61 protein-coding genes (2 of these 61 cut by a window edge) are annotated in these 57,671 nt (G+C 38.1%); 40 read left to right on the plus strand and 21 right to left on the minus strand.

Translation table 11 applies throughout. The features are described from left to right. On the minus strand, positions 1-968 hold the 5' portion of the coding sequence (locus tag FZC76_RS16510) for a MalY/PatB family protein (RefSeq protein ID WP_148989270.1). The gene continues 202 nt to the left of window position 1, outside the view; only the first 968 of its 1,170 coding nucleotides appear in the window; its start codon is at positions 966-968; its stop codon lies beyond the left edge, outside the window. A gap of 105 nt (positions 969-1,073) precedes the next feature. On the opposite strand from FZC76_RS16510, the gene FZC76_RS16515 reads away from it, so the two are divergent. Continuing rightward, positions 1,074-1,337, plus strand: a complete 264-nt coding sequence (locus tag FZC76_RS16515; protein WP_148989271.1) for a DUF1871 family protein — start codon at positions 1,074-1,076, stop codon at positions 1,335-1,337. An 81-nt stretch (positions 1,338-1,418) separates the two neighbouring features. Here the strand turns inward: FZC76_RS16515 and FZC76_RS16520 are convergent, their stop codons facing one another. Further along, positions 1,419-2,258, minus strand: coding sequence for an alpha/beta fold hydrolase (locus FZC76_RS16520; RefSeq protein WP_148989272.1), 840 nt, complete (start codon positions 2,256-2,258; stop codon positions 1,419-1,421). 164 nt (positions 2,259-2,422) lie between these two features. Between FZC76_RS16520 and FZC76_RS16525 the strand changes: the two genes are divergently transcribed. Together FZC76_RS16525 and FZC76_RS16530 are read left to right on the plus strand one after the other, a co-directional pair. Beyond that, positions 2,423-2,923, plus strand: coding sequence for an Lrp/AsnC family transcriptional regulator (locus tag FZC76_RS16525; RefSeq protein ID WP_148989273.1), 501 nt, complete (start codon positions 2,423-2,425; stop codon positions 2,921-2,923). After that, on the plus strand, positions 2,920-4,080 hold the full coding sequence (locus tag FZC76_RS16530; RefSeq protein WP_148989274.1) for an aminotransferase: 1,161 nt from the start codon (positions 2,920-2,922) through the stop codon (positions 4,078-4,080). The genes FZC76_RS16525 and FZC76_RS16530 overlap by 4 nt, the downstream gene beginning before the upstream one ends. A gap of 124 nt (positions 4,081-4,204) precedes the next feature. Here FZC76_RS16530 and FZC76_RS16535 read toward each other — a convergent pair whose 3' ends face one another. Beyond that, positions 4,205-4,567, minus strand: coding sequence for a helix-turn-helix domain-containing protein (locus tag FZC76_RS16535; RefSeq protein ID WP_148989275.1), 363 nt, complete (start codon positions 4,565-4,567; stop codon positions 4,205-4,207). A gap of 288 nt (positions 4,568-4,855) precedes the next feature. On the opposite strand from FZC76_RS16535, the gene yugI reads away from it, so the two are divergent. Then, positions 4,856-5,263, plus strand: coding sequence for a S1 domain-containing post-transcriptional regulator GSP13 (gene yugI, locus FZC76_RS16540; protein WP_148989276.1), 408 nt, complete (start codon positions 4,856-4,858; stop codon positions 5,261-5,263). 627 nt (positions 5,264-5,890) lie between these two features. Here yugI and FZC76_RS16545 read toward each other — a convergent pair. Further along, entirely contained in the window at positions 5,891-6,124 is a 234-nt protein-coding gene (locus FZC76_RS16545) for a DUF378 domain-containing protein (protein WP_148989277.1), read from the minus strand. A 183-nt stretch (positions 6,125-6,307) separates the two neighbouring features. On the opposite strand from FZC76_RS16545, the gene FZC76_RS16550 reads away from it, so the two are divergent. Next, positions 6,308-7,471 carry an iron-containing alcohol dehydrogenase gene (locus tag FZC76_RS16550; protein WP_148989278.1) on the plus strand — a complete coding sequence of 388 codons (1,164 nt, stop codon included), beginning with the start codon at positions 6,308-6,310 and terminating at the stop codon, positions 7,469-7,471. 41 nt (positions 7,472-7,512) lie between these two features. Here the strand turns inward: FZC76_RS16550 and mnhG are convergent, their stop codons facing one another. The 7 genes from mnhG to FZC76_RS16585 are packed head-to-tail and all read right to left on the minus strand — an operon-like array spanning position 7,513 to position 13,304. Then, positions 7,513-7,905: a monovalent cation/H(+) antiporter subunit G gene (gene mnhG / locus FZC76_RS16555; protein WP_148989279.1), complete on the minus strand. Its 393-nt coding sequence runs from the start codon at positions 7,903-7,905 to the stop codon at positions 7,513-7,515. Then, complete coding sequence (locus FZC76_RS16560) at positions 7,889-8,185, minus strand: Na(+)/H(+) antiporter subunit F1 (RefSeq protein ID WP_148989280.1); 297 nt, start codon at positions 8,183-8,185, stop codon at positions 7,889-7,891. Before FZC76_RS16560 ends, mnhG begins: the two co-directional genes overlap by 17 nt. Beyond that, positions 8,186-8,662 carry a Na+/H+ antiporter subunit E gene (locus FZC76_RS16565; protein ID WP_148989281.1) on the minus strand — a complete coding sequence of 159 codons (477 nt, stop codon included), beginning with the start codon at positions 8,660-8,662 and terminating at the stop codon, positions 8,186-8,188. A gap of 6 nt (positions 8,663-8,668) precedes the next feature. Beyond that, complete coding sequence (locus FZC76_RS16570; protein ID WP_148989282.1) at positions 8,669-10,150, minus strand: Na+/H+ antiporter subunit D; 1,482 nt, start codon at positions 10,148-10,150, stop codon at positions 8,669-8,671. After that, on the minus strand, positions 10,143-10,484 hold the full coding sequence (locus FZC76_RS16575) for a Na(+)/H(+) antiporter subunit C (protein ID WP_060665572.1): 342 nt from the start codon (positions 10,482-10,484) through the stop codon (positions 10,143-10,145). The genes FZC76_RS16570 and FZC76_RS16575 overlap by 8 nt, the downstream gene beginning before the upstream one ends. After that, complete coding sequence (locus tag FZC76_RS16580; RefSeq protein ID WP_148989283.1) at positions 10,484-10,906, minus strand: Na(+)/H(+) antiporter subunit B; 423 nt, start codon at positions 10,904-10,906, stop codon at positions 10,484-10,486. The genes FZC76_RS16575 and FZC76_RS16580 overlap by 1 nt, the downstream gene beginning before the upstream one ends. Then, entirely contained in the window at positions 10,893-13,304 is a 2,412-nt protein-coding gene (locus FZC76_RS16585) for a Na+/H+ antiporter subunit A (protein WP_148989284.1), read from the minus strand. The genes FZC76_RS16580 and FZC76_RS16585 overlap by 14 nt, the downstream gene beginning before the upstream one ends. Positions 13,305-13,643: 339 nt before the next feature. Between FZC76_RS16585 and FZC76_RS16590 the strand changes: the two genes are divergently transcribed. The 3 genes from FZC76_RS16590 (at position 13,644) to FZC76_RS16605 (ending at position 16,130) form a co-directional block, all read left to right on the plus strand. Further along, positions 13,644-13,892 (plus strand): hypothetical protein, encoded by a 249-nt coding sequence (locus tag FZC76_RS16590; RefSeq protein ID WP_148989285.1) that lies wholly within the window; start codon positions 13,644-13,646, stop codon positions 13,890-13,892. 189 nt (positions 13,893-14,081) lie between these two features. Next, positions 14,082-15,431 carry a glucose-6-phosphate isomerase gene (locus tag FZC76_RS16595; RefSeq protein ID WP_148989286.1) on the plus strand — a complete coding sequence of 450 codons (1,350 nt, stop codon included), beginning with the start codon at positions 14,082-14,084 and terminating at the stop codon, positions 15,429-15,431. A 291-nt stretch (positions 15,432-15,722) separates the two neighbouring features. Next, complete coding sequence (locus FZC76_RS16605) at positions 15,723-16,130, plus strand: YugN-like family protein (protein WP_088019340.1); 408 nt, start codon at positions 15,723-15,725, stop codon at positions 16,128-16,130. On the opposite strand, the gene FZC76_RS16610 is transcribed toward FZC76_RS16605, so the two are convergent. After that, positions 16,127-17,137 (minus strand): potassium channel family protein, encoded by a 1,011-nt coding sequence (locus FZC76_RS16610; protein WP_148989288.1) that lies wholly within the window; start codon positions 17,135-17,137, stop codon positions 16,127-16,129. The two genes, FZC76_RS16605 and FZC76_RS16610, sit on opposite strands and share 4 nt — an antisense overlap. Continuing rightward, a complete protein-coding gene (locus FZC76_RS16615) occupies positions 17,138-17,386 on the minus strand; it encodes an atypical membrane-integrating protein (Mistic protein) (protein ID WP_148989289.1) in 249 nt (82 codons plus the stop codon). A gap of 131 nt (positions 17,387-17,517) precedes the next feature. Between FZC76_RS16615 and FZC76_RS16620 the strand changes: the two genes are divergently transcribed. Beyond that, positions 17,518-17,703: an H-type small acid-soluble spore protein gene (locus tag FZC76_RS16620; RefSeq protein WP_148989290.1), complete on the plus strand. Its 186-nt coding sequence runs from the start codon at positions 17,518-17,520 to the stop codon at positions 17,701-17,703. A gap of 461 nt (positions 17,704-18,164) precedes the next feature. Then, entirely contained in the window at positions 18,165-18,350 is a 186-nt protein-coding gene (locus FZC76_RS16625) for a hypothetical protein (protein ID WP_148989291.1), read from the plus strand. A gap of 57 nt (positions 18,351-18,407) precedes the next feature. Here FZC76_RS16625 and FZC76_RS16630 read toward each other — a convergent pair whose 3' ends face one another. Next, positions 18,408-19,568, minus strand: a complete 1,161-nt coding sequence (locus FZC76_RS16630) for a dicarboxylate/amino acid:cation symporter (protein ID WP_148989292.1) — start codon at positions 19,566-19,568, stop codon at positions 18,408-18,410. Between the two features lie 464 nt (positions 19,569-20,032). Here FZC76_RS16630 and FZC76_RS16635 point away from each other — a divergent pair, with 464 nt between their 5' ends. From FZC76_RS16635 to FZC76_RS16690, 12 genes are all read left to right on the plus strand, one after another. After that, a complete protein-coding gene (locus FZC76_RS16635; RefSeq protein ID WP_060665583.1) occupies positions 20,033-20,230 on the plus strand; it encodes a cold-shock protein in 198 nt (65 codons plus the stop codon). A gap of 609 nt (positions 20,231-20,839) precedes the next feature. Beyond that, positions 20,840-21,616 carry an SDR family oxidoreductase gene (locus tag FZC76_RS16640; protein WP_148989293.1) on the plus strand — a complete coding sequence of 259 codons (777 nt, stop codon included), beginning with the start codon at positions 20,840-20,842 and terminating at the stop codon, positions 21,614-21,616. A 31-nt stretch (positions 21,617-21,647) separates the two neighbouring features. Next, entirely contained in the window at positions 21,648-22,091 is a 444-nt protein-coding gene (locus FZC76_RS16645) for a hypothetical protein (RefSeq protein WP_148989294.1), read from the plus strand. Beyond that, positions 22,057-23,118 carry an alpha/beta fold hydrolase gene (locus FZC76_RS16650; protein WP_262372674.1) on the plus strand — a complete coding sequence of 354 codons (1,062 nt, stop codon included), beginning with the start codon at positions 22,057-22,059 and terminating at the stop codon, positions 23,116-23,118. Before FZC76_RS16645 ends, FZC76_RS16650 begins: the two co-directional genes overlap by 35 nt. A 478-nt stretch (positions 23,119-23,596) precedes the next feature. Then, on the plus strand, positions 23,597-25,258 hold the full coding sequence (locus FZC76_RS16655) for a sensor histidine kinase (RefSeq protein ID WP_262372675.1): 1,662 nt from the start codon (positions 23,597-23,599) through the stop codon (positions 25,256-25,258). A 28-nt stretch (positions 25,259-25,286) separates the two neighbouring features. Beyond that, complete coding sequence (locus tag FZC76_RS16660; RefSeq protein WP_148989295.1) at positions 25,287-26,024, plus strand: LytR/AlgR family response regulator transcription factor; 738 nt, start codon at positions 25,287-25,289, stop codon at positions 26,022-26,024. A gap of 394 nt (positions 26,025-26,418) precedes the next feature. Further along, entirely contained in the window at positions 26,419-26,556 is a 138-nt protein-coding gene (gene sda, locus FZC76_RS16665) for a sporulation histidine kinase inhibitor Sda (RefSeq protein ID WP_148989296.1), read from the plus strand. A 100-nt stretch (positions 26,557-26,656) separates the two neighbouring features. Continuing rightward, complete coding sequence (locus tag FZC76_RS16670; RefSeq protein WP_148989297.1) at positions 26,657-26,962, plus strand: antibiotic biosynthesis monooxygenase family protein; 306 nt, start codon at positions 26,657-26,659, stop codon at positions 26,960-26,962. Then, positions 26,959-27,375 carry a hypothetical protein gene (locus tag FZC76_RS16675; protein WP_262372676.1) on the plus strand — a complete coding sequence of 139 codons (417 nt, stop codon included), beginning with the start codon at positions 26,959-26,961 and terminating at the stop codon, positions 27,373-27,375. Before FZC76_RS16670 ends, FZC76_RS16675 begins: the two co-directional genes overlap by 4 nt. A 135-nt stretch (positions 27,376-27,510) precedes the next feature. Beyond that, a complete protein-coding gene (locus FZC76_RS16680) occupies positions 27,511-27,810 on the plus strand; it encodes a DUF3817 domain-containing protein (RefSeq protein WP_148989298.1) in 300 nt (99 codons plus the stop codon). Positions 27,811-28,669: 859 nt separating this feature from the next. Beyond that, complete coding sequence (locus FZC76_RS16685) at positions 28,670-29,740, plus strand: metallophosphoesterase (RefSeq protein WP_148989352.1); 1,071 nt, start codon at positions 28,670-28,672, stop codon at positions 29,738-29,740. A 3-nt stretch (positions 29,741-29,743) separates the two neighbouring features. After that, positions 29,744-31,186 (plus strand): DEAD/DEAH box helicase, encoded by a 1,443-nt coding sequence (locus tag FZC76_RS16690; protein ID WP_148989299.1) that lies wholly within the window; start codon positions 29,744-29,746, stop codon positions 31,184-31,186. 50 nt (positions 31,187-31,236) lie between these two features. Here the strand turns inward: FZC76_RS16690 and FZC76_RS16695 are convergent, their stop codons facing one another. After that, positions 31,237-32,631, minus strand: coding sequence for a YjiH family protein (locus FZC76_RS16695; protein WP_148989300.1), 1,395 nt, complete (start codon positions 32,629-32,631; stop codon positions 31,237-31,239). A gap of 169 nt (positions 32,632-32,800) precedes the next feature. Between FZC76_RS16695 and FZC76_RS16700 the strand changes: the two genes are divergently transcribed. Further along, positions 32,801-34,360, plus strand: a complete 1,560-nt coding sequence (locus FZC76_RS16700) for a multicopper oxidase family protein (RefSeq protein WP_148989301.1) — start codon at positions 32,801-32,803, stop codon at positions 34,358-34,360. A 24-nt stretch (positions 34,361-34,384) separates the two neighbouring features. Further along, on the plus strand, positions 34,385-34,933 hold the full coding sequence (locus FZC76_RS16705; RefSeq protein WP_148989302.1) for a DUF6944 family repetitive protein: 549 nt from the start codon (positions 34,385-34,387) through the stop codon (positions 34,931-34,933). 38 nt (positions 34,934-34,971) lie between these two features. On the opposite strand, the gene FZC76_RS16710 is transcribed toward FZC76_RS16705, so the two are convergent. After that, a complete protein-coding gene (locus FZC76_RS16710; RefSeq protein WP_148989303.1) occupies positions 34,972-35,946 on the minus strand; it encodes a S8 family peptidase in 975 nt (324 codons plus the stop codon). A 247-nt stretch (positions 35,947-36,193) separates the two neighbouring features. Here FZC76_RS16710 and FZC76_RS16715 point away from each other — a divergent pair, with 247 nt between their 5' ends. The 7 genes from FZC76_RS16715 to FZC76_RS16745 all read left to right on the plus strand — a co-directional run bounded on the left by FZC76_RS16715 (position 36,194) and on the right by FZC76_RS16745 (position 41,460). Further along, on the plus strand, positions 36,194-36,541 hold the full coding sequence (locus FZC76_RS16715; RefSeq protein WP_148989304.1) for a lmo0954 family membrane protein: 348 nt from the start codon (positions 36,194-36,196) through the stop codon (positions 36,539-36,541). 22 nt (positions 36,542-36,563) lie between these two features. After that, complete coding sequence (locus FZC76_RS16720) at positions 36,564-37,217, plus strand: PspA/IM30 family protein (protein WP_148989305.1); 654 nt, start codon at positions 36,564-36,566, stop codon at positions 37,215-37,217. Between the two features lie 339 nt (positions 37,218-37,556). Further along, the gene (gene liaF / locus FZC76_RS16725; protein ID WP_148989306.1) at positions 37,557-38,282 is read left to right on the plus strand and encodes a cell wall-active antibiotics response protein LiaF; all 726 of its coding nucleotides are present in this window, start codon (positions 37,557-37,559) and stop codon (positions 38,280-38,282) included. Further along, positions 38,279-39,322 (plus strand): sensor histidine kinase, encoded by a 1,044-nt coding sequence (locus FZC76_RS16730; protein ID WP_148989307.1) that lies wholly within the window; start codon positions 38,279-38,281, stop codon positions 39,320-39,322. Before liaF ends, FZC76_RS16730 begins: the two co-directional genes overlap by 4 nt. A gap of 6 nt (positions 39,323-39,328) precedes the next feature. Beyond that, positions 39,329-39,961 carry a response regulator transcription factor gene (locus FZC76_RS16735; protein WP_148989308.1) on the plus strand — a complete coding sequence of 211 codons (633 nt, stop codon included), beginning with the start codon at positions 39,329-39,331 and terminating at the stop codon, positions 39,959-39,961. Positions 39,962-40,240: 279 nt separating this feature from the next. Beyond that, positions 40,241-40,480: a glutaredoxin family protein gene (locus FZC76_RS16740; protein WP_060665603.1), complete on the plus strand. Its 240-nt coding sequence runs from the start codon at positions 40,241-40,243 to the stop codon at positions 40,478-40,480. A gap of 29 nt (positions 40,481-40,509) precedes the next feature. Next, a complete protein-coding gene (locus FZC76_RS16745) occupies positions 40,510-41,460 on the plus strand; it encodes a TRM11 family SAM-dependent methyltransferase (protein ID WP_148989309.1) in 951 nt (316 codons plus the stop codon). 43 nt (positions 41,461-41,503) lie between these two features. On the opposite strand, the gene FZC76_RS16750 is transcribed toward FZC76_RS16745, so the two are convergent. After that, complete coding sequence (locus FZC76_RS16750) at positions 41,504-42,196, minus strand: N-acetylmuramoyl-L-alanine amidase (protein ID WP_148989310.1); 693 nt, start codon at positions 42,194-42,196, stop codon at positions 41,504-41,506. A 23-nt stretch (positions 42,197-42,219) separates the two neighbouring features. Beyond that, complete coding sequence (locus tag FZC76_RS16755; protein ID WP_148989311.1) at positions 42,220-43,158, minus strand: DMT family transporter; 939 nt, start codon at positions 43,156-43,158, stop codon at positions 42,220-42,222. Between the two features lie 338 nt (positions 43,159-43,496). Here FZC76_RS16755 and FZC76_RS16760 point away from each other — a divergent pair, with 338 nt between their 5' ends. From FZC76_RS16760 to FZC76_RS16800, 9 genes are all read left to right on the plus strand, one after another. Further along, entirely contained in the window at positions 43,497-44,222 is a 726-nt protein-coding gene (locus FZC76_RS16760) for a YveK family protein (protein ID WP_187442115.1), read from the plus strand. Beyond that, positions 44,215-44,844 (plus strand): CpsD/CapB family tyrosine-protein kinase, encoded by a 630-nt coding sequence (locus FZC76_RS16765; RefSeq protein WP_148989313.1) that lies wholly within the window; start codon positions 44,215-44,217, stop codon positions 44,842-44,844. The genes FZC76_RS16760 and FZC76_RS16765 overlap by 8 nt, the downstream gene beginning before the upstream one ends. Before the next feature lie 35 nt (positions 44,845-44,879). After that, positions 44,880-46,349 carry an oligosaccharide flippase family protein gene (locus FZC76_RS16770; protein WP_148989314.1) on the plus strand — a complete coding sequence of 490 codons (1,470 nt, stop codon included), beginning with the start codon at positions 44,880-44,882 and terminating at the stop codon, positions 46,347-46,349. Next, positions 46,342-47,595 (plus strand): O-antigen ligase family protein, encoded by a 1,254-nt coding sequence (locus tag FZC76_RS16775; RefSeq protein WP_187442116.1) that lies wholly within the window; start codon positions 46,342-46,344, stop codon positions 47,593-47,595. The genes FZC76_RS16770 and FZC76_RS16775 overlap by 8 nt, the downstream gene beginning before the upstream one ends. 32 nt (positions 47,596-47,627) lie before the next feature. Then, a complete protein-coding gene (locus FZC76_RS16780) occupies positions 47,628-48,740 on the plus strand; it encodes a glycosyltransferase family 4 protein (protein ID WP_262372678.1) in 1,113 nt (370 codons plus the stop codon). Between the two features lie 17 nt (positions 48,741-48,757). Next, positions 48,758-50,425 (plus strand): glucosamine inositolphosphorylceramide transferase family protein, encoded by a 1,668-nt coding sequence (locus tag FZC76_RS16785; RefSeq protein WP_148989317.1) that lies wholly within the window; start codon positions 48,758-48,760, stop codon positions 50,423-50,425. Between the two features lie 112 nt (positions 50,426-50,537). Next, positions 50,538-51,917, plus strand: coding sequence for a sugar transferase (locus tag FZC76_RS16790; RefSeq protein WP_148989318.1), 1,380 nt, complete (start codon positions 50,538-50,540; stop codon positions 51,915-51,917). Positions 51,918-51,960: 43 nt separating this feature from the next. Continuing rightward, positions 51,961-52,734 carry a glycosyltransferase family 2 protein gene (locus FZC76_RS16795; protein WP_148989319.1) on the plus strand — a complete coding sequence of 258 codons (774 nt, stop codon included), beginning with the start codon at positions 51,961-51,963 and terminating at the stop codon, positions 52,732-52,734. A 29-nt stretch (positions 52,735-52,763) separates the two neighbouring features. Next, a complete protein-coding gene (locus FZC76_RS16800) occupies positions 52,764-53,837 on the plus strand; it encodes an acyltransferase family protein (RefSeq protein ID WP_148989320.1) in 1,074 nt (357 codons plus the stop codon). A gap of 784 nt (positions 53,838-54,621) precedes the next feature. On the opposite strand, the gene FZC76_RS16805 is transcribed toward FZC76_RS16800, so the two are convergent. The 3 genes in view from FZC76_RS16805 to FZC76_RS16815 are tightly spaced (at most 16 nt apart) and all read right to left on the minus strand, a layout consistent with a single transcriptional unit that may run on beyond the window. Then, positions 54,622-55,713, minus strand: a complete 1,092-nt coding sequence (locus FZC76_RS16805; RefSeq protein ID WP_187442117.1) for a Ger(x)C family spore germination protein — start codon at positions 55,711-55,713, stop codon at positions 54,622-54,624. Further along, entirely contained in the window at positions 55,710-56,795 is a 1,086-nt protein-coding gene (locus tag FZC76_RS16810) for a GerAB/ArcD/ProY family transporter (RefSeq protein ID WP_148989322.1), read from the minus strand. Before FZC76_RS16810 ends, FZC76_RS16805 begins: the two co-directional genes overlap by 4 nt. 16 nt (positions 56,796-56,811) lie before the next feature. After that, positions 56,812-57,671 carry the 3' portion of a spore germination protein gene (locus FZC76_RS16815; protein WP_148989323.1) on the minus strand. The gene runs 631 nt beyond the window's last position, so 860 of the gene's 1,491 nt are visible here — the last part of the coding sequence; the start codon falls outside the window, past its right edge; the stop codon is at positions 56,812-56,814.

Consider the following 57,671-nt stretch of genomic DNA (forward strand, 5'->3'; position numbering starts at 1 on the left):
GTCCCGTCCGGCTTGCTTGCGGATACATTAGGAATCTCTTTATGAATATAGTCCACTGCGTAATCCATGTTGGCTTCTATATAATGCAACACTTCGTCAAGCCACGGCTTCCCATGCCTGTAAGCTGCTTCCATTGCAGAGACACCTAGCATGTTCAACAAGAAATGGCCCTGCCTTTTTAAGAAAAATTCCAATTCTTCACGGAGCGATTGGTTTGCAGTGACCATTGCAGCAGCCTGTAATCCAGCTATGTTGAAAGTCTTGGTCGGTGAAATACAAGTAACGGTCTGCGTAGCAATGTCCTCAGAAATAGATGCAATGGGATAATACGTGTGATTATTGAATGCTAGATCAGCATGTATGTCATCGGAAACGATGATCACTTGGTGCTTAACACAAATCTTGCCAAGCTTCTCTAATTCCATCCGAGACCAGACTGTGCCACCTGGGTTATGAGGATTGCATAATAAAAGAAGCTTTACATCGCTATCTAGTTGTTCTTCGAAATGTTGAAGGTCCATATGATACCGGCCATCTCTATATTCCATAGGACTAGTTATTAATTTCCGATCATTATTTGTAACCATGTCATAAAAAGGATAATAGACAGGAGAAAAAACGATAACCTTGTCCCCTGGGTTTGAAAAGGTTTGGATGGTCGCGCTCAATGCTGGAACCACACCTGAAATATAGGTGAGCCATTCTTGTTTAAGCTTCCAGTTGTGTTGTTTTTGAAACCAGCTTACAACGGCATCGTGGACAGATGGGGAAATGGAAGTGTACCCGTAAATTCCATGTTGTGCCTTATCCATAATTGCTTGGGTTACCTCTTTTGGTGCCTGAAAGTCCATGTCAGCCACCCACATGGGCAATACATCACTACTTCCAAAAACGCGAGCTGTTTCATCCCATTTGATACTCGAAGTATTTTTTCTGCTGATGTGTTCGTTGAAATCATAGGTTTTCATAGATGTTCATCGCCTCCAATCAATTCGATCTGAGTCTACTAAACAATTTCCAAAAAACAAGGTATAATATGCAGTAAATGTTGTTGAAAGCAAGGTGGAAGTATCATGTTAAAAGCAAGTGTGAATGTTCGATTAATGGAAAACTTATTGCAATGGGATCCACTAGGCTATGGTGTTGATGCCTATGAAACGGAATGTGTGGATGTTGTTCAAGCAGTGCATGAACTTGACGATACAGAAATATTAGCAAAAAAAATCCAAGATATTTATGAATTTTCTTTTGAGGAGTTTATCCCCCTATCCAAATGCAAAGCAAAGGCGCTAGAGCTCATGGTCATAAAAAACGAAGAGGATTCTTGTTCTTTATAATAAGCCTTTGATTCTTAATTGTCATGAAAATAAGCTTCCTCATAAAAAGGAGAAAAGCTGGTGAGAGCTTTTCTCTTTTTATTATGGAGAGGTTTGCAGAAAGTCTAAAATGTTATCATGCACATCTTGCGGCTTTTCCTCTGGAAGTAGGTGACCTGTTTTTTTATAAGTGATTAACCGGGAGTTCGGCAAGTCTTTATGAAGCCTCTTTCCGACCTCAAGAGGAACCACTTTATCCTCTTCCCCCCAAATCAATAGGCTTGGTGTTTCGATCTTTCTTAATATCTCGGCAGCAAGATCGCCTTCCCGATCGCGGATCATTCTCGTTAATGCCACAAAAATTTGGTCATCATAAAAAGGTTCTGTATATCCCGCGATCATCTCGTCATCAATTAATGAATGATCATAAACCACGTTCAATAAATTTTGGATAGGGCCCTGTCTTGCCAGCCAATATTTTAACCATACATAGAAGTATGGAATGCGTGATGAGTAAATGATGGACCTGCGCATTCTTTTTAAATAACCTGAGCTACACAACAGGACCACTTTTTCAACGAGTTCAGGTTTCTGATTACTAATGTTCAAGGATATCTGTCCACCCATTGAATGTCCAATTAAAACAGTGCGTTTGATCCCTAACTTATCAAGAAGGGAGATTACGACTTTTGCCATGTTTTCATAGGAATACACGAATGTTTTGGATTTTCCACTTTTCCCAAATGGCGGTAAATCAATAGCGAGAACCGTGTATTCTTTTGTTAGCAATGGTATTAAGCGGCGAAAGCTGAAAGAAGAAGAAAGAAACCCGTGGATAAGGACAAGTGTTGGTTTATTGGTAAAGGGAGATTTAGAGTCATGGTGAAACTCATAAAACACATTGATCCCCCCAATATTGGTCGTAAATTGATTGGTCTTCATCTCTGTCACTCCTGGTTTGAATTGTTATAGGTATTTTATCCTCTCATTGCTATTTCAAACCTTTGTATTTTCTTGAATATGTTCTGTAAAATAATCGTAATACATTTAGGCGGAATATTTGCTATAATGAGTCAATGTTTATATGAAGGAGATGGCCAAAGCGTATGCAATTAACAGAAAAAGAATTGGATTTGCTTCAAATCATTGAAGAAAACGGAAGGATCAATATAGATGTACTTTCGAAAATGGTGGAACTAACAGAAGAAGAAACAGATAGTATGTTGAAAAGGTTGGAAGAAAAACGAGTCATCGTGGAGTACGGAGCAGTGATTGATTGGCGCAAAGTCGACAATTTTGAAGGCGTGACGGCGATGATTGACGTGAAAGTGACACCAAAGCGTGAGGTCGGTTTCGATGAAATAGCAAAAAATATTTATCGGTTTCCAGAAGTTAAATCAGTTTATTTAATGTCAGGGGCATATGATTTATCAGTCGTAATAGAAGGGAAGTCACTTTCTCAGGTTGCGAATTTTGTTTCTGAAAAACTTTCTACCTTAGATTCGGTTATCTCAACGACTACCCACTTCATCTTAAAAAAATATAAACATGATGGAACGATCTTTGATCAGGGAGAAGATGATCGTCGAATTGTGGTGTCCCCATGAAAACCAGAGTCGCAAAACATGTTCAAAACCTTCAGCCTTCTGGGATTCGTCGATTTTTCGATTTAGCTGCGAATATGGAAGGTGTTATCTCCTTAGGAGTGGGCGAACCAGATTTCGTAACATCGTGGGGAGTGAGGGAAGCCTGCATTGCTTCTTTACATAATGGACATACATCCTATACAGCAAATGCAGGATTGCTGGAATTAAGAAAAGAAATCAGCCGTTATTTAGTCGAGCAATTTGAAGTAGAGTATAGAGCTGAAACGGACGTAATTGTCACAGTGGGAGCAAGTCAGGCGTTGGATCTAGCGATACGCGCAATTGTTGACCCTGGTGATGAAGTGATGGTGATTGAACCGTGTTTCGTTTCCTATGCTCCCCTCATTGAATTGGTTGGTGGCACTGCCGTTAGAGTAGGTGCAGATGCAGAGAAAGGGTTCAGTATTGACTTTCATGAATTAGAACAGTCCATTACAGACAGAACGAAGGCAATACTTCTTTGTTTCCCTAACAACCCGACTGGTACAATGCTTTCAAAAGACGAACTCATGAAAGTAAGTCAACTTGTTGAAAAACATGATTTGCTCGTTATATCAGATGAAATTTATGCCGAGTTAAGCTTTGATGAGAAGTTTACCAGCTTTGCCACTCTTCCCCGAATGAAGGAACGTACCATTTTAATATCAGGTTTCTCCAAAGGCTTTGCAATGACGGGTTGGCGATTAGGTTTTGTAGCGGGTCCCACCGACATTATTGAAGCCATGTTGAAAATTCATCAGTATGCGATGATGTGTGCTTCTACTATGGCACAATATGGCGCCATTGAAGCGTTAAGAAATGGTCGTCAGGATATTGAAGCAATGAAAAAGAGTTATCGTAGACGGCGCAATTATTTTGTGTCTTCTCTAAATGAGATAGGACTCGATTGTCACAATCCTGGGGGTGCATTTTATGCTTTTCCATCTGTCAAGCATACTGGACTTAGCTCACAGGAATTCGCAGAAAGACTGCTGTTAGAGGAAAAAGTGGCAGTGGTACCTGGAAATGTCTTTGGAAAAAGCGGGGAAGGATATGTTAGGTGCTCTTACGCATCGTCTTTGGAACAGCTACAAGAAGCGATTAAAAGGATGGAGCGATTTGTAAAAGAGTATCGCTAGTACAAAAAAAGGGACCAAGTCCAACGTGGACTTGGTCCTAACAAAAGGGGGAATACTAGAAAGCCTTGATGGTATAAGTATTCCCATCTAGATTATTTTTAAAACCTGATTTTTAGAAAATTCTTTATTGAGTGCTATATTTTTTTTCATACAATACTTGCATTACATTTAAGAAGTCTTCATCTGAAAAATCTTTGGCTTTTCTGAGAATTAACTTAGCTCTTTTAACCCCTACCTCTTTAATTAGTTCTTCTAGTTCTGGATCTAGACCTGTTGGATTTTTGGAAGTAAAGGATTCTAGTAGTTCAGAAGCAGGTACATCTAAAACCGTAGAAATTTTTAAGATGGTTTGCATGTCGGGTGTTTGTAAGCCAGCTTCATACTTTTCAATGGTGCCGGTTCCGACACGAATCTTGAGAGCAAGTTCGGCAGCGGACATTTTTGCTCGTTCCCGATAAAAACGGATGTTTTCCCCAATATTTCTCATTCCGATTACCTCCAATGTAAGCAATTTCTTACTTTTATCATACCATGTTTAATCTAGAGAAAGTTTGAACATATTTTTACTCTTTCAACATTAGTTTATAATTATTCTGCGTAATTCATGAACAAAAGGTTATTTTCTACATTCAAAGGATATTAGTGACCAAATGCACAAATAATACTGAGGACTCCAACTATCAAGAAAAGTATTTTTGATTAAGTATCGAATTTGTGGTATAATCTTTTATTGCGTTCAATGTGTATAAAAATTAAATTATTTAGGAGTGTTTTCATGTCTGATAAATTCGAAATTGGAAGTGTATTAACTGGTAAAGTAACAGGTATTCAACCTTACGGAGCGTTCGTTGCGCTTGACGAAGAAACTCAAGGTCTTGTTCATATTTCTGAAATTACGCACGGTTATGTGAAAGATGTAAACGAACATTTGAAAATGGGCGATGAGGTTCAAGTAAAGGTTCTTTCTGTTGACGAAAAGTCTAACAAAATCAGCTTGTCTATCAAAGCTACTCAAGAAGCTCCTGCTGAAGCTCCAGCAGCTGCACCAAAAAAACCTAAGAAGCGTCAAGCTACTGTAGTGAAAAACCACACAGAAGCGGCTCCTGGCGGTTTCAACACATTAAAAGACAAATTAGAAGAGTGGATCGAGCAATCTAACCGTAACGACCTAATCAAGAAGTAATCTTGGTTAAGTGAGAGAGACATCCTGTGAGGGGTGTCTTTTTTTAATGCTGATTAAATGGAGGTAATACGGTTGATTTCCGTTCCAGGCGCTTCGCTTGCCTGCGGGCGGTCCGTGAGCCTCCTCGGCTGCGCCTCCGGGGTCTCACCTGTCCCTTCCTCCCGCGGGCGTCTGCGCGCCTTCCACTCCAATCAACAAAGTGGCTTCATTCAATGAAGGGTATTGGAAAAGAAATCTGACCGAGTTAAATGAAATAGCATTAACATATGATTTAAGGAATTTTTAGCTGTGGATTGGAGCAAATGGTGGAGACTCCAGCGGGGGAGTAACGGTAGCTTGAGACCCCACAGCGCAGCGAGGAGGCTCAAGCACCGTCCCGCGGAAAGCGAAGCCATTTGCGGAAAGTAACAGCGGTGTTTAACCAATCAACTATCGGTTATTTTTGTGATGTCCAATTACTACGATTTCCGAAATATCACAATAACCCATAAAAAAGTCACAATCAAAGCCGAATTAGTTACAATACCCAGCAAATTAGTTACAATCAGCCTCATAAAAGTAACAATCCTCCTTATCTAAGCCACAAAAATGAAAACCGCCACTGCTTAAGAGGCGGTTTTTGTGGGTTTATCGAGTTGGTCTTGGTTCAACTTCACTTTCATGCTGCTCAGATGGCACAAAAAGAAGCCCTAGGTTGATTAGTCCGGCAATTCCAACTAGACCGTATATAATACGGGATAAGGCTGCGCTTTGGCCACCAAAGATTGCTGCTACTAGATCGAATTGGAAGAATCCGATCAATCCCCAGTTAATAGCTCCGACAATAGTCAATACTAGTGCAATACGTTGAATAGTACTCATAACATTCCCTCCTTGAGAATATAAGTGCTTTCCCTCATATATTTTGTAACTGAACGAAAATTATTCATTTATAAAATTTTTTTGTTGTAGCATGATAACAGTGGGCAATCACGGGCTTGAAGCTAAATCATTGCAAGCAATGAAAAAATCATCCATAATCATGACAAAAGGGAGGTAATAGTAATGGAAAATTTTACTTTTTATAATCCGACAAAGCTACTATTTGGGAAAGGGCAACTTGAAACATTGCCGCAAGAAATGGAGGCATACGGCAAGAATGTTCTCCTTGTTTATGGTGGAGGAAGCATTAAAAGAAGCGGGCTTTACGATAATGTGATAAATACGTTACATAAAGCAGGTGCAACAATAACGGAGCTTGCGGGTGTGGAACCTAACCCTAGATTATCCACAGTCAGAAAAGGTATCGAGCTTTGTAAAGAAAATCAAATTGATTTCCTTTTAGCAGTCGGCGGAGGAAGTGTAATTGATTGTACGAAAGCAATCGCTGCAGGTGCCAAGTATGATGGAGATGTGTGGGATATTGTACTTAGAAAACATATTGCTACAGAAGCTCTGCCTTTTGGAACAGTATTGACTCTTGCTGCAACAGGCTCTGAGATGAATGCAGGCTCTGTTATTACAAATTGGGAAACGAATGAGAAATATGGTTGGGGCAGTCCTGTGACATTCCCGAAGTTTTCTATTCTAGACCCAGTTAATACATTTACTGTTCCAAAAGATCACACTGTTTATGGTATTGTTGACATGATGTCACATGTGTTAGAGCAGTATTTTCATCAGACAACCAATACACCACTGCAAGATCGTATGTGTGAGGCGGTTCTAACTACCGTGATGGAAACGGCTCCCAAGCTTTTAGAAGATCTGGAAAGCTATGAACACCGCGAAACGATACTGTTCAATGGAACCATCGCGCTTAATGGTATGCTACAGATGGGCTATCGTGGAGATTGGGCAACTCATGGCATTGAGCATGCTGTTTCTGCCATCTATGATATTCCGCATGCAGGTGGATTGGCGATTCTGTTTCCAAATTGGATGGAGCATGTAATGGATGCAAATCTTGGCCGATTTAAGCAGTTGGCTGTTAGAGTGTTTGGCGTGCAAGACAATGGCTCATCTGACAAGGAAATAGCTTTAGAGGGTATTCGCAGACTACGCGAATTCTGGTCAAGCCTTGGAGCTCCTACAAGATTAGCCGATTATGATATTGATGGTAAGAACATTGACAAAATGGCTGAGCATGTTATGTCACGAGGTGCAGTGGGGAACTTTAAATCACTTTCACATGAAGATGTCACTTCTATCTTGAAAGCATCCCTATAAAAAAACTGGCAGAACCGATACGGTTTTGCCAGTTTTTTTGCTTATGCTTCAGTATGGACTTTTTGTCTTTTTTCTACTTCTTTCTTTGTTTTAGGCCGTTCTTTTGTTTCTAAATCATCCTGAACTGTCTTTTCCCAGAGTGGAACTCTAGTATAATAGGCTGCTCTTGATATGAGATGTCCTGCAACAGGTGCTGTAATAAAAACAAACACTATTCCAAGTACCAAGCGTGCACTGAAATAATTGTCTGCAAACCAGAAATATAGTAAAGCCCCAATTAGAATTAACAAGACACCAAGTGTAGCGCTCTTGGATGCTGCGTGACTGCGTGTATATACATCCGGGAGTCTAATTAAGCCAATGGTCGTTACTAAGCTAAGAAGAGAACCTAGCAGTACGACAAGGCCAATAAATATGTTAATTGTCTCTGTCATACTCAATTATCTCTCCTTTTTGCAGAAATTTAGAAAATGCGACCGTACCTACAAAAGCAATGACCCCGATTAATAGTATGACTTCTAAGAAGGCATCTGTCCTTAACATGATAGACGTAATGGCTGTAATGGCAATCAGATTGATTCCAATAGAATCTAATGCCATTACACGGTCCGGCACGGAAGGACCTTTAATAACCCGATATACAAGTCCTAAAGTTGCGATGGAAAGGATTATTAAGCTGATAGATAGTAATAAGTCAAACGTACTTTCAATCATTTATCGGGTCACCTCCATAATAGCTTTTTCAAAGGTGTTTTTTATCTCTGCTATTGCTTGGTCTACATCTGGAATATTCATTGCATGGATATAAAGAATTTTATTGTCATCAGAAATATCCATTACCAATGTACCTGGAGTTAAAGTAATTAAAAGGGAAAGTAATGTAATTTCCCAATCACTTTTAAGTTCTGTCGGCATGGCAAAAATGCCAGGTTCAATTTTTAGTTTAGGGCGCAGAATATCGCGAATTACTTGTACGTTTGCAAGAACGAGCTCACGTAAAAATAGGAAAAATAGTCTTCCGGCTGCAAGCACCCGTTCAAAATAAAACCGGCCGGGAAGAAACTTTCTCATTAAAAATAAGATAACAAGCCCCCAAAAGTATCCAATGATGAAGTCGGGGAAGGCCCATTGGTTTTTAAGAAACATCCAACTGAATGCAATTACTACATTTATCAAAATTTGAAAAGCCATGAGAAACTACTCCTTTAAAACTGCTTGGATATAGATGGATGGATCCATCAATGTTTCTGCCGCCTCAAAAACGTATGGGTATACGAATTCTGCTCCTAAACCAAGGAAAGCAGAGAGTGCGATTAAAATAACCGAAGGATAAACAAGGCCCTTGGTTGTACCTTTTTCTTCTTTTTGACTTAACACTTCTTCCCTAAAGAAACAATTCATAAATATTTTCATAACGGAATACAACACCAGCAAACTACTGAAAAGCATGACTCCTACGAAAATATAATGTTCCTGTTCTAAACCGCCTTGAGCTAGTAAGATCTTTCCGACGAATCCACTTAGTGGCGGAATGCCGGCAAGTGCTAGGCATGCTGTAAAGAACATCCATCCTAACAGGGGATGACGCTTGATTAAGCCACCCATTTTTTTAATATTATCTGTTCCTGTGATGGTGAACATTGCTCCCGCTAGTAGAAATAGAGCACCTTTAATCACCATATCGTGAACAAGGTAATAAATTCCACCTGCATAACCTGTTTCTGTAGCGATGGAGATCCCATACATGATTACCCCAACCGCTGTTACAATATTGTAAATCAGTATCTTCTTAACGTCCCAGTAGGCGATTGCGCCGATAGCACCGATAAGAATGGTGATGATGGCCAATGCGCCTATAATTTGATGAGTGATTTGTGGTTCGTGATAAAAAATCAATGTGAATATTCTATAGATAGAATACACACCGACTTTTGTTAATAGTGCACCAAAAATGGCAGTAATCGCGTACGGTGGAGCTTGATAGGAACCAGGCAACCAGAAATATAACGGGAAAATCCCACCTTTTAACCCGAATACGATTAAGAAAAGAATGGCCACTATTGTAACAATGTCCGTTTGACCAGATTGAGCGATCTTACTCGAAACATCTGCCATATTCAGCGTACCTACTAATCCGTACAAATACGCTAAAGCTATAACGAATAAAGCTGAGGATATAATGTTAACCAACAGATACTTGATAGACTCTCTTAACTGAATTTTAGTTCCTCCAAGTACAATCAATGCATAGGAGGACATTAGCATTACCTCAAAAAATACGAACAGGTTGAACAGGTCGCCTGTAAGGAATGCTCCCATAACCCCTGTAATTAAGAATTGTGTAAAAGCATAGTAGAAGAAGTTTTCTCTGTCCTTCCCAATGTTACGAAAAGAGAACAGGACACAAGTGAAACTCACAATTACACCAGTTAACACAAGCAGGGCGGCAAACATGTCGGCTACTAACACGATTCCAAAGGGCGGCCTCCAACTTCCTATTTCCAAAGTTTGAATGCCGTTTATATATACATTATGGACAAGAATCATTGATGCAATGGTTGTAGCCGTTAACGAAATGACACTGATCACTTTTTGAAGCTTAATGTTTTTAGGTATAAGCAATAATAGTGTTGCTGTTATTAAAGGGATCAGTATCGGTAATATAACTAAGTTATTCATGATTTTCATTTCCCCTTAATTGATCCATATCATCGGTTTTTAGTTCCTGGTAAGCTCTATAAGCAAGAACTAATAAGAAGGAAGTGACACCAAATGCAATAACGATTGCCGTCAAAATTAGCGCTTGTGGTAACGGATCTGTATAAGCATCTGCTTCTTGGCCAAGTAAAGGTGCAGCCCCTCTTTTTAATCCCCCCATGGTCAATAACAACAAATGGGCTCCGTGGGATAATAGTGCTGTTCCAATAATAATTCTTAAAATACTTCGGGATAACATTAGGTAAGTAGCGGTTGCAATTAGTACACCCGCTACAATTGTCATAATAATCTCCATTATTCACTCTCTCCTATCGTTTGAATAATGGTCATTGCAACACCTACTACTACTAAATAAACACCCAAATCAAATGGTAAAGTAGAAGTTAATGCAGTTTCCCCTAGCAAAGGCAACTCTACATATCCAAAGGTATGTGTTAAAAAAGGTACATCAAAGAAAAGAGCAATGACCCCTGTGATGATGGATATCATCAATCCCGCTGCTGCAATAGAAAGATAGTTGAAAGGGAGTGCATTTTGTACTGTTTTTTTATCAAAAGCTAGTAAAAGCAGCACTAGAGCAGCTGATGTCATCAGCCCTCCAATAAACCCTCCACCCGGAGTGTAATGTCCGGCAAAAAATAGATAGACAGAGAAGATTACGATGATAAACGTTAAAAGGGTAGTAGTGGTTTGTAAAATCAAATCATTTACTTTCACCTTTTACTCCTCCCTTCTTATCTGTCAGTCTTAGCTTTATCATGGCGTAAATACCAAAAGCAGCTATGGTAAGTACTGCAATTTCAAATAAAGTATCAAAGCCACGGAAATCAACCAGTATTACGTTTACCATGTTCTTTCCACCAGCCTCTTTATAGGAAGCCGCCTCAAAATAACTAGAAATGGACTCAAACAGCTTTGAGCTATTAACGGAAAGACCGATAAAGATGACAACAAGACCAACACCTAGAGATATAATGAAATTTGTCACTTTAAAGCGAAGTCTGTCCATTTTCTTTGATAGCTCTGGAAGGTGATAAAAACATAATAAGAACAGTGCTACCGAAACTGTTTCGACAATTAACTGCGTTAATGCCAAATCAGGTGCTCTAAACAAAACGAAAAACAGAGATATGGAATAGCCAACTGCACCGAGCGCAATGATAGCCGCTAGTCTTGATTTAACAAACAGGATGGTAACTGCTGAAATGACCATCACAAGAGCTAAGATCACTTCATAAATTCCAGCAGGGGCTACATTAGTTAGATTCACATTAAATGCATCGGTGGTAAATAGAAGAACTCCCAACAATACAATCATGAAACCGAAAATCATCACAAGGTAGTCACGGATAAAACCGGTCATGTGCGATTTAGTAAATGCTGAAGCACCCCTATCTAATGCTACTAACCCACCGTCATACAATTTGTTAAGTGTAAGTCTCTGTGGAAACCACTCGTAGATTTTCCCCCACTTCGCAACGGTAAGGTAGAGAAGAACCCCTACAAGAATGACTCCGATCGTCATAAACAGTTCTGTATTAAAGCCATGCCAATGATAAATTTTTACTTCCACCGATAAAACATTTGATGGAAGGATGGAATATAATGCAGGTTCGATTACCCCTTTTAGTAACATAGGGAAGAAACCGAAGATAACAACTAAAGAAGCCAAGATGATTGGTGGAATAAGCATGCCAATCGGTGCTTCATGCGGTTTTATGTCTAGCTTTTCAGGCTGGTACTTTCCTGTAAAAGTTTTGAAAACTAAAATCATGCTATAAATAAATGTGAATACACTTGCAATCCAAGCTAGTACCGGAAAAACCAAACCGAGCGTTTCCATATTCCAAGCACTGATTTCCGATGCCTGCAACATGCCTGTAAAGAACATCTCTTTACTCAGAAATCCGTTAAAAGGGGGTAAACCAGCCATAGAGAATGCTCCAATTATAGCCAGGGTAAAAGTAATCGGCATCAGATTCATCAGACCGCCGAGCTTTCTAATATCCCTGGTGCCTGTTTCGTGATCGACAATTCCCACAACCATGAAAAGGCTTCCTTTAAAGGTTGCATGGTTAATTAGGTGGAACACTGCTGCAAGGGTTGCAATTGTATAAGCATTTTCCCCAATGTAGTCATAATATGCTGCTGCACTTCCTACTCCAAGCAAGGACATAATCAATCCTAGCTGACTGACAGTAGAGAATGCCAATATTGATTTTAAATCCGTCTGTTTAACTGCTGAGAATGAACCCCAGAATAATGTGGCTATCCCGAATCCAGATACAAGCCAGAACCATTCTGGTGCACCTGCAAAGACAGGACTCATACGTGCTACAAGATAAATACCTGCCTTAACCATGGTAGCAGAATGAAGATATGCACTGACAGGTGTTGGTGCTTCCATTGCGTCCGGTAACCAAATATGGAATGGAAATTGTGCTGATTTCGTGAAGGCACCAAGCAAGAACAAAAGAAGAGCCGGTACAAATAATTCATGACTAGTGATAAGATCCACATTCGCGATGTTTTCTCGAATGCTGAACGTGCCAGTAATTAAGTATAAGAGGATGATTCCAGCAAGCATTGCTAGTCCACCAAACACTGTGATCAACATCGACTTCTGTGCACCATAGCGAGATTTCTCACGATGGTACCAATAACTGATCAGCAGGAAGGAAGAAATACTAGTCAATTCCCAGAAAGAATACATAACAAGTAGGTTGTCAGAGAGAACAACACCTAGCATCGCACCCATAAACATGAGTAAATAAACATAAAACGTATTTAGCGCTTCTTTTTCTTTGGAAAGATAATAAATTGAATATAAAACGACCATGGCGCCAATACCTGTGATTAACAGAGCAAAAAGCAAACCTAGTCCATCTAAATAAACAATAAAATCTATCCCAATGGAAGGAATCCATTTCATGGTGCTTGTGTACGTTTCCCCGTTCATGGTGGTGCTTAAGAATTGGAGAAAGTAAATGAACAAAACGAGTGGCAAGACGAGTACAAACCACCCAGTATGTATGCTTTTAAAGTACTTATGCGCAAAAGGCACAAGAATCGCCAACAAAAAAGGCGATAGAATCACTAAATGAATCAGTGACAAGACACAAACCTCCTCTGTTTCTTCTATAAATAATAGTATTCCCTTCTAAACATAAGAAAACAACGCCAAATACCATTTTTTCTAAGGTAATGTCACCTTAACGGTTTGGTACCTGCCTTGTTGCATGTAAAAAGGAATAATTATTTGTAAAGAAAAATTACTAAATCAAATTATATACTAAATCATAACCGCTTGCATCCTTACTGTTTGTTAGTATGGACCGATTTTGTCCTGCATATTAAATATGATAGAAACTAGTCAAAACGCCCTTAAAAAAAATTTTTTTTATTGCATAAAATGTCGATATTTTAGCCATCCTAGTCGTAGGTGGTGGTAGATATGGTGAAAAGAAAAGCAGCTGTTGCATTATCCATATTTTCTACTTTATTTGCTGGTGCATGGTGGTTGAGTGTTGAGCAAAAAAGAGATTATGTGGACCATTATTACAATGGGAATTCTTCCATAGTGCTCATTGGGTCTAATCAACAGGAAAGCTCGAATGTCATCCAACCATTTAAACCACGGGAATATATACGCATTGTCGTGGCAAAAAAGGAAAAAGAAGAAGTGGAAGTCGAACCGACTTGATGGTAAAGACAAAGTGAAAATGGAGAGCGGTTATACACTATGTATAGCCGTTTTCTTGTGAGAGTAAGCAAAAGGAAATAATATTTTTTGTTGTATTCGCTTACAGGGCGGAGGAATCCTTGAAATATCGGACAGTATTATGTAAAGTGAAAATTGGCATGCAAATATGTTTTTTGGAGGTTATTATATATGACACATATTCGCTTTGATTATAAAAAGGCGTTATCTTTTTTTGGCGAACATGAAATTACATACTTACGTGATGCGGTAAAGGTTGCCCATCATTCATTACATGAAAAAACAGGAGCGGGAAATGACTACCTAGGTTGGATTGACCTGCCGACAGATTATGACAAAGAAGAGTTCGCACGAATTGTAAAAAGTGCAGAAAAAATCAAAAATGACTCAGACATTTTGTTAGTAGTAGGTATCGGCGGTTCATACCTTGGTGCACGAGCAGCTCTTGAAATGCTAAATCATTCTTTCTATAACGCATTAACAAAGGAGCAACGTAAAACTCCACAGGTTGTGTTTGTCGGGAATAACATTAGTTCTACTTATATGCGAGATCTAATGGACCTGCTAGAAGGAAAAGATTTCTCTATTAATGTGATATCCAAATCTGGTACGACAACTGAACCAGCATTGGCATTCCGTATCTTCCGTAAAATCTTAGAAGAAAAATACGGAAAAGAAGAAGCTCGAAAACGTATCTATGCTACCACAGACAAAGCACGTGGAGCTTTAAAAACACTTGCTACTGAAGAAGGATATGAGTCCTTTATCATTCCAGATGATGTAGGTGGACGCTATTCTGTCCTTACAGCAGTAGGATTATTGCCTATTGCGGTATCAGGAGCAGATATCGAAGCAATGATGAAAGGTGCTGCAGATGCAAGCCGTGACTTCTCGACATCGGAGTTGGATGAAAACCCAGCTTATCAATATGCAGCTGTTCGTAATGTCCTTTACAACAAAGGAAAAACGATTGAAATGCTGATCAACTATGAACCAGGACTTCAATACTTCTCCGAATGGTGGAAGCAATTATTCGGTGAAAGTGAAGGGAAAGACCAAAAGGGAATCTTCCCAGCGTCTGCAAACTTCTCTACAGACCTTCATTCCATGGGACAATATGTTCAAGAAGGACGTCGTGATCTTTTTGAAACAATTATTAAAGTGGACAACCCACGCCATGAGTTGACAGTAGAAGAGGAAGCGGCTGATTTGGATGGGCTGAACTATCTTGCAGGAGAAACAGTGGATTTTGTAAACACAAAAGCTTACGAAGGAACCCTTCTTGCGCACACAGATGGTGGAGTACCGAACCTTGTCGTTAACATTCCTGCAATGGACGCATATACTTTTGGATACCTTGTCTACTTCTTTGAAAAAGCATGCGCTATGAGCGGATACCTTCTTGGAGTAAACCCATTTGACCAACCTGGAGTGGAAGCATACAAAGTAAACATGTTCGCCCTTCTAGGCAAACCTGGTTTCGAAGAAGTAAAAGCAGAACTAGAAAAACGCTTAAAATAAGTTAAAAAGTTTATATGTTAGTTTATGGATACCATAGCTGTGGATTGGAGCAAAAGGCGAAGACTCCTGAGGGAGATAGCGCTAGGTGGAGACCCCGCAGGCGTTAGCCGAGGAGGCTCCAGCAGCGCCCCTAGGAAAGCGAAGCCATTTGCGGAAATCCACAGCGGTGTTTAACCCAACTTTAAAAAGGGATAGTCCCTATGACCATCAGGTTGTAAGGACTATCCCTTTTTCCATATGCATGAAAACCCCTCCATGGGGAAACCTACCCATATAAAAGGAGGGATTGCTATGATTCCTATTCCTTCAAAAATCGAAGGTGCGGAGTTTCAGTTGTATAAACTAGAACAGGAACTAAAAGCCATTGGATATTCCATCGGGGGAAACTGGGACTACGACCACGGCTACTTTGACTATAAAATAGACGATGAGGTCGGCTATCAATTTTTGAGAGTCCCATTTCAGTCTGTGGACGGGCAATTGGATTCACAAGGGACAACAGTGGAGCTCGGAAGACCGTTCCTGCTCTCCCACAAATACCAGATTGGAATAGATGACAACGTTCATGTTTGGAACAGAACAGCATCGTTTGACCAGTTTTCAGAACCGGAAGATCCCGATGCCACTTTCCCAAAAGAATTCATTGAACTTGGTCATACACTTGTTCACGAATTAGAAGCAGTGCTTGGCAGAGATTAGTCTTTAATGACAAGCAAACAGTCATCGGCTTGAATTAACGTGTAAAGAGGAGGATTGACCATGGTGTCTCCTCTTCTTTTTATGCCTATAATGAGAATTTTCTTCTGAAGCATTTGATTGCTAAGTTTTTCAAATGTTGTTCCTACCATATCTTTCTCCACTTCTAAATACTTCAATTTGCTTCCCTTCAGCTGATTCAACATATTTAACAAAGTATTAGACATACCATTAGACATCATACTGTTTGTCATGACATAACTTGTAAACATATTTGTTTGTATCACTTCGTCAGCTCCAGCCCTTTGAGCATTCTTCACTTGAGTAGAAGTCAAGATCTCCACGATTGTGTACACTTCTGGATTTAATCCTTTAACAGCCAATAATGTTAACACTGAGCTCATATCCGCTTGAACTTCATCCTTACTTTGATCGGCAGAGATAACAACAAAACCTGCACTTTTTACATTGGCAGAAAGTAATGTTTGATCATTACAGGGGTTTCCTTTAATAAAATGTACATTTTGATCATGAAGAGGGTTTTTCTCTAGCGATGAATCAATGAGTACAATTGATAAAGGTTTATTGCTCATGGAATTAATCTGCCTTAACGTTTCTCTTACCCGCTCATTCCAACCAATAACGATAATATGTTCAGATCCTCGATAATCCACTTTGCCCTCCAAGTAATCATTTTGTGTTGCGATGGCACTTGCAGCCAGTGATACAAAATAGGTAGTGACAAAACCTGTACCAAATAATATGAGAATAATAGCTAATGATCTCCCTGTGACAGTAACCGGAACATAATCTCCGTAACCTAAAGTAGCAGTAGTGACAATCGCCCACCAGATTCCATCGAAAATGGAAGGGAACTCTTCTGGTTCAATGAAATGAATAAGAAAACCGAACGTAATATTAATGACAAAAATGAAGACTAGTATCCTTGCTATTAATGGCCAATGTACAAACCTAAAAATGAGGGAAGTCTGCTCCTTGATTCTATCCATCTATTCCTCATCCCCTGAGGATATAAAAGAGAGCACTTCTTTAACAATGGAGTTGATTTTTTGGTTCAAGGCATCTTCCCCGTACTTTTGTTTTCCTGCTTCTATCAATTGTATGACCTCATCATTGAAAGAAATAATAGGTTTGTCGTCTTCAGACTCATTATAGAATTCAATAAATCTGTCTAGACTTTCATTCATCTGATCAATGGCTTCGCTCAATTGATCTTTTTCTTCCTTCCTTAACTTCATCTCCCTCACCTCTTATTTCATTGTTGACAAATTACCTTCAAACTTAAACTTAAAAGGGATAAAATGGCTTATTTTTGGAAAAATAAGTGTGAATGATATGATGAATGAATAATGTATAGGGAGTGACGAGAATGGATGAAGCACGTGCAAGACAAATACTATCCTCTTCCGCAACAATAGAGGTGACCTTTGAAGGGACAAAGGTATGGATTGATTCAGTAAGTGAGGATGGAAAAACTGCAACAGTTCATCTTCGCGGGCCGGGAGAAGAGCGTACACAAGTTGCTGTTTCTGATCTAGTAGAATTAGGAGAATGACCAAAATGGGACTCAATTTCGAGTCTCTTTTTTAATTAAATGAAAGCATATAATACAGTTTATGAAAAGCAATCTAATTGTGAAATAACGTAACGTTTATGTGATTTTCAGCTGTGTATTGGAGCAAATGGCGAAGACTCCAGAGGGGGAAGAACGGTTGATTGAGACCCCGCAACGAAGGACGTCGCTGAAAAACTGATAACGGAAAGTTTTAAATGATTTCTAGCTGGTGATTGGAGCAAAAGGCGAAGACTCCTGAGGGAGATAGCGTTAGCTGGAGACCCCGCAGGCGCAGCCGAGGAGGCTCCAGCAACGCCCCTAGGAAAGCGAAGCCATTTGCGGAAAGGAACAGCGGCAATTAACCACTACCTACTTGTTTTTATAAATGAATGTGCTTGCTTTTGTTTGTTGTATTTAGAAGAAGGGTATTTATCAACTATTAATATGTGAGGTGATAGGAAATGACTTCTTTTAATGAAACAGCTATTATTTCTTATGTAAAATCGAGGATTGAGGAATATTGCAAGGAAATGGAGACCACTACTCCAGGAGAGATTCAACATGACATAATCCTTGGTAAAATAGAAGCGTATAACGAATTCTTAGAGCAATTTGGCTACGATAGAGTCGCTTGTGCGCTTAAATAATACACAAAAAAGGTGGCGCCCAATAGAGGAAACTTGGGTACCACCTTTTTTATGAGTTTATTTAGATGCTGTAAGTCTATCAACGGCATTTGCAATGGCTCCGTCACCAGTTACATTACATGCTGTACCAAAACTATCTTGGGCAAGGTAAAGAGCAATCATCAAGGATACCATTGTGGCGTCAAACCCAAGCATTGACTGTAATAGCCCTATAGCTGCCATCACAGCACCACCAGGTACACCAGGAGCAGCAATCATGGTTACACCAAGCATCATGATAAAAGGGAGTACAATGAATAGAGAGTAATCCATTCCATTGATAAACATAATTGCCATCGCGCATGAAACAATTGTGATGGTACTACCTGAAAGATGTATATTTGCAAGCAATGGAACAGTAAAATCTGCTGTCTTTTCTTTTACTCCCATCTTTTTGGTTCGTTCGAGAGTAACTGGAATTGTTGATGCAGATGACTGTGTTCCGAGTGCGGTAAAATAAGCAGCCATCATGGATTTAAGCATTGAAAATGGATTTTTTCGTGTCATGGCACCACTTGCGGAGTATTGAAGGATTAACATAGTTAGATGCAATAAGATAATCAATACAAATACTTTTGCAAACACATTGATAATCGTTTGAACTTGTCCGCCGTAAGTCATGTTTGCAAAAATACCTAAAATATGAATCGGTAAAAGCGGAATGATCACTTTAGAAATGACTAGTTCAATAACACTTCTGAACTCTATCATGACAGTTTTTAACGCTTCCCCTTTGATTGCTGACATACCTAAACCTAGTGTAAATGCAATTATTAGTGCAGTCATCACTTCAAATGGTGCTGGAATTTCCAGTTCTAGGAATGGTTTTAATAATGCTTCCTCTGGATTTTCCATTGTTCCTGTCAGACTTGCGTTCTTTAATATAGTAGGATATAACGTGCTGGCAGCAAAATAGGCCAAGACGCCTGCTGCTATGGTAGATAGATAAGCAATGGAAGCAGTCAAACCAAGAAACTTACCTGCTCCTTTTCCAATTTCTCCAATGCCTGGAGCAATAAATGCAATGATAATTAATGGAATTGCAAATCCTAAAAAGTTTCCGAATATCTCGTTAAACGTAACAAAAATCTTAACGAACCATTCTGGTGCAATACTACCAATAGTCACACCCAGTATAATGGCAAGAATAATTCTAGGTAAAAGTCCGAATTTCCTCATGATGCCAGTGTCCTCCCTGTAAATACATTTGTCTATTGTTTTTGAATATTGTATTATCTTACAAAAACAATTTAAAAAAGAAAAGTCCTAAATGATATATTTTTTAAAAAGTATTTTCCAGTGATTGCTTACTTCAAATAAGTATGGGTGAAAGAAAGAAAAATTTTCAAGAAAACAGGTTTATAAAAAGTTGAATAATGGGTACACTACTACAGAAAATCACCATTGATGCAGCAAATCTTGTATGTCTTCACCCGTAACAAAGTACACTTTTCTAATGGAAGTTACTAGCAAAACCAAATAAAACTTGATTTTTTGATACATAACCTCTATGATTAAGTTAATTGTTTTTGTTCGGTAAGGCTGATAGAAGGAATTTACTTCAATGTTTTTCGTCTTGAAAGATTATGCAGAGCAAGAATGGTAATACAATTGTGGACTGTTCCACTGTAGGAGGAAACATAATGTTAGAAGGTAAAGTAAAATGGTTCAACGCTGAAAAAGGTTTCGGATTCATCGAAGTTGAAGGACAAGACGATGTATTCGTACACTTCTCTGCTATCCAAGGCGAAGGTTTCAAATCTTTAGAAGAAGGTCAAACAGTAACTTTCGAAATCGAGCAAGGCGCTCGTGGACCTCAAGCAACTAACGTTCAAAAGTAATTTTGACATAAGTTGAGAAAAAGGCTCTCCATCTGGAGGGTCTTTTTTTTTGTGCTTTTTGAAATATAAGAGAGTAAAAAACGGTTGATTTCCGTTTCAGGGGCTTCGCTTGCCTGCGAGCGGTCCCTGTGCCTCCTCACTTCGGCTGAGTGGTAACGCCTGTCCCTTCCTCCCGCGGGCGTCTGCGCGCCTTCCACTGCAATCAACAAGGTGGCTTTATTTACCTAAGGGTTTATGAAGAGTTTTACCGTTTTAACTGAAAAAGCACTAATACTCCGGTCTTGTAATCTATAGCTGTTGATTGGAGCAAAAGGCGAAGACTCCAGCGGGGGAGAAACGGTAGTTTGAGACCCCACAGCGCAGCGAGGATGTTCAAACATTGTCCCGCGGAAAGCGAAGCCATTTGCGGAAATCAACAGCGGAGCAAAACCAAGCAACTAAAGAAGTCTTAGAGGATGTTATTTTTTAACGCTAATAGTAATCGTATTTTCCGCCTCCACCATTTCATCATTTTACACACATCTTGAATAGTTCTCTACTATACTATATGGAATCTATTAATCGATACTAGATTGGAATAGGAAACTAGCATAAAGAGGGGGACACATTATGGATGTAAATGATTTGTTCAAACTTAAGAACAAGACAGCGATTGTAACTGGTGGAGGAAAGGGACTAGGGGAACAAATGGCAAATGCCCTTGCTGAGGCGGGGGCGAACGTTGTTGTATGTTCACGTGATCTGGCAACCTGCCGAAAAGTAAGCGAGGACTTGAAACAAAAAGGTGTGAAATCACTAGCATATGCGTGTGATGTAACAAAAGAGGAAGAAATTCAACATGTAATCGAGGAAACGGTAAGACACTTTGGAACGTTAGACATCCTTGTAAACAACAGTGGAACATCTTGGATGGCGCCAACATTAGACCTGCCAGCAGACAAATGGGATAAAGTGATGAATGTAAATTTAAGAGGATTATTTTTATTTAGTCAAAAAGCGGCAAGAGTCATGCAAAAGCAAGGTAACGGAAAAATAATTAATATCGCATCCGTAACCGGAATGGGTGGGACAGATCCAAAACTAATGGACACCATTGCTTACAACACAAGCAAAGGAGGAGTCATTACATTTACAAAAGACCTTGCTGTAAAACTTGCTCCTTACAACATACAAGTCAATGCCATCGCACCGGGCATGTTTCCTACTAAAATTACCGAAAAAATAATAGAACATTCCGCTCCAATGTTAAAAGAACAGATACCTGCAAAACGTTTTGGTGGCGAACACGATTTAAAAGGGCCAGTTGTTTTTTTATCCTCTCATGCATCGGATTACTGTGTGGGCCACATTTTAGTGGTAGATGGAGGGATGACTTCCTTAATATGAGGTTGAATTGAAATGAAAGGGTGAATCAACCATGTTGCATTCAAGCAATAAAAAAGATGAAAGGAACAAAAAGGTAAAAGTTAAAGCAGTAATGATGGAAAACAAATGGAATGAAGCGATAAAGGCAGGGCTGAACAAAGAGTCGGTGTTTCGCATTGTTGGCCTAGAAAGTGAGTTAGAAGCAGAAAAATTACGTAAGATGAGGGAACAGGTAGAAGTGCTTTCGTTGAAATATAATTTTCCTACTAAAAACGATGTTGCCAATATTGCAAGGCTGCTTATCCAAATAGAAGAAAAAATTGATCGCCTCGAGGGACAGTTACAGGAAGAGACAATCCCCTCGGGACATAATCAAGAAAAGAAATTAGTGAAAGTAATTTTGGAAGATATGGTTGAACGTCAAGCGATAGTATCTTCTTTACTTGGATATGATGAAAAGATTGGCCGTTCTACAGTCAGTGATCACGATGAATGATTTTCAGTTGGATGCTTGGAAAAAGGAAATGATACGTTACAATGAAACCCCATTTAAGGATGGAGTAACGGACAGACAAGCGATTTGGAGAAAGAACAAAGCCACTCTTTGGTATTACAAAACACCTTCTAAAAGATACAATGTGCCTATTTTTATCATTTATTCTCTGATTAATCAGCCCTTTATCTTAGATATGATACCCGGAGGAAGCACCATTGAAGCACTTGTTAATAAAGGGTTTGATGTGTATATGATTGATTTTGGCAAGCCGGGATTTGAGGATAGGAACATGACAATAGATGACTATATTACAGAGTATATTCAAGCTGGAGTAAGAGGTGCGATTAAACATTCCTCCGCAAAAGAGGTGACCATAATGGGGTATTGTCTTGGTGGCACACTTGCAGCTATGTATGCATCTATAGCAAAGGAACCAATAAAAAATCTTGTATTGTTTGTGACTCCAGTTGATTTTAGCAATCCTGGTTATTTTGATAAATGGGTAAAAGCATTGAGGGAAGAAAATATGGACAGCACTCGTTATATCGATGAGCTCGGAATTATTCCACCCTCTCATGTTGAGGCAGGTATACGTTTGGTGACATCGCCTATTTATTTTACTCCTTATTTATCTCTTTTGCTGAATAGAGGGGATGAAGCCTATGTTAAGAAATGGGTTCGTTTTAATACATGGACTAAAGGACATATTCCTTTAACAAGTGGCGTTGCTAAGCAAATCATTGAGGATTTTACAAAGGGAAACAAGTTTATTAATAAGGAGAGTAAAATAAATGGCCAACAAGCCAAGCTTTCAAATATTAAAGCAAGTCTACTTGTAGTAGGGACAGAAGGAGATCGGCTTGTGCCGCTCGATCACATTTTTCCAATTATGGATGAGGTAACAAGTGTTGATAAAACAGCACACATATTAAAAGGCGGGCACACAGGGACTTCTGTTAGAAATGGTAGACTCCCAGAATATCTGGATAGTTGGTTGCATGAGCGGTCAAAACCGCTAAGTTCATAAAATGGGAGGGATAAACAAATGAATGTCTTAGATGAGAATGTAAAATGGGACATGAACCCCTATATAGAATACATGGGAATTGGAGCAACGGTTTTTATTCAATTTCTTATAGGTCTAAAAGAAAGTTAGTAGGGAAGCTTTTTGCTTCTCTCTTTTTTATTCCAAAATGAGTGTAAAGCTAGGTAAATATTGTTAAGTTTTCATGGGAGATACATTATTTTAATAAAAGGTATATTATTTTTATGAAATTTATCAAAAAGTAGAAAAAAGCTTATGAAATAAGGGTATTTTGGTTTGAAAGGAGTGGAAAAGCTACATGAAAAGTGCTGATTTGAGTGGTTGTTCAATAGTGTTTAGATGTAAAATAGCTAAGCATACATAATGAATATAAGAAACATTAAGGTTCAAATAATCGATTATAAAAGATATAATGCATATAGTACAAGCTTTAATGTGCTATTTCCTTGCAAAATGGAGGTTGGAAATAATCGGGGTTAATAGTTTAATACAACGTGAAAGTGAATCTATTCGTGTATCTAAAGGATTTATCCTGTTTCATTCTGACCTCACAGTCAGTGCCATTGATGTTGGGGCAATGGATATACTTGGACACACCAATTCATCGGTGACGGGGAAACTACTCTCAGACTTTTTAAAAAAAGATGCATTTAATATATTACTTAAATATACATACAGTGTAATACAAGAAGGCACTTTTGTACAACATGAAATGAAACTTTCTGAAAATCCAAATCAATGGATAAAAGTGGTCATCTATCCTATTGAGACAAACTGCTTTTCAATGCTATTCTTTGATATTAATAAGCAAAAAGAGTTGGAAATTGCACTTTTAAGACAGACAGAAAAGCTTAACATACTAAATGAATCTGCTGCTATGTTGACCTCTATTAAAAATCCAAAAGAACTCCTAGATTCCTTATTCCATAAACTTTCACAAGTGTTGGACCTTGATATCTATGTCAATTATAGTTGGGAAAAAGAGCACAATCGACTAGTGTTAACAAACCATCATGGGCTCTGCACAGAAGAGCTGGAGACCTTTAGGTATCTTAAAAAGGGAGCTGCTGTGTGTGGTACTGTTGCACAAAATAAAAAGAGGTTGGTTTTTGAGCATATAGACGGCAGAGAGGATAAAATACTAGACCTTATACGTCCTCTCGGAGTCAAAGCTTATGTATGTGAACCTTTATTGTCGTTCGGAGAGCTTGTGGGTACCATTTCCTTCGGTTCCAAGAAACGTCCTACTTTTACATCAGAAGAACTTGATTTGATTCATTCTATTTGTCATCAGGTAACCATCGTTTTAGATCGAATGACAAAAGTGGACGAGTTGACTCAAAACACAGAAACATTGGAAGTGGCAAATCTACACCTTAAAGAAAATGAGAGAAAGTTACGGCTTATTATTGAAAGAAATGAAGCAAAGAGAGAAAGTAAAACCAAAACGAATTTCCTGGCAATGATCAGTCATGAGTTGAGGACGCCATTGAACTCTATTATTGGATACAGTCAAGTTTTAGAGAATGATCAAAAAGATCCCCTCACAGAAAAGCAAAAATCTAGACTTGCCAAAATATTAAATTCCAGCAGACACCTACTGCAACTAATCAACAACATTTTAGAGCTAATTAGAATTGATACAAAACCAGAAACAATTAAAACAAATGTAAAATCAGTTCCTATAAAAGATGCTGTTTGGGAAAGTTTGCACTCCGTAAGCAACAATGCAAAAGAAAAAGGGATTTCTCTTCACATTGAGAAAGATGTAGAGGATATTTCCATTGAAATTGATCCCATACGTTTTCAACAGGTCATGGTCAATTTATTAAATAATGCCATTAAATACAACAAAAAGAATGGTGCTGTAACCCTTTATTGGAGGGTGGACGGCAGATATTTAGCTATCTTTGTTAAAGATACGGGGATTGGTATCCCTCAAAGACACCAAGAGAATATCTTTGAACCATTTTACAGAGTGAACCACGCTATACCAGGGATTGAGGGGACAGGCATTGGTTTAACTCTCGTAAAGCAGAATGTTCTAGAAATGAAAGGGACCGTTGGCGTTTCAAGTATAGAGGGAACAGGGAGTACCTTCTGGGTAAAGGTACCGATATAATACATCGAAAGAAAGGGGTTTTCTTCGATTGAAACCAATAAATGTAGTAATTGTTGATGACAATCAAGATTCTCTTGAAATACTGAATTTTTTTATTGGAGAACTAAAGGAATTTCAAATTATAGATACATGTCAAAGTGGAGAACAATTGATTGATAGTGTCATGAAAAACAAGGTGGATCTTGTTATTGCGGACATAAACATGCCTGAAAAAAACGGTTTGGATGCAATAAAAGAATGCCTTGAGTTTTCTCCTGATTTAAAATTTATTTTTGTAACAGGTTATAATGAATTTGCGGTAGAGGCATTTGCTATTTCTGCAGTTGACTATATTGTAAAACCGATTGAGAAAATAAGATTATACAAGGCTTTAGAACGCGCAAAAGCCCAATTGCTTACTGAGGTAGCGGAGACAGAACAGAAAAAACATAACAAAAGGTTATCTGTTCGTTCCAATAGTTCGTTCTACTATATACCATTCGGTGATATCATTTTCATTGAGAAATCAGGAAAGAAATGCATCATATATACAACCAACCAAGCCATTGAAACCTATGAAAATATCAGTGACATCTATAAACAATTGGATCAAAATTTTTACCGGACACATCGATCCTATATTGTGAATCTAAGGATGCTATCACACATTACTCCTAAAAATGAAACGTATTTTGCCTACTTTAGTAATCATGAGAAGTATGCTCACATTTCCAAATTGAAAATCAATGAAGTACAAGAGCTATTGGCTCAAATCACGAAATCTTAACATTGAGAATTTCCTGGTTTGAGTTTTCTTTTTTAAAATACTTCATTTTTCATAATAATTCCAATAAGGGTTCTTAAATGTAGAATCTTTGCGGTTGAAATGGCAAAGTAGTGCACTGAAAAGCATTAATAAAATGCTCAAAAGTATAAGAGGAATTGGACAAAAGGGAATATGTTTCGTTAGAATGCTAGATAAAGATATCTTATACATGAATCTAAATGACGAATCCTTTTACTTCACATATAATGATGGGAATTTTAAAAAGATGATGAAGAGCTATCTTATTTGAAATAGACACAAACATACCTTGCTAGGGTTAATCGAATCGTTTTGATAATTAAATAAGTGGCAAACATCCAATACTTAAAATAACCGTTATATGGGAGGGGTTTTAATGGATTTATTAAGTGATGAATCATTAATAGAAGTATATGAAGCAGCGATAACGAATGACTTGAACGAAGAGTTCTTGAAGCTGATTCTTGATGAAATGAAGCGGAGAAAAATAGATATTTCAGTGTCCAATATATAACGATGAACCGATAGAAACAATAGAAGAACACAGAAAGAGATGTGATGATCGTAGTCAGCATCTTTTTTCTTTATTAATATATTAAAAGGAGACACTTAGTATGTACATTGTTCATTCCACTTTTATAGTGCCACCTGAAAAAGCAGATGAAGTTATTTCGATCTATCATAACAGATCTAGAATAGTAGAACAGGCGAAAGGATTTCAGCGCTTCCTTCTTCTACAAAATGAAAATAAAGCAGGGGAGCTTACCGTTTTTATGGAATGGGATTCAAAGGAAGAATTTATCTCCTGGGTTACCAGTGAAGATTATAAAAGGATACACGAACTAGAAAAGAAATACCCTGACCAAGAGCTAGCCACTATTATACCAACCATTACAAAATTTAAGGTGGTGGCAACATGAACATTCCCACAAAGTCTTCAACCGTCCAGAAAATTAAAGCAGATATAGGTAACTTGGACGTAGAGCCGATTGTAGAGAAAGTGGTTGTAACCATGTACAATGATTTTCCTTTCCTTGAAGAAAAGTTTGGGGAAAAAGGAAAAGAAAGAACCATAGAAGACAACTTTTATCACTTTCTGTATCTCAACACTGCTTACAAGCTAAATGACACTCAAACTTTCGTGGACTATGTAATGTGGCTTAATAGTGTACTCGTAAGTAGAGGATTGAAGACAGATATGATCATCTATAATTTTGAAAAAATACAAGAAAATATGACAGGTATGTTAGATAAGAAAGTAGAAGAAAGCTTTGTATCCTATCTAGATGATGGCATTCAGGCGCTTAAGGAATATAAGCAAGAAAGCGAATAAGGCTGAGGAAGACAGTGTGGATGGGCACTGTCTTTTTAATAATTTCACAGGATTGTCATGAGTATGTGGAAGAGGCACGTAAGAAGTGTTTTATAATAGAAGAAATCATGTTAGATAAAGGAAGGCTGATAGTTAATGACAAACACTACTATGGGAAGATTCCGAATGATGGGGTTAATAGAAGGCGGATCATTGCTTGTTCTTCTTTTTATAGCAATGCCTCTGAAGTATGGGTTTGACATTCCCCAGGCAGTAAGTGTCGTTGGAGCTTTACACGGCTTTTTGTTCATCACTTATGTCCTTTTTATTGCATATATCACGTTAAAGATAAGATGGTCGCTTAAATGGGCGGCAGGTGCTATAGCTGTTGCTTTCATTCCATTTGGAAATATCGTATTTGATAATTATTTAAAGAAATCTTCTTTTGTGAACTGACTCCTCTCAATGGGGTCAGTTTTTTGTTAGGAGCTAATTATGGTATAGGTTAGTGATTTTTGGTTACAAATAGCCCGAAGCAAAGTGGAAAAGATGGAACTGTCTAATAGAAGGGTTCTAAACGCCCGAAGCGAAAGGAAAAGAGGTGGAACTGTCTAATAGAAGGGTTCTATTAGCCCGAAGCGAAAGGAAAAGAGGTGGAAGTGTCTAATAGAAGGGTTCTATTAGCCCGAAGCGAAAGGAAAAGAGGTGGAAGTGTCTAATAGAAGGGTTCTATTAGCCCGAAGCGAAAGGAAAAGAGGTGGAAGTGTCTAATAGAAGCTGTCTAATAGAAGGRTTCTATTAGCCCGAAGCGAAAGGAAAAGAGGTGGAAYTGTCTAATAGAAGCACTCTAAACGCCCGAAGCGAAAGGRARAGAGGTGGAASTGTCTAATAGAAGGGTTCTATTAGCCYGAAGCGAAAGGAAAAGAGGTGGAACTGTCTAATAGAAGCACTCTAAATGCCCGAAGCGAAAGGAAAAGAGATGGAATTGTCTAATAGAAGCACTCTAAACGCCCGAAGCGAAAGGGAAAGAGGTGGAATTGTCTAATAGAAGCACTCTAAACGCCCTAAGCGAAAGGAAAAGAGGTGGAACTGTCTAATAGAAGCACTCTAAACGCCCGAAGCGAAAGGGAAACCCATAGAACTGTCTAATAGGAAGGCTTCATTTTCATATTCAAAATACTTGTCATTTCCCTTCTTCCATCATTCTTCGCTATAATGAGTGGTATAGATTTACTGTACTAAAGGAGTAGTTGCTTTCGTGAACGTTGGTCGGATATTATCGTTCGTCGCATTTTTCTCATTATATAATATTTTAATGTTTTATCTTGGTTGGAACGGCTTAGTCTGGTTAAAAGCGATATTCTCGTTCCAACAAGAAACTGTATATTGGTTAGTCATCACCATTTTTTCTTATGCCTATATTCTTGGGAGGTTGGTAAAACCGCTCTCCTGGTTATCGATTGTCGGTTCAATATGGTTTGGATATATTCAGTACGGACTTCTTTTATTTCCGATAGCTAACCTTGTTGCTTGGGTACTTCACCTAACAGGAGTTCCAGGTCAGACTTCCGTTGTTGTGGTGGGGACCGTAACAGCTATCATGATTGCAATAATTTTCATCACCGGCCTCTACAATGCTTACAGCCCAGTAATCAGAAAGTATGAGGTGACCATACCGAAAAAAACCGAAATGAAAAAAATTCATGTAGCGGTTGCCTCTGACATGCATTTCGGTAAGTTATCAGGTGTCGCCCATGCCAAAAGGCTTGTGAAAATGATAGATCGCATCAAGCCGGATATCATACTGCTTCCTGGTGATATTATTGATGACGAGCCCGAACATTTTCAAAAAAAAAATATGGGGGCTATCATGAAACAACTCGATGCACCACTCGGTATTTTCGGGGTTCTAGGTAACCATGAATACTATGGAAGAGAGATCCCTCAGTTTCTAAAAGAGATGGAAAAGGTTGATATCCGTATTTTAATGGACGAGGTTATTCTAGTTGGAGACAGTTTTTATTTGCTAGGCCGAAAAGATAAAACAGACTCAAGAAGAAAGTCGTTCCAACAACTGGTAAACGATAATAATATAGATGTTTCTTTGCCCTTACTAGCAATGGATCATCAACCTGCAGAGCTGAAAGAAGCACAAGAAAGTGGGGTAGATCTCATCGTATCGGGTCATACCCATAGAGGTCAAATGGCACCAAACCACCTTATTACCAAAAGGCTGTTTGAGTTGGATTGGGGTTACTTGAAAAAAGGCCAGTTGCATGCATTTGTTTCCTCTGGCTTCGGTTTCTGGGGGCCGCCACTTAGAATCGGCAGCAGGTCGGAAGTATTGGAAATTGTCGTACAATTTGAAGATAGAGAAGGTTATTAACGGATGAATAAAACTTTTCAGCAATTTAATCTAGGAGAAGACATAGTCAAGGCATTAAGTAGTCTGAACTATATAAAACCGACAAGTGTCCAAGAAGAAGTGATTCCAAAAGCTCTAGGGAAGATGGATATCATTGTACAATCACAAACAGGAAGCGGGAAAACAGTTGCTTTTGCCGTCCCTCTTTGTGAGCTTGTCTACTGGGAAGAAAATAAGCCCCAGGCCTTAGTATTGACTCCAACCAGGGAACTTGCAGCCCAGGTAAAGGACGATATAACAAACATTGGACGCTTTAAGCGAGTTAAGGCAACCGCTATATACGGAAAACAATCTTTTCAAAGGCAAAAAATAGAATTGAAGCAAAAGTCTCATATAGTGGTTGGTACACCTGGACGGGTGCTGGACCATCTTGAAAAAGGTACGCTTGAAGTGAATAGACTCAAGTATCTTGTGATTGATGAAGCGGACGAAATGTTAAACATGGGCTTTATCGATCAAGTAGAAGCAATCATCCAAAAGCTACCCAAAAATAGGGTAACGATGTTGTTTTCAGCCACCTTGCCGGAAGATATTAAACAACTAGCGAATCAATATATGACAGAACCTGCATTGGTTGAAATAAAAAGAAGTGGTTTGACGACAAATCGAATAGAGCATGTCTGGTATGAGGTGGAGGAAGAGGAGAAATATCTTCTGCTGAAAGACATTACAGTAGTGGAAAACCCAGATAGCTGTATTGTTTTCTGCGCTACGCAAGAAGAAGTGGAGAGGGTTCACCGTAAACTTCATCGCAGCGGGTATCCTTGCGGAAAGTTGCATGGCGGCATGGTACAGGAAGATCGATTTTCTGTCATGAATGCTTTCAAACGGGGGGAATTCCGATATCTGATTGCAACGGACGTAGCCTCAAGGGGTATTGATATTGAAGATATAAGCTTAGTCATCAATTATGATATTCCTTCTGACAAGGAACGATATGTACATCGTATCGGACGAACAGCAAGAGCTGGAAAATCTGGTAAAGCGATTACGCTTATTTCAAATAACGAAAGTCATCAATTAGAAGAAATAGAGAAGTATATTGGCTTAAAGATTTTTAAAGGTGAAGTTCCTAACAGAGAAACTGTAGCCCGAGCTGAAAATTCTTTTTTAGAGAAGATGAAAAATAAACCTACAAAGAAAGAAGAAAAAGGCGCCAAATTAGAGAAGAATATTATGAAACTCTACTTTAATGGCGGTAAGAAAAAGAAAATTAGAGCGGTGGATTTCGTAGGGACCATTTGCCAAATAGCTGGCATGACACCAGAAGATATAGGGATTATTTCTATTCAGGAGAATCAGACGTATGTGGATATCTTAAATGGAAAAGGCCCTTTAGTTTTAAAAGAAATGAAAAACCGTCCCGTCAAAGGCAAACAGTTGAAAGTGCATGAGGCACGAAACTAATAAAGCTCGCCAATCCCGATTGTGGATTTGGCGAGCTTTTATTTTTATTTTTAGAAAAAGAACAAATGAGCCATTAGTGCTGCAACAGGCAATGTAATGATGGTTCTTTGCAAGAATATGATGAACAGTTCCCATATCGATAGAGGGATTTTTGATTTTATCAAAAGAATGCCAATCTCTGACATGTAAATTAACTGAGTCAATGACATGACGGCAATAACAAATCTCGTAAGCTCAGATTCTATCCCACTTCCAATAACTGCTGGAAGAAACATATCCGCAAACCCTACAATCATGGCTGGTGCAGCAGCCTGGGCTTCTGGAATTTGCAACAGTTGAAGAAACGGTATGAATGGAAAAGATAGAATGTTGAAGACTTCCGTAAATTCTGCCACCATCAAGGCAATTGTTCCTAAAGCCATCACAAGTGGAATGAGTGCCATCCAAATATCCACTACATTATAAATCCCTTTTTTTACAATTTGCTTTATACTCTTCACTTGCCCCGCTTTATCTACGGCCTGCTGTAGTCCCCATTGAAAACTCGACACACCTTTTGGAACATTTTCATCGATTTTTTGGCCAACAGGTTCGTAATATGTATCTTTTTTACGGGAAAGTGGAGGGATTCTTGGGCATATAACTGCTGCAATGATTCCAGTAACCACTACTGTAAAGTAGAAAGGGACAAACATATGATCAATTCCAATAAATTTGGCTATAACAAGACTAAAAGCAATGGAAGCAATGGAAAAGTTGGTCGCTACGACAGCTGCTTCCCTTTTTGTATAATAGCCAGATTCGTATTGCTGTGTGGTTAACAACACCCCTACTGTCCCGCTCCCCATCCAAGAAGCCATTGCATCAATAGACGATCTACCTGGTAGCTTGAAAAGAGGATGCATTACTTTTCTAACCAGCGTACCGATGAAGTCCATTAAACCGAACTCTAATAGAAGTGGCATGAAGAGACTTGCAAATAGAAACCAAACAGTTAGAACTGGGATAAGGTCAAATAAGACAATGCCTCCTGTAAATTCGGATGTAATCATTTCAGGTCCATATTTCGTTAAGGTCATAACAGCGAATGCCGCACCTAATACGCGCATTGCAAGCCATATACTACCTACGTTCAATAGGGTGTCTAAGAAGCTATCTTTTTTTAAGAATGGTAAGGAAATGAACCTCACTACCAAACTGCTAATAGCAGAAACAACTAATACGACTGCCATGAAGGAAGGAATAACCCCACCAAATGTAGTCAATACCAAGTCAGCCATGATTCCAAGACCAATGGTGACATTTCCGTTGAATGATACTGGTATCAAGAAAAGTAGAATACCAAATAAAGAAGGAATGGCGAATTTTAAAATTTGTAAAGTTGAATAAGTTGGGGCATCTGTTTGTTTGGAGTAGGTGGTTTGTTTGGCAGATTGAGTACTCATACGGTTTTGTCTCCTTTTTTGAATGTTATAATAATAGAATAGGATATCAATAAAAATAACACTTTGCGTATAATTATACAACCTTATCTTTTCAAATAGGTTCTCTTTTCGGATATTCATCGCTTTCGTCGAATATGTTAAAGCGAAGGTGAGTGAAAGGAGGGATTGCATGGTGTCTAGAAACCAGAAGCAAACAGTTTATAACTTGACCAAATATAAGGACGCGCTCCCTGTTCCGCCAGTTTTAAAGCACCTATATAAAGGGGAAGGCTATACGTATTACGAGGTATGTATGAAGGAATGCAAGGTGTCAGTGCATAGTGAATTGCCCGAGACAACTATGTGGGGATATGAAGGAATATTTCCAGGACCGACCATTCAAGTGGAGAGTGGAGAAAGGGTGTATATCAAGTGGAAGAATCAATTGCCACCTGTGCATCTTTTACCAATAGATTTTACCGTCCATGGTGCTCATCGTGACGTCCCTGAGGTAAGGACAGTAGTTCATGTACACGGGGCGGTAGTAGAACCGGAGAGTGATGGGTACCCTGATGCCTGGTTTACAAATGGATATCAACAAGTGGGGGAGAAGTTTGTAAAACAAGTCTATCAATATGACAACTATATGAATGCTTGTACCCTTTGGTACCATGACCATGCACTTGGTATTACCAGATTAAACATATATGCAGGCCTCGCAGGTTTCTTTTTAGTAAGAAGTAAACGAGAACAATCATTGAATTTGCCTGCAGGGGAATATGATATTCCACTATTGATACAGGACCGGACATTTAATCAAGATGGATCGCTTTATTATCCCAAACAGCCAGAAGAACCAGTTCCGGGCCTAGTAACGTCCATTGTGCCTGAGTTCTTTGGGGAAACCATATTGGTTAATGGAAAAGTATGGCCATATTTGGAGGTGGAACCAAGAAAATATCGATTTCGGATGCTGAACGGCTCAAACAGTAGATTCTATAAATTAAAGCTTGATAGAAATCAACTTATGTTTCAGATAAGTACAGATAGAGGGCTATTGCCTCAACCGATTGGAATAAAGGAGATTATTCTAGCGCCTGCTGAAAGGGCAGATATCATCATCGATTTTTCTAATTTGGAAGGTAGGAAAGTTTCATTAATTAATGAAGCACCTGCTCCTTTTCCAAGTGGAGAGGCTAAAAATGAAGTAAGGGATGTCATGCAGTTCAGGGTAATCTCCAAAGCTATGTATATTGATACCAGCAGTATTCCTTCAGAATTGGAACAACTACCTGTTTTGTCTGAAAAGAGCGTTGTAAGAAAAAGGTTTTTAACGCTTGATCATTTGATGGATAAGTATGCAAGAGAGCTCATGTTACTAGATAATAAAGGTTGGGATGCACCAATATCTGAAAACCCTAGACTTGGGACAACTGAAATCTGGTATCTTATTAACCTTACACCAGATACGCACCCGATCCATATTCATTTAATAGATTTTCAGATACTTGACCGGCGTGAGTTTAATGTTGAGAAATACAACAATGAAAAAGTGATTGAATACCTAGGGCCTAGTATCTTACCAGAGCCACAGGAAAGGGGGAGAAAGGACACCGTAAGGGCAAATCCCAATGAGGTTACAAGGTTAATCATGCAATTTGGTCCTTATTCAGGACTTTATGTATGGCACTGTCATATGCTAGAACATGAAGATTATGAAATGATGCGGCCGTATATAGTGATAAGGTAACCGAGAAGATAGGCGGAATATTTGATGGGAGAAAATACGAAACAATTTATTGGTGTCTGGACTCAGGCATTAGGTACAGTAATTACAGCGATTGGCAGTACCCCGTCCGTCCCCATCCATGAGCAAGGGAGAACGGGGTTAAGTTTGGTCGGGAATGTCCTTCAAGCAGGGGGAAATGGTCTTGAAGCGGACTCACAAGAAGAACTGACATACGGAAAATTAGGAAATATCATACAAGCAACAGGTAATTTGTCCGTCAGCACAGGTTTGGTCATTGATTTTACCGGAGATACAGAAGAAAGGCTTGTCATTAGTGGAGACTTAATACAAGCATTGGGAGCGATAACTGCATTAGGCAGTGCCAGCCACCCATACATGGTAGTTGGTAATTTCCTTCAAGCGATTGGGAACTCTATACAAGCGGTAGGGGGCAGTCGAGAGTTAAGAGAAGAAAGAAATAAATCTAAGCAAAATGAGCAAAGTAATGAATCTGTCATTGCACTTGGAAGCTGGCTGCAAGCAATTGGTACCATCATACTTGCACTTGGGTTGACATATGAACAGATAGAATAATCCCCCGATATTTTCTATATCAGGGGATTAGATCATGATTAAACGCCGATGCTTTCGGCTATGTTTGACTGCCTTAAATAATCTGCCAGAAGTTGAGGAGTTGTTAAATAGACAAGCCCATTACCTTCTAAGCTTTTAGGATAGCCGAGAGGGATGGTCCTTTTAATTAGTTGAGCATAAAGTTCCGCCTCGGTGAGTGTTCGGCTGAATTCATTTTCCGAAAGCTTTTTAATTAACGCGAGCGCTCCCGCGACATGTGGGGCTGACATGGAAGTACCACTGAATACGGCATATCTTCCTCCTGGTATTGTTGAAATAATTTTCTCGCCAGGTGCTACAAGATCAATTTCGTTATTCGAGTTAGTAAAATAAGAGGATTTACGTTGAAGATTAATAGAACCGACAGAAATCACTTCCTGGTAAGCAGCTGGATAAGAGAATTCTTCTGTATATTGATTCCCATCCCCTTCATTACCTGCAGCGCAAACGACGAGGATGTTTTGGTCGATTGCTGCTTTAATAATATCGTGAAGTTCTGGGACATCAATTGGACCACCAAGTGACATAGATATAACATCTACATTCTGGGTAACGGCGTAATTTATTGCGTTAATAATCCATTCATATTCTCCAGAGCCATTTTTACCGCCAAGAGCTTTAAGAATCAGTAGTTTAGCTTCAGGAGCTACTCCAACTACACCAGAACCAGGGTTGATCGCAGCAATGGTCCCTGAAACATGTGTGCCATGACCGTTATAATCTTTAAAGTTCTCTGGATCTCCATTATCGTCCTCTGTGAAGTTTTTCCCTCCTATAATCCGTCCTTCAAGGTCAGGGTGCAGTACATCACATCCGGTATCAATAACCGCAACGACGATACCTTCACCTTTATAACCATTTTGCCAAATAGCCGGTGCTTGAATTAATTCCACGCCTTCTGGGATTTGTTGGGTCTCAAATAACTGGTTTTCCAACTTGTAAGGAATTAAATGAACTAATTTTTCTTTTTGCATACAAAACGCCTCCTAATCATTATTTTCAAACAAATGTGAAAAAGAAAGAAGGTGTTGCGTGTTGCAGTATTACTTTCTGAAGATTCTATCAATAAAACTACTATTTTACAAGTGCTTAACCTCCTAATAATTGCTTTTCGGTCCTATTTCCACTAAGCCCCAAGTCTTAACTCAAAATATGGCTGAAGCTCATTATAAGAAACCTTTAACGAAGGTAAGATAAAGACATAGAAGGGAGGAACAACGAATGAAAAAATTTGGATTGTTTCTAGTAGGTGTCATTGCATTCTTTGTTTTGCTTGCAAACATTGGTCCACTTTTAGGGTTGGCCGTTAGTTTGGTAGTCACTTATTATGCAGTAAAAGAATTCATAAAAACGGATTCTACTGGCACGAAAATTCTGTGGGGGATCATTGCTTTTATTGCCATCGCTTTCTCCATTGCAAATGTACCCGCCGTATTAGCAGTAGTAGCAGCATATATCTTATATGTTGTTTATAAAAACTGGAACAAAGAGAAAGAAAACAACACCATCATTGAAGCTGGTGACCCGTTCACTAATTTCGAGAAACAGTGGAATTCATTGAACAAGTAAATTACAGGAGAGGAATGGTACTATGACTAACTTATTTTCAAGAATTAAACAGACGATTTCTGCAGATTTCCATGAAGCTTTGGATAAAAAGGAGCAGAAAAACCCGATCGCTATGTTGAATCAGTATTTACGTGATTGTGAAAGAGAAGTAGAAAAAGTTCGCAAGCTTGTAGAACGCCAGAATTTACTTAAAGAAGAATTTAATAGAGAATATCAAGAGGCAAGAAGTTTAGCGGAAAAGCGAAATTCGCAAGCATGCATTGCTGAAAAGGCTGGTGAAACGGAACTGGAGGCATTTGCAAAACGGGAGCATCAACAATATGAAGAGCGCGCCAACAATTTGAAGCTTTCTTTAGAAAAGGTTTCGGCGGACCTGACATCTCTAGAGCAAAAATATGAAGAAATGAAGCACCGACTTAAGGATATGTATATCAAGCGGATGGAATTAATGGGAAGGGAGAATGTTGCCCGTGCCACACATCGAATGAATCAGGTGGTGGGTTCTAGCAAAGCAGAGTATTCCTACACAAAATTTAATGAAATGGAAACCTACTTAGATCGTTTGGAGCACCAAGTAAATTCCGACTATCACCGCAATACTATCGATGCGCGTATTGCCCAGCTAGAAAAAGAAATTCCCCAAACTGAAGAGAAAACTCATTCTCTTTCACAATGAAAACTGCTATTCTAAAAAGGCGTACATTTGCGCCTTTTTAGGGTGTAGAAGTATAAAAAGCTTGGATCTGTTAAACACCGCTGTTGATTTCCGCACTAGGCTTCGCCTTCCTAGGGGCGTTTGGGGAGCCTCCTCGGAAAAGCGCCTGCGGGGTCTCCCCTAAAACGCTATCTCCCTCAGGACAAGGAAGGCTTCGACAGCGAAACATCGCACCAAGAAAATGCGTAGCATTTTCGAGGAGTCTACGCATATTGCTCCAATCAACAGCTAGGTAGCTGAAAAAATCAACAATATGCTTTAACAAAGCCAAAAGCTTAAATAAAAGGAGGGATAAGGCGCATGTTGAACAAAATGAAATCTGATTATCTTAGTTTTATTATCGTAGTGGCTAGCTTGATTTTTCTGCTGGAAATTCTCTTTTTCAATACGGGCCTTATTTTTTCTTTTTTGTTTTCAGGATTCCTAATGTATATAGGAAAGAAGAAATGGCATTGGTTAATAGGAAAGGCTCTATTTGTCATCGGGGTTTTATCCATTACTTTTACCGTATTCAATATGATGACCTTCAACTTTCTAATTTTGGCAACAGTGTTGTATTTCTTGTACAAATTTCTGCAAGCCAAAAAACACCCTGTAGAAATGCAGCCATCTATAATGCCCAAACAGGAAGAACAGGTTGTTAGAAACGAGCAAAAGTGGTTCACTAACAAGCTTTTTGGAGGACAAAAGACACCTGATCATTCTTATACATGGGATGATGTAAACATCCAATGTGGAATTAGTGATACTCAGATAGATTTGAGCTATACGGTACTGCCTAAAGGGGAATCCATTATTTTTATTCGAAATGTAATAGGAAATATTCAGATAATGGTTCCCTACGAATTGGAACTTAATATCGTCCACTCTGGCATGGTAGGCTCCATCAATATCCTAGAGCAAGAAGAGAAAAGCATTCTTAACCAGACTGTTCATTACCAAACAGCTAATTATAGAGAAGCCACCCATAAAGTGAAAATTGTCACCTCGATTTTCGTCGGCAGCATAGAGGTGAAGAGAGTATGAGTACATTGCAAAGACAAGTTTTGTGGGCATCTTGTATATCTCTAATAAGCTTTATAGTTATAGGCGCGGTAACCTATTTCTTTTTTCCGGTAATCAGTCTGAAAGCTCTTTGGATGCTAAAGGTAATGGATCTTCCGTTCATCTTGTTTTTATTTATTGTCAGTCTTGGTTTGGGAATACTCTTCGGCTTATTTTCAGGGTTGTATTGGAAGAAGCAAATAAACACTGTTTATGAGGAGTTAAAAGCAGTGGAACAAGGCAGAACCTTGAGGGAAGTACCAGGAAGCAATGTTCAGGAATTAGCTTTAATGGAAGAAGTCATATGGAAATTGCACAGTCAGATACAGGAACAAGCAAAAATCTCCCAAAAGATCGCAAACGAAAAGGCGGAAGACCTAGAGATTAGGATACAGGAAATCGTTTCACAAGAACGAAACAGGCTGGCAAGAGAGCTTCATGACTCAGTCAGTCAGCAGCTTTTTGCAGCCTCAATGCTAATGTCTGCATTAACGGAAACGAGGGGAGAATCTGGTACTGATAACAGTGAAACAAAGCAACTAAAATTAGTGGAAGAGATGATTCACCAGTCTCAACTGGAGATGCGGGCATTGCTCCTTCATTTACGCCCAGTGGCATTGAAAGGAAAAACATTGCAAGAAGGTGCAGAGGAGTTATTAGTAGAGCTTATCCAAAAAGTTCCGATGAGCATTACTTGGAAAATTGAACGTTTTTCTATAGATAAAGGTGTGGAGGATCATCTATTTAGAATCCTTCAAGAGACTTTATCCAACACATTACGGCACTCCAAAGCAAATGCGGTCGAGGTATTACTCATTCAAAGAGAAAACTTCATCATACTACGAGTGGTAGATGATGGAATCGGCTTTGATGTCGAGCAGGCTAGGGCAGGTTCTTATGGCTTGCAAAACATGCATGAACGTGCCGTTGAACTAGGTGGTACTTTAAAAATAGTAAGTGTGGAAAATGAAGGAACAAGACTGGAAGTGAAAGTACCCAAACTGAACGTAGAGGAGGCTTGACCTATAATGATAAGAGTATTATTTGTAGATGATCATGAAATGGTAAGGATTGGTGTTACAGCATATCTTTCTGCGCAACCAGATATAGAAGTTGTGGCAGAAGCAGATGATGGATCTGTTGCAGTAGATCTCGCTATTGAACACAAACCTGATATCATTTTAATGGATCTTGTAATGAAAGAAATGGATGGAATCGAAGCGACCAGAAGAATTATGGAACAATGGCCGGAAGCGAAAATTATCATCGTTACGAGCTTTCTGGATGATGAAAAGGTCTATCCAGCCCTTGAAGCGGGAGCTACCAGCTATATGCTAAAAACCTCCAAAGCAAGTGAAATTGCCAATGCAGTTCGGTCTACATATAAAGGGCAATCCATCTTGGAGCCGGAAGTGGCAGGGAAAATGATGCAGAAGATGCGCAGGAAAACCGAAATCCTTCCTCATGAGGAGTTGACCAACAGAGAAATGGAAATCCTCCTTCTCATGACACAAGGAAAAACAAATCAAGAAATAGCGGATGAGCTGTTTATCGCACTTAAAACTGTGAAGGTACATGTAAGCAATATCCTCGCTAAACTTCAGGTGCAGGACAGAACACAGGCAGTCATCTATGCATTTAAGCACTCATTAGTGAACTAATGGGTGTTTTTTTAACAAGAAGGAATAGGCTTGCGCAGAAGCCGCTGAAATAGTCTTTGGATTAAGAAATTTTTTTTGAACACCGCTGTTGATTTCCGCAACGAAGTGAGGAGGCTCAAGCACCGTCCCGCGGAAAGCGAAGCCATTTGTGGAAAGGAACAGCGGCTATTTCCACTAACTAAGGTTTTCTGCAATAAAAGGACAGATCTGTTTTTACGAGGTGTTTTTTTATGATACTATTCATTATAGAGACAAAATTCATCTTGGGAGGCTTCTTAAATGAACAAACAGCTTATCGTCTACTCAGCACCAGGCTGCAGGGATTGTGAATTGGTAAAGGAATTTCTAAAAGAAAATCAAGTATCTTTTGAAGTCAGAGATTTACTGGCAAACAGGGAATATCAAGAGGAAGTAGAGAAATTCGGATTTATGGGAATTCCGGTTACGGCCGTAGGTGACCAGGCGGTAAAAGGATTTAACCCAGGGGAACTAAATAGGCTGATAGATCTTGTAAAGTGAAGGTCGGGGCAAACAGAGGAGTAAAATGATTGGCAGAGCAAAAGGAACCGACGTTTATATATACTTACGCATATAGCAAGGAAGAGCGCTCCCTGTGCCATTTGGAGATGCGATCTTTTTTTGGCAAGGCAACAGATGATAACATTATTAAAAGTACTACAAGGATTGATCCGAGCAGAAGCCCCTTTATCCGTGAAAGAATAGAAGTGATATATGAAGGAGCATCATTGCAGGAAATCGTCGATCAAGTGAAGGAAATAGCGATGGGCGATCAAACTTTCAAAGTTATTTTCTCCAAAATAAATGATAGGAAAGCTCCACATACGATTGAATATCAAGAACGTCGTGATATTGAACGCGCCATTGGTTGGGTGATTGAAGGAGAGGCCGATGTCCATCAACCTGATCATATTTTTGGCATGGCCATTGTCGGCACCTGCTGGTATTTTGGTCATTATTTGAAAAGTGAAGCGGTATGGCTTCTGCACACAAAGAAGCCAAGGGAATATTCAACTGCTTTAAGCACTCGTGTGGCTAGGGCTGTTGCAAATATTGCTGTCCCAGATCCTGAGGGAATAAAATCCATCGATCCTTGCTGTGGGATTGGAACGGTACTTGTTGAGGCTTTATCTATGGGGATTGATATGGATGGAAGAGACATAAACCCGTTAGTGGTAAACGGTTCAAGGGAAAATATTGAACATTTCGGTCTCACAGGAAAAGTCACGCTTGGACCAATCTCGGAAGTAGCGGATAATTATGATGTGGCGGTAATTGATATGCCATACAATCTTTATACCCATGCTACCCCGGAAGATCAATTATCGATCTTGAAGCATGCACGCCGTTTCACAAAGAAAGTTGTCGTCATTACCATCGAAACGATGGATGCAATGGTGGAGGAAGCTGGGTTTAGCATTGTTGATCGTTGTCAGACGCAAAAGGGTTATTTTACAAGAGAGATTTTAGTATGTGAATAAAAGTGGAAAAGAGACCTTTAGGCTGGTCTCTTTTTTCGTAAGTTTAATAACCTATTCTAGACCAATCAAACAACTCTCCGGGGTCACTTTTCCGGACAGGAGCGTATTCGTGATGGCCAATGATATGCTCTCGGTCGTTCTTGATCAATGGGTTGCGTTTTAAAATATCCTCCAATAATATCTTCAAGGAAGCATACTGAGCATCCGTGTATCCAATATCGGTAGGAGAAATGGAATCATAAATATCCGCTGGCATGATCGAAAGCATCTCTTCCTTCGTTCCTATCGCTAGCAATTCTATTCCGATCGAATAGTCGTTCAAACCACTCTCATACTCTTGGTAGTTCAATAGATGTCCTTTTCCGGCATGAAAAGCTGCGCGTTCTTCCGGTACCATAAAGTAGATTACTCCATCACGGTCTATCATATAATGCGCAGAAACCTCATACTCTTCAAAAAGTGCATAGACTTTTTCCATATCATAAGGGTCTTCAGGGGAGCGAAGAGCGTTATTTGTAAAGTGGAGCATGACGTGTGTAATAGGGGCACCTCTGACTCTTGAATTTTTCTTTGGGAGGAGCCATTCCTCCATTTCCAGGTTAGAGGGTTCTGACGGTACACTCATGGGCGCTGTAATTGGGTTTATTCTATCCAATTGTTTTTCCGTATGAACAGTCGGCTTGGTGCACCCAATTAATAAGAAAATAGTAAAAAATAGATAGGTAGTTTTTCTCATGATTTTTCCTCTATATAAATACTTTACTTATAATAATTCTTTTTGAAAAGTGGAAATCCTTCTATTAATTTTGGCAGCCATTGTCCATTAACAATTATTACTCCAAATATGATGATGATTCCACCTAAAACACCATGTACAAGAATCTTTTCATGTAAAATAACAATTGCTGCTATTAAAGTAGAAAGCGGCTCTAAATATAGAAACATAGAAACTTTTGATGCCGCCATTACTTCATGTGCTTTTCCCCAGTACCAATATGCAATTCCTGACACAAAAATTCCAAGAAAAACAAGATGAGCCCACTCGCTAAGAGATAATAACTTTAAAGACTCCCACCCTTTATTTCGCACAAGAAATGGTGAAGTAAGAATGAATCCTACTAAACTCATATAAAATGTCACAACAAGTGCTGGATATGGAATTCGAAGACCTTTTAGTAAAATGGAGTAGATAGCCCAATTCAAGGTACTTAAAATCATTAATAGAAAGCCTAAATTAATAGTTAATGAAAGGGGCTGCCCGTTTCTTGCAGAAGTGATAAGCAATACACCCAATACGGAGAGAATCATCCCTATAACCTTTGAAGGTGTCATTTTTTCATGCAAAAATATCATAGATAGGAGTACGGTGAAAATTGGCGAAAAGGATATAAGCCACCCTGCAGAAGAAGCATCTATGGTCAATAAGGCTGTTGCCTGCAATACCTGATGGACGAAAACTCCTAAAATACCTAGTACAATTAGATGAGGTACGTATTTAATGGAAATATAGAATTTTTCGCGTGTTAATAGTAATAAAAGAAACAAAAACAAGGCCCCTATGCCAAATCGCATCACCAATAATGTAAAAGGATCAAGCTTGTATAGGACAGCTTTAGTGGATACAAATGAAATACCCCAAAAACTGATGGCCATGGTGGCATAAAGGGAGGCAGTAAAAGTTTTTCCAAAGGGGATCATTATCTATCAACCTTCTTTCAACGGACTATCACTATCATCGTATGCTTGTCCTGTTGAAAGATATACTTATGTAAATAAAGTAGAAAGTCGTAAATTTTTAGTAAATTTAACATGGATAGATGTTATTTCTAATTAAGTGTAGTATAATCAAATATATTATTCTTTATAAAGAACGGAAGTGATATGAAAAGGGATAAATTGTAAGTTTATTTTAAACGTTTTATTTTTTTTAGACATTTCGTTCTTTATAGCGAATAAAAGCATAGTTGTTAGTAACAAATATTCACACACTAAATATGGTTTATCTAAATCGTATATCATGCTTAAAGGAGGAAACTATGGACGAGAGAATGAATATAAAAAAATTTATCCAAGTTTTAAAACGCAGACTCAAAACCATTTTGGTAACGTTCCTTTGCTTTTTTTTACTCACAGCGATAGCTTCTCTATTCATTATTAAACCGACCTATGAAGCAACCTCTACCATTCTTGTGGGAAAACTGGAGAGAGAAGGAGGAGCACAAGGAGAAATTAATATGCTTTTGGCATCGACAATGGACCTGTTAAAAAGTCCCATTGTATTAAATGAAGTGAAAAATAATATGAACATTACAACAGACCTTGAGAAAGAGGTATCTTTACAAAATAATAAAAACTCCCAAATTATCAATGTGTTAGTAAGAGATAACGATCCGGAAATGGCAAAGGAAGTTGCGCATAACATCTCTTCAACAGCTGTGACGTTCATGGTAGATTCCTTCAATGTAGCAGATATTCAAGTGTTGAATGCAACGGATATAGAACCTGAAGAAGTTGGTAGCATTGCTTTGAACTTTGGAATAGGCTTTGTCATAAGTATCTTCTTCGGAGTCGGAATGGCAATTCTTCGTGAAGATCTTGACGATGCCATTAAAAACTCTAAGGAAGTAGAAGAAATGATTGGCTTACCTGTTCTTGGAACCATCAATTTAAAGCAAAAGATGCGAATACCAATAGTATTGGATGAAAGTGGGCGTACGAGAAAAACCGTGAAATCGAAGAACAGGAGGGAAGTACGTGTTTAAAAATAGATGGGGAAAAAAGCTGTCATTGAAGGAAAACTTAATTAGTACCGACCAGATCCGGATCATTCGCACAAACATAGAGGATGAATTGCAACAGGAAAGTATCTTTTTGACTATAACGTCTCCCAATTTGGAAGAGCAAAAGGCTTTGATATCTGCAAAACTGGCAATCTCTTTTGCGGAACTTGGAAAGAAAGTACTATTGGTAGATGCTAACTTAAGGAGACCTTCCCTTCATAAATATTTCAATATTTACAATTCAAGCGGGTTAGTAGACGTCATCAATGAAAAAGGAAGTATCAACCTATACGCCAAAATCACTTCTACCCCTGATTTGTTTCTTCTACCTGCAGGTACCTCTAGAGATAGTATTTCTCATACAGGGTTGCTGAATAAAGCAGAAGAACTGATGACAGAATGGAGTCAATTTTTTGATGTAATTCTGTTGGAAACTCCATCTTTCCTTAAGTCGTCGGATGCACATATTCTATCTAGGAAATGTGACGGAGTTATACTTGTAATGAAAGAACACAGTACTAAAAAGGATGACGCACTTCAAACGAAGCATTATCTAGAGAGAGCAAACAAGAAGATTGTTGGTGTGATCTATCAAACAGCGTAAATATGAGAAGCTATGACTATAAGGGGCACATATAAATGAAATCAAGCAAAGGAAACTCCATTTCGACCAATATCTTTCATTTATTATACAGCACAGCCCTCACCAGTGCTCTGAATGCAGGCTCACTTATTTTACTTGCCTATTACCTTCAATCCTATAGTTATGGATTATTCAGCGTAGTATTGGCGTTCGCGATGATCATGGCATACTTCACGGATGCGGGATTAAGTGACATCGTTTTGAGGGAGGGATCTAGGAAGGGAGTGGATATTCCCTCTGTTATATCCTCGTATATAAAAATGCGTGCACTTTTGTTATTGGTAACTTTTATAATTGGTTTTCTAATAATAGAGATTTTGCATTCCGATAATACTGAATTGGTTAGAACAGCATATTTTCTTGTAATCCCCATGGTAACTGGAGTTGCTATGCAAAGTATTGGCATCACTTATTTCCAACTAAAGGAGAAAATGCAGTACTGTGGAATAATTCGAATAACTTCATCTACCTGTCTCGTAACCTCCATAATGATAGGAATGCTTTTTTCAATAAGTCCTATCACCGTCTCTTTTTTGTATGGTTGCTCCTATCTGACTGCGGGAGTGATAGGAATATCGTTGCTTTGCAAAAATATGAAAATAGTTTGGAGAGGGAAGTTTCATAAGGGATTGCTTCATAAACTTGGTTCGTTCACACTGGGAGGTCTATTGTTTGTCCTATTGCCCCATTTAGGCCCACTAGTATTAGAGAGAACGCTTACCCTTCAGGAAGTAGGGCTGTTTGCTGTGGCATATCGCATTCCCCAAGCCTTGCAACAGATTCCCTTTATTGTGGCTGGAGCTTACTATCCAGTATTATTCCGGTATTTTAACCATAAACAACTGAAAGAGCATTTAGCTTTGCTAATAACCCAAACAAAAATTATGGCACTGATTGGAATAACCATGACCATTCCGTTTTATTACCTATCTTCATCCATCATTTCCCTATTATTTGGAGAGAGTTGGCTGGAGGCAGCCATTCTATTAAAAGTTCTATCCATCTTATTGACCCTACAAGCTATTAATATTTCGTTAGCTGATGGTCTGACTACTAGCTCACGCCAAATATTTCGCACCTCTGTCCAGTTGGTTGCCGTGATCATTGGTATTTTCCTCTATACAATTAATAGCAATAATTATGGCTTGATTGGTGCAGCCGTGGCGGGTTTAACGATAGAAGTTATCGCCCTTACCGGGTTCTGGATTTTTCTATCTGGAAAATGGTTGGTGGCGAAAAGTGTTCTTGTTCCTTACCTGACTGTTTTTGTCACAACTTTCATTCTGTTGGAATATTTCTTACAACCATATCCAATCCTTGCCATGACTATGCATTTAAGCAGTTTACTTTTATTTATCTTATTTGATAGGGAATTGAAGGAAAAGTTTCTATCTCTTGTAAAAAGAACATTACAAAATAAATGGTTCAATGGAAATGAGAAAGAAAGGGGGGTGGGAAATGGATAATGTATTGCAGAAACCGCAGAGGTATCAACTCTCCATATTTTTTATGATATTACTTGTAACATTGGCTAATTACGGCATATCTTTAGGGTTTTCTTTGAAGCCATACATGATCTTTTTGCTTTTATTTATCTTTTTCCATCTCTCCTCCTTTTATTTTCAACGACTGCAATCTTTTGAAGTGGCCATGCTTTTATTTTATTTCACTTATTGTTATTCTGGGGTATTTGCGCTTCATCCTGATTCAAGTTTGAGAATTTTGCTTGGTATTACTTTATATTTGACGTGTTATTTCATTATGAAATCGATTCTAAGCTATTCCAATATTAGTGTGGTGGAAAAAGGAATAGCTAATACAGGGATTTTCTTCAATACTGCCAGCCTTATCTTATATGTGTTAGGTATTAGAAGTACAGATTTTCAATTTGAAGGGGAAAGGGTGACGGTATTCGGTGTCCTGTTAGATAGGAGTTATCCAAGATTGATTGGCTTATTAGAAGACCCTAACTTTTTTGTGTTTTATAACACGCTATTCTTTGCCTATTACTTATGTCATCCTAACTCATGGAAAAACAGGGTAGGTCTTTTACTTTGTATCGCAGCCAATTTATTAACATTTTCAAGGGGCGGAATAGTTGCACTAGTTATTATGTTCTTCGTTTACCTCTTGTTAAATAAACCTCTTAAACAGATAAAAATAGCTGTCGGTACCATATTATCGTTGTGTTTATTGATATATGTTGTAACAGTACAATTGAAGTTCGGTTTGTTAGAGATCATAAATTCTAGATTTGAAGACTTTTCAAATGATGGGGGAAGCGGCAGGTTTGAATTGTGGGATCGTGCCTGGACGTTTTTCTCTGATAATATGATATTTGGAATCGGAGCATTCAATTTCTCAGATTATAACTTTTTCTACCATAACGACACACTGACAGTCCATAATACTTTTTTAGATATTCTTTCTGAATCCGGTCTCGTCGGTATTACTTTTTATCTAATATTTATCTATTTGGTGTTTATACAGCTATGCAAATTCAATGTCCACCGTGTACGACAATATTTATTCTTAACGTATATTGGTTTTGTGCTGCAGATGATGTTTTTGTCTGTTATTATCAACGATATGTTTTTTATGTATATTGCGATCCTTTCAACTTTCCTTAACTCCATTCAACAAGAAAAAGAGAGAAGGATAATAAGATTAAGGAATAATCCATATTCAAATATTCGTAAACAAATCAGTTAGCAGTTTCCATAGTTTAAGGGAGGTGTGAAATTATGAATGTCTTAGTTGTAACAGATAAGCTTGATATGGGAGGTGCAGAGAATTATTTTTGCAAGTTGGAAAATAAACTCTCTCATCCAGAAATTGATTTCTACTACGCTGCGGCTGAGGGTGAACTATGCGTTAACCTCCAAAACAAAAAGAAATTTAGTAATCTTTCTAGAAAAAACCATCTACACAACCTATGGATTTTAAGAAGAATTATAAAGGAAAACTATATTGGAATCTTTCATGCCAACAGTTTAAGGATGGTCTTTTATGGATTGGTACTAAAGTGGTTTATGAAAGAAAAGCTCCATATTTTCTACACGAAACACAATGTAACGATGTTAGAAAAGTATCTTCCATTAGTTTTTAGAAAGATATTGAACAGGTTCATAAAAAGAATTATTGCTGTAAGTGAATTTGAAAAATTTCAGTTAATTGATCTGGGGATAGAAAGCAGAAAAATAAAGACGATTTACAATGGGGTAGATCTTCAACAGTTTGCTTATCAGCGGAAGAAAAATCAAATTCCCCAAAAAATTGGTATTCTGGCTCGGATCTCAAAGGAAAAAAATCAAGGTTTTTTTCTAGAAGTGGCAGACGCTTGCCGCCATCACCCTGACCTGATTTTTTACATCGCTGGTGATGGTCCTGACTATCAATCAATACACCAACAAATAATTAATCTAGGGATACAGGACAAAGTTCGAATGATTGGTGCCGTTCATACACCTGAAAAATTCCTAAGAAAGATGGATGTACTATTAGTTACTTCCCATAGAGAGGTTTTCCCTATGGTAGTGCTTGAATCAATGGCTGTTGGAACCCCTATCATTTCAATAAATAGAGGCGGGATAAATGAAGCAATAGAAAATGGTAAAAACGGCTACTTACTTCATGAGCATTCAAAACAAGAGTTCTGTCATAAAATAGAGGATTTACTATCCAATGATTTAAAAAGACTACAATTTATTAAAGAGGCGAGAAAGAAAGTGGAAACAGCTTTTTCATTACAGAAAATGATTCAATATACATTGGATGAATATTCATTAGTTTTAAATGAGAAGAAAGTAAACTCCAGCAATGATAAGAAAATGCGCAAATCTTTTAAACACTATTGAAAGGGAGGTGCAGAGTAGTGCATGTTAAAAGAAGGAAGATGCGCTTTGCTATTACTGTGAAAGGTAGTTCTCTAGAACAATGGAAGCTAGAATGTGTGGAACGTCTAAAGAATATGTCCGAAGTGGAGATGGCATTGATTATTGAATATCAAGTACAGCCTGGAAATCAAAGTCACTCTGCTCTTTTCCGTGCATACCAATCCGTAGTAACAAAGAGGAGTAAAACCTTAAAGAAGGTTCCTATTCCAGATCACTTCAACTCTATTCCAAAAGTTCGTTGTGAGAATCTTTGGGATATGAAAAGTTCATTTAGTAAAGAGGAAGTGTCATTAATCAAAGAGTATAATTTGGACTTCATTCTACATCTTGAAGAAGAATCCATGGAAGGGGGGGTTCTTGATACAGCAGAATATGGGGTTTGGACATTTATTCACGGAAATCCAAACTTAAGTTCGCATATACCTGGTGGGTGGTGGGAAGTGTGGAACAACCTCCCTGTTACGGAAGTAGCATTATGTGGATTAATCAATGGATCCAATGAAGGGACTGTTTGGAGGAAAGGATACTTCGGGACTGTCAAGGAATCCTATCAAAAAACCAAAGAGATACTTTGTCAGTCTACTCTTGATTGGCCAGCCCTAATTTGCAAAGAGATTCTTAGAAATCCATGTCACAGTCCTGCTAAAATGGAATCCTTCTCTGTGAATGCTAACCATGTTATGCTTACGTCTACCACAAAAACAGCAGCATTCATTTTTGCTTCATGGAAACGAAAGATTAAGAAATTATATAGAAAGCTATTCTGTTATGAATACTGGAATATCGGAATTGTTAATAAGCCAATCCAAACTTTTCTAAAGGATAAAAACCCATCTATAGACTGGATTGTCCAAAGGAATGATTGTTATTATGCTGATCCATTTGGTTTAATAGACGAAAATGGAATTCATATTCTAATGGAGGAAGTAGATCATCGAGTGGTCAAGGGTTTTATAACAGGGCTCAGAATGAAAGACGATTTACAAAGTAAGGAAAAAATGGATTGGGACCATTCTTTATTTAAACTTGAAAGTCATATGTCTTACCCTTATCTAATCGAGTTTGAGGGGGTGAACTATTGTATACCTGAAACCTCTGAAGCGAAAGAGGTAGCAGTTTATAAGGTAACAAACGGGAAACTGAAAAAAGAAAAAACCATTATAAAGGACTTTGCCGCTGTGGATTCAACTATAGTCAAGCACAATGGTTTTTGGTGGCTCTTTTGTACAAGGGCAGATTCTGGTCCACAAAGTGATAATAGCGAACTTCATATCTTTTTTGCCAAAGAGCTTTTTGGGGAATGGAATCCTCATTTGGCGAACCCAGTCAAAGTGGATGTTCGTTCAAGTAGACCTGCAGGCACACCATTTCTATTTGAGAATGTGTTGATCAGGCCAGCACAGGATTGCTCTGAAACTTATGGGGGCCGCATCATACTGAATGAAGTTACTACCTTGACTAAAGATAAGTTTGAGGAAGTTGCCATATCCCCGATTGAGCCGCGTGAAGATAGTTTGTATCCAGATGGTGTCCATACCATTTCAACTATAGGAGACATGACCATTTTTGATGGAAAAAGATTTGACTATAGCTTGTTTCATTTTTTTAGGAAGCTTTACAAATTTATGCCGGTAAAGGGCTTATGATAGGGAATTTTTAGGTTCTTTCGTTCTTAATTAAGCACGATTTGTCTTTTATAATGTGTATGAATATTAACTTTACAGATACTAATGGAAGTAAAGAAAGGAGTTTAGTGAAATGAGTAACCATTTCAGTAAACGATTAGAGAAATCCTTCATGATTGGGATGGATTTATCCTTTATATTAACGGGATATTATCTTACGGCTTGGTTTTTCCAATACCCAATTGCCCGATTGGCAAACTCAAGTGCTTTTCTAACGATAACGTTGATAGGCCTTCTCACCTTCTATATGTTTGACCTCTATGGAAGCTGGAAGAGAAAAAGTTCAACTAACTTAGTATGTAGTACTTTTCTCGCAATGATGTTCTTCACATTAATATCTACAATTATTGGGTTTTTAACGTCTTTGACAACAACCGTCCACCTAGTATTATTTGCTTCTATTTTTCAGTTTATTTTTATTGTTTCAGCAAGGTTGGCAATGTGGCATTTAGCAAGATTTAGACATGGAATGAAAAATGTATTAGTAGTTTCAAAGTCCAATATGGATGGTCAAACAATAGCGGAAAAATTTCACCGGCATCATAAAGGTTGGTTCCAAGTTATGGACATTGTCACAACCCAACATAGGGGCTCTATCAAAAAGTATTTAAAACAAGCAGATGTAGTAATTCTAAGCTCAGAAGTGGAAAGAAGTATGCAATCTAGTGTCACGAACCTGTGTATAAAATATGGAAAAGAAGTGCTGATAGTGCCCAGGATGTTTGATTTTGCATTAAAAGAGGCAGAAATTCAACAGGTAGATGACATGATGGTATTTTCTATACCCTCCAACAACTTCAACGGAACGCATCAAATAGTGAAACGGACTATGGATATAGTTATTTCCATGGTATTGCTTATCGTTTTAAGTCCATTGATGATGGTGCTATATTTTCTCATCCCACTCACTTCAAAAGGACCAGCTTTTTTTAAACAGGAGAGAGTTGGTTTAAATGAGAAGCCATTTCAAATAATGAAATTTAGAAGCATGGTAGAAGATGCCGAAAAAAATACTGGACCAGTATTGGCATTGGAAAAAGATCCACGTATTACAACAATAGGAAGGGTCTTACGGGCTATCAGATTAGATGAACTACCACAATTGTTAAATGTTATTAAAGGTGAAATGAGTCTGATTGGACCGAGGCCAGAAAGATCTTTCTTTATAAAGCAATTCAAAAAGGAAGTTCCTGATTACATGAAACGTTTTGATGTCAAACCTGGAATCACTGGCCTTGCACAGGTTTATGCCAATTACACTACCTCAGTTGAAGAAAAACTTCGATATGACCTTATGTATGTAAGAAGTGGTTCCTTTACTCTTGATATTAAAATATTGATGCAAACAATTCGCGTAGTCTTACTAAGAGATCAAGCGAAGGGTGTAATCATTAAGCCTGCAGCAGAACGTAAAACGAATTACCGTGGTATTACAATTGCAAAACACAATTGATTTGAATGATGAGAAACACATTTACGGAGGAGAGGGATTAGAAATGAAAACAAATTCTATGGATTTAGTTTCAGTTATTACCCCAACCTACAATGCAGCTAAGTATATACTCGATACCATTCGTTCTGTCAAAGACCAGACCTATCCATACTGGGAAATGATTATTGTAGATGATTGTTCCAGCGATTCTACTAGAGAAATTGTTCATAAAGAAATAAAGACGGATTCTAGGATTAAGTTAATTGAATTAAGTGAAAATGGTGGTCCTGCCAATGCTCGAAATGTTGCTATTAATGCAGCCAAAGGAGAGTTCATAGCATTTTTAGATAGTGATGATTTATGGCACCCAAGTAAACTTGAACGTCAGCTGAATTTCATGTTAAAGCACGATTGTGCATTTTCTTATACAGCGTACCAAATTATGAAGGAAAGCGGGGAGAAGACAGGGGTTGTATTTCAAGCCCCAGCTTCGATAACATACAAAACATTGTTGATGAATACTGCTATTGGTACGTTAACGGTGGTACTTAATAAAAGGAAGCTAGGCCACTTTCAGATGCAATTGTTTAGAGATTGTTCCGAGGATTATGGTCTTTGGTTACAAATTTTGAACAAAGGAATCATTGCTTATGGATTAAATGAGGAACTTGCTATCTATCGGAAATGTGTAGATTCTTTATCAAGCAACAAAATAAAATCTGCTAAAAAGACATGGAACACCTATCGTAAAATTGAAAAGAAGAATGTGATAGCATCCATCTGGTATTTGGTAAACTACACCTTTCATGCAGTCAGAAAGCATTCCAGAACAATCTAGGTTCACTTTCCAGAGGAGGATAATAAGAAATGGAAATGCCAATCAAAGGTCGCAAACTTTCCATTTTACAAGTTGCTAAAGTCTTTGCCATTTTGCTTGTTGTGATTGGTCACGTAAATACGTTATTTTATCGAAATTTCAACTTCGATTGGTTCGGACTGGGAAGCTGGGAAAGGATTGGGGGGGTGGATTTCTTTTTTGTAGTAACTGGATTTATGATTTATTACATTTACCATCGCCATTTTGGTGTTAAAGGAAAAACAAGAGAGTTCCTAATTAAGAGATTTATTCGGATCTATCCTTTGTACTGGTTATTCACATTTTTACTTTTAGGAATAGCCGCACTCTTTCCTGTTCTCCATGACCCATACAACCTAGAACAAATTTGGAAATCGTTTCTGCTGTTCCCAACTCAACCTATTCTGACCTCGGCCTGGTCACTAAGTCACGTAATCTTTTTTTATATAATGTTCAGTCTCGTCATTCTTCAACCCAAAATCTTCAAGCCGATAATGATATTTTGGGTAATGGTCACGATTCTACTTAAATCAGGATTATTTACACAATGGGACACATTCTTGTTCAGTTTTTCTACATTGGAAATTGTTTCAGGTAGCTTTATCGCCTATATATATATGTCTTTCAATTTGAAACAGTTTGCTACTACTTTTCTTGTAGTAGGGTTAATAGGATATTGCTTTATATGGGTGAATAATGTTTACTTTTTGATTCCTGTCTATTATGCGCCTGTCTTCTACTGTTTCTTTGCTTTATTAATTGTATTAGGGATTTCCATAAAAGACCGTACTGAACGACAAATTCCTTCTAGCCTTGTTTTTCTGGGGGACGCCTCTTATTCCATTTATATTGCTCATGGTCCGTTCCTTATCCTATATATGCTATTGTTTCGGGAAACTCTTCTTTTAAGTATTTTAGGGTACACTGTTTCAATGGTAATCATTATAGTCTTAAGCATTGCGTCTAGCTGCTTAGTCTATGTCTGGATTGAGAAGCCGCTGAATACCTATCTAAAAAGAATTATGATTGGAAAGAGAGTGAGGAAAAAGGAGAATGTGGCAACCCAAAAGTTAAAGGGGGCTTAGAGAAAAGTTGAAGGTCAATATTTGGTATAATGGCAAAGAAAAAGGCACCACATATATTAGTGGTGCCTTAAGTATGGAGCGGATGGGATTCGAACCCACGACCCCTTCGCTTCCAGTGAACTTTAGTATCTTAAATACGTTAATTTGGCTAATATTAGATAGATATAATGTATTTAAATTTACAAATGTAACCCGTAATTGAATGTAATGTGAATTTTTGATATTTAACAATATGATAAAAGGAAGAAAACATTTACTGTGTACTATACATAAATGTTTTCTTCTTGCTTACCAGAAATTATTTCCATTTCTAATTTTATATCCAAATCAATACAGTTTTTTTTCGCTGGAGAATTATAACAGGACTAAGGAATTGAAAAATCTTCCTTAATTATAATTCACAAATGAGAATAAATGTGTTATTTCCAACAAAGGAGATTTATCCCAAAACATGGTACAATGCCTATTTCATTTTAGGACTCTATCCTGTAATAATAAGTAGTCCAAAATGGACTACTTTTTTCATTGAAATTCCACCTTTAATTGTCATACTAATTGTAAGTTAAAAGATAATTGGAAAATTTGTGGTATTGTTATATAGATGTGATATTGTTTCTTCTTCCAATAAAGGATTGTTTAGTAACTCATATTTCGTAGTAGACTATTACTGCACTTTATACATGTTTGAGATTTTTTAAAAGAAATTCACTTAATAGGTCGGTTAGGAATAAGTGTGGCACAAATAGCAGTGTAGAAGCGCACTGCTATTTGTTAGTGGTGAATCTTATTCAGTGATACCTGTTCCAACAATGGTAACATCCACATTCAAATCTATTTGAGCGTTCGGATACTGATCTTTCCATTTTTTAGCATCGAAACTTCTTACTTGTGCTTCATATTTAGCACCAATGCCTAACGGATCAACATGCAATTCACGAAACTGATTAATTAGAGCTGTACCTTCATCTTTCAATTGTTTTTCGATGTTTTTTTCTATTTCTTTTTTGTCGCTTGGCAAGGCTTCGCCATTGGAAGAAAAATTTTCGATGATCCTTGCTTTAATGTTTAATTGGATTGTAATGGATGGTTCTTCATTGATCATTTCTACATGATAGATTGGACGGGAACGGATAATTTCAAATGCCAGTTTACCCTTATTTTCAAGCGCTGTATAATGACCCCCTTTTTGCCGTTTTTCTACCAAAAGGCCGAATATGAAGGTATGTTGCTTTGCAACTTGAAGAATTAATTTGTCACCTTTTAGAATACCAATGCTATGCATGATGACGACTTCATCTTCTTTAACTTTTAGAATAGGTAAATATGGATCGATTCCTTCCTGATGATATTGATACATAAATGTATTCATATCAGTCATTGGAATTGTTCCATTTTTTATATTTTGTTCTATCATTCCCTGTATTTGAAGAGCCATATTGTCAACTTCTTCAAATTTTTTATCAAGTACCTCACTCGTATCTCCATCTACTATTGCCAATTGAACGATTCTCCCGATAGAAGGATCACGGTTATAGGTGTTAAGTAGTGGTACTATTCCTTTTTCTGACAATGTTTTACTGAAAAGAATGACACGGATTTGCCCATACTCTAATGGGAATTTTGTTTTATAGTTGGCTTCATTCGTGATTTCTTTAATTGAATCACCTATTGCCGAAATAGTTTTGGTAGTCTGTTGATCGTTACTATCTTTATAAATAGGAAACAAAAAGTAGCCTTTAATCTGTTGTTCTTCCGTAAGGTCAAATCCAGCTCCTTGGATCACATCTATCTTATTAATCTCCTTTGGAGAAAGTCTAGCCTCACAGCCGGTTAAGATAACCAGGAGAAAAAGAAAAAAATACCTAGATTGCTTCATGCCATTTTCCTCCTTTTCCATATCATTACAATGACCGATAAGAAAGGAATGTACACGTAAACTAGAGCAACATGAAGGTAAATTACATATTTTTTGAAAGATTCGAGTATTTCACTTCCGTATATAAGTTGACTTCCTATAACAAAAAGAATCAACGATACTAGCAGGGGATATTTTTGTTTGACTCCAAACAACAGTTTGCATCCTCTACTTGAGCACCAGAGTATGAGAGACAGAAATGATAAAATTACAAGCATGTATATACAAATAAAGACATACTCAAAACGTTCAAAAAACGGAACATACATAAATTTAACAATTGTAAGTACTGGCCATTTCTGGATTTTCAACTGTGCTTCACTGAAAAATAAAAAGCATGCTATTGCTGATAACGTATAAAGTAAAGTAGTGACAATAATAGCGTAATGAGCATACTTTTGAGATTGTTTATTTTTTTTAATAAACGGATAAATCAATAAAATCACCTCAAATCCTGACATCGTGTAGATTGTTCCATTTATCCCCTTAAGGATCTCAAGAAACGAGTGATCCATTAAAGGAAGTAAATTGTCCAGATGATAGTATTTGTTAGGAGTCACTAAGGCAGTCACTTGAGACAATAAAGGGAAGATGGAAGAGAAAAAACAAATCCCAACAACTGCCCTAAATCCACCAGACACGATGTAATAGACAATGACCACGATTATAAATGATAAAATCCCAGCAGGAACACTTGGATACATCCAAACCTGTAAAATTTCAACATAGGATTGTAAGACAGAAAAACCCAGTGCCCCCAAATATACGACAAATAGAAAATTGATTCCATTTCCAATTAAATTACCGAAAATGGTACGGTTAATATAGAGGAGGTCACCGTCAAGCGCATTCATAATTTTATACATGAGAAACATAATAGATTGAACGATAACTCCCGCTAGAAGAACACATATCCAACTATCGTAACCTGCGTAATTTGCTAGATCACGTTGGAAACTTAAAATACCGACGCCCACTTGAGAAGAGATAATAATGAAAAATACAAAATACGGTGATACTTGATAGTTCTTAGGAATGGACACATAATCACCCTACTTTCTATTCGTCAAAATCAGTTGTTCGTTTGTGCTGAGAGACATATCTGGTTGTTTTTTTCTTTTTCTCCGACTTCGTTAAATCAGCAATTTTTTTTTGTTTAGAAAAAGGCAGACGTATCCACATATCCTGAATATTTGATTTGCGAAATGGATATAACCCACTATACGGACTTCCGACAGAAGAAAGGCGAACAACATGAATTACAGTAAAGAAGAACCCAGCCGCTACTCCTAGTAATCCAAGTAACTGAGCCAGAAAAATAAGTGGGAATTTAATAAGTCGAATGCTGTTCCCTGTTTTATAAATAGGTGTGACAAAGTTAGCAATCGTACCAAGACTTACAAGTATCAACAGAATATTACTTGTTAGATTAGCTTCCACAACTGCCTGACCAATTACGATTGCTCCAATAATCCCAAGAGTTTGCGCTACTTTTAAAGGTAAATGAACCCCTGCCTCTCTTATTGATTCAATCAATAGTTCCAGAATTAAAGCTTCGACAAAAGGACTGAATGGTACCATATATCGGGAGGAAGCCAAGGAAGCAAATAATCCCGAAGGTATTAATTCGTAATGATAGGTCAACACCGCGACATACAAGGGTGAAAGTAAAATAGAAAAGAAAAAGGAAAAAAATCTCAGTAGTCTGAAAAAACTAGATACCATCCATGGATAACTGTAATCTTCAATAGAGTTAAATGACTCCAATAATGTTATCGGTAATATGATTACATCAGGAGATCCATCAACAACAATAGAAATCTTCCCTTCTGTTAGTGCTCCAACCACTCTGTCAAATCTTTCTGTAACAATAGATTGTGGAAATAGGGAATTTGAATTGTCGTCAATCATTGCAGTTA

This window comes from Sutcliffiella horikoshii, from assembly GCF_008180725.1.
GTDB lineage: Bacteria > Bacillota > Bacilli > Bacillales > Bacillaceae_I > Sutcliffiella_A > Sutcliffiella_A horikoshii_B.

Bases quoted from the DNA above. Each gene is read 5' to 3' on its own strand.
- FZC76_RS16515 (WP_148989271.1), top strand. From the start codon at position 1,074: ATGTTAAAAGCAAGTGTGAATGTTCGATTAATGGAAAACTTATTGCAA.
- FZC76_RS16520 (WP_148989272.1), bottom strand. From the start codon at position 2,258: ATGAAGACCAATCAATTTACGACCAATATTGGGGGGATCAATGTGTTT.
- FZC76_RS16525 (WP_148989273.1), top strand. From the start codon at position 2,423: ATGCAATTAACAGAAAAAGAATTGGATTTGCTTCAAATCATTGAAGAA.
- FZC76_RS16530 (WP_148989274.1), top strand. From the start codon at position 2,920: ATGAAAACCAGAGTCGCAAAACATGTTCAAAACCTTCAGCCTTCTGGG.
- FZC76_RS16535 (WP_148989275.1), bottom strand. From the start codon at position 4,567: ATGAGAAATATTGGGGAAAACATCCGTTTTTATCGGGAACGAGCAAAA.
- yugI (WP_148989276.1), top strand. From the start codon at position 4,856: ATGTCTGATAAATTCGAAATTGGAAGTGTATTAACTGGTAAAGTAACA.
- FZC76_RS16545 (WP_148989277.1), bottom strand. From the start codon at position 6,124: ATGAGTACTATTCAACGTATTGCACTAGTATTGACTATTGTCGGAGCT.
- FZC76_RS16550 (WP_148989278.1), top strand. From the start codon at position 6,308: ATGGAAAATTTTACTTTTTATAATCCGACAAAGCTACTATTTGGGAAA.
- mnhG (WP_148989279.1), bottom strand. From the start codon at position 7,905: ATGACAGAGACAATTAACATATTTATTGGCCTTGTCGTACTGCTAGGT.
- FZC76_RS16560 (WP_148989280.1), bottom strand. From the start codon at position 8,185: ATGATTGAAAGTACGTTTGACTTATTACTATCTATCAGCTTAATAATC.
- FZC76_RS16565 (WP_148989281.1), bottom strand. From the start codon at position 8,662: ATGGCTTTTCAAATTTTGATAAATGTAGTAATTGCATTCAGTTGGATG.
- FZC76_RS16570 (WP_148989282.1), bottom strand. From the start codon at position 10,150: ATGAATAACTTAGTTATATTACCGATACTGATCCCTTTAATAACAGCA.
- FZC76_RS16575 (WP_060665572.1), bottom strand. From the start codon at position 10,484: ATGGAGATTATTATGACAATTGTAGCGGGTGTACTAATTGCAACCGCT.
- FZC76_RS16590 (WP_148989285.1), top strand. From the start codon at position 13,644: ATGGTGAAAAGAAAAGCAGCTGTTGCATTATCCATATTTTCTACTTTA.
- FZC76_RS16595 (WP_148989286.1), top strand. From the start codon at position 14,082: ATGACACATATTCGCTTTGATTATAAAAAGGCGTTATCTTTTTTTGGC.
- FZC76_RS16605 (WP_088019340.1), top strand. From the start codon at position 15,723: ATGATTCCTATTCCTTCAAAAATCGAAGGTGCGGAGTTTCAGTTGTAT.
- FZC76_RS16610 (WP_148989288.1), bottom strand. From the start codon at position 17,137: ATGGATAGAATCAAGGAGCAGACTTCCCTCATTTTTAGGTTTGTACAT.
- FZC76_RS16615 (WP_148989289.1), bottom strand. From the start codon at position 17,386: ATGAAGTTAAGGAAGGAAGAAAAAGATCAATTGAGCGAAGCCATTGAT.
- FZC76_RS16620 (WP_148989290.1), top strand. From the start codon at position 17,518: ATGGATGAAGCACGTGCAAGACAAATACTATCCTCTTCCGCAACAATA.
- FZC76_RS16625 (WP_148989291.1), top strand. From the start codon at position 18,165: ATGACTTCTTTTAATGAAACAGCTATTATTTCTTATGTAAAATCGAGG.
- FZC76_RS16630 (WP_148989292.1), bottom strand. From the start codon at position 19,568: ATGAGGAAATTCGGACTTTTACCTAGAATTATTCTTGCCATTATACTG.
- FZC76_RS16635 (WP_060665583.1), top strand. From the start codon at position 20,033: ATGTTAGAAGGTAAAGTAAAATGGTTCAACGCTGAAAAAGGTTTCGGA.
- FZC76_RS16640 (WP_148989293.1), top strand. From the start codon at position 20,840: ATGGATGTAAATGATTTGTTCAAACTTAAGAACAAGACAGCGATTGTA.
- FZC76_RS16645 (WP_148989294.1), top strand. From the start codon at position 21,648: ATGTTGCATTCAAGCAATAAAAAAGATGAAAGGAACAAAAAGGTAAAA.
- sda (WP_148989296.1), top strand. From the start codon at position 26,419: ATGGATTTATTAAGTGATGAATCATTAATAGAAGTATATGAAGCAGCG.
- FZC76_RS16670 (WP_148989297.1), top strand. From the start codon at position 26,657: ATGTACATTGTTCATTCCACTTTTATAGTGCCACCTGAAAAAGCAGAT.
- FZC76_RS16675 (WP_262372676.1), top strand. From the start codon at position 26,959: ATGAACATTCCCACAAAGTCTTCAACCGTCCAGAAAATTAAAGCAGAT.
- FZC76_RS16680 (WP_148989298.1), top strand. From the start codon at position 27,511: ATGACAAACACTACTATGGGAAGATTCCGAATGATGGGGTTAATAGAA.
- FZC76_RS16685 (WP_148989352.1), top strand. From the start codon at position 28,670: ATGTTTTATCTTGGTTGGAACGGCTTAGTCTGGTTAAAAGCGATATTC.
- FZC76_RS16690 (WP_148989299.1), top strand. From the start codon at position 29,744: ATGAATAAAACTTTTCAGCAATTTAATCTAGGAGAAGACATAGTCAAG.
- FZC76_RS16695 (WP_148989300.1), bottom strand. From the start codon at position 32,631: ATGAGTACTCAATCTGCCAAACAAACCACCTACTCCAAACAAACAGAT.
- FZC76_RS16700 (WP_148989301.1), top strand. From the start codon at position 32,801: ATGGTGTCTAGAAACCAGAAGCAAACAGTTTATAACTTGACCAAATAT.
- FZC76_RS16705 (WP_148989302.1), top strand. From the start codon at position 34,385: ATGGGAGAAAATACGAAACAATTTATTGGTGTCTGGACTCAGGCATTA.
- FZC76_RS16710 (WP_148989303.1), bottom strand. From the start codon at position 35,946: ATGCAAAAAGAAAAATTAGTTCATTTAATTCCTTACAAGTTGGAAAAC.
- FZC76_RS16715 (WP_148989304.1), top strand. From the start codon at position 36,194: ATGAAAAAATTTGGATTGTTTCTAGTAGGTGTCATTGCATTCTTTGTT.
- FZC76_RS16720 (WP_148989305.1), top strand. From the start codon at position 36,564: ATGACTAACTTATTTTCAAGAATTAAACAGACGATTTCTGCAGATTTC.
- liaF (WP_148989306.1), top strand. From the start codon at position 37,557: ATGTTGAACAAAATGAAATCTGATTATCTTAGTTTTATTATCGTAGTG.
- FZC76_RS16730 (WP_148989307.1), top strand. From the start codon at position 38,279: ATGAGTACATTGCAAAGACAAGTTTTGTGGGCATCTTGTATATCTCTA.
- FZC76_RS16735 (WP_148989308.1), top strand. From the start codon at position 39,329: ATGATAAGAGTATTATTTGTAGATGATCATGAAATGGTAAGGATTGGT.
- FZC76_RS16740 (WP_060665603.1), top strand. From the start codon at position 40,241: ATGAACAAACAGCTTATCGTCTACTCAGCACCAGGCTGCAGGGATTGT.
- FZC76_RS16750 (WP_148989310.1), bottom strand. From the start codon at position 42,196: ATGAGAAAAACTACCTATCTATTTTTTACTATTTTCTTATTAATTGGG.
- FZC76_RS16755 (WP_148989311.1), bottom strand. From the start codon at position 43,158: ATGATCCCCTTTGGAAAAACTTTTACTGCCTCCCTTTATGCCACCATG.
- FZC76_RS16760 (WP_187442115.1), top strand. From the start codon at position 43,497: ATGGACGAGAGAATGAATATAAAAAAATTTATCCAAGTTTTAAAACGC.
- FZC76_RS16770 (WP_148989314.1), top strand. From the start codon at position 44,880: ATGAAATCAAGCAAAGGAAACTCCATTTCGACCAATATCTTTCATTTA.
- FZC76_RS16775 (WP_187442116.1), top strand. From the start codon at position 46,342: ATGGATAATGTATTGCAGAAACCGCAGAGGTATCAACTCTCCATATTT.
- FZC76_RS16780 (WP_262372678.1), top strand. From the start codon at position 47,628: ATGAATGTCTTAGTTGTAACAGATAAGCTTGATATGGGAGGTGCAGAG.
- FZC76_RS16790 (WP_148989318.1), top strand. From the start codon at position 50,538: ATGAGTAACCATTTCAGTAAACGATTAGAGAAATCCTTCATGATTGGG.
- FZC76_RS16795 (WP_148989319.1), top strand. From the start codon at position 51,961: ATGAAAACAAATTCTATGGATTTAGTTTCAGTTATTACCCCAACCTAC.
- FZC76_RS16800 (WP_148989320.1), top strand. From the start codon at position 52,764: ATGGAAATGCCAATCAAAGGTCGCAAACTTTCCATTTTACAAGTTGCT.
- FZC76_RS16805 (WP_187442117.1), bottom strand. From the start codon at position 55,713: ATGAAGCAATCTAGGTATTTTTTTCTTTTTCTCCTGGTTATCTTAACC.